This is a genomic window from Rhodococcus sp. D-46 (genome assembly GCF_011290655.1).
In the GTDB taxonomy this organism is placed as follows: domain Bacteria; phylum Actinomycetota; class Actinomycetes; order Mycobacteriales; family Mycobacteriaceae; genus Rhodococcus_F; species Rhodococcus_F qingshengii.
In genome coordinates, this window is record NZ_JAANTF010000003.1 from 115,343 (window position 1) to 171,100 (window position 55,758).

The 55,758-nt window shown below is 62.4% G+C and carries 59 protein-coding genes and 1 riboswitch (2 of these 60 only partly in view); of the genes, 33 read left to right on the forward strand and 26 right to left on the reverse strand.

Annotated features, from left to right (window positions below; translation table 11 throughout):
- From folK to G9U53_RS08570, 9 genes are all read left to right on the forward strand, one after another.
- Positions 1-155, forward strand: partial view of a 2-amino-4-hydroxy-6-hydroxymethyldihydropteridine diphosphokinase gene (folK, locus tag G9U53_RS08530; protein WP_042923562.1) — the end only. The gene continues 349 nt to the left of window position 1, outside the view; only the last 155 of its 504 coding nucleotides appear in the window; its start codon lies off the left edge, out of view; its stop codon occupies positions 153-155.
- A gap of 17 nt (positions 156-172) precedes the next feature.
- Positions 173-640 carry a DUF3180 domain-containing protein gene (locus tag G9U53_RS08535; protein ID WP_153213529.1) on the forward strand — a complete coding sequence of 156 codons (468 nt, stop codon included), beginning with the start codon at positions 173-175 and terminating at the stop codon, positions 638-640.
- 68 nt (positions 641-708) lie between these two features.
- Positions 709-1,830 carry a DUF6779 domain-containing protein gene (locus tag G9U53_RS08540; protein ID WP_207624124.1) on the forward strand — a complete coding sequence of 374 codons (1,122 nt, stop codon included), beginning with the start codon at positions 709-711 and terminating at the stop codon, positions 1,828-1,830.
- A 110-nt stretch (positions 1,831-1,940) separates the two neighbouring features.
- Entirely contained in the window at positions 1,941-2,882 is a 942-nt protein-coding gene (locus G9U53_RS08545; protein WP_003945822.1) for a DUF2520 domain-containing protein, read from the forward strand.
- Complete coding sequence (gene panC, locus G9U53_RS08550) at positions 2,875-3,807, forward strand: pantoate--beta-alanine ligase (protein WP_003945953.1); 933 nt, start codon at positions 2,875-2,877, stop codon at positions 3,805-3,807. The genes G9U53_RS08545 and panC overlap by 8 nt, the downstream gene beginning before the upstream one ends.
- Before the next feature lie 27 nt (positions 3,808-3,834).
- The gene (gene panD / locus G9U53_RS08555; RefSeq protein WP_003945761.1) at positions 3,835-4,281 is read left to right on the forward strand and encodes an aspartate 1-decarboxylase; all 447 of its coding nucleotides are present in this window, start codon (positions 3,835-3,837) and stop codon (positions 4,279-4,281) included.
- 3 nt (positions 4,282-4,284) lie between these two features.
- Positions 4,285-5,100 carry a type III pantothenate kinase gene (locus tag G9U53_RS08560; RefSeq protein WP_007726991.1) on the forward strand — a complete coding sequence of 272 codons (816 nt, stop codon included), beginning with the start codon at positions 4,285-4,287 and terminating at the stop codon, positions 5,098-5,100.
- 261 nt (positions 5,101-5,361) lie between these two features.
- Positions 5,362-5,880, forward strand: a complete 519-nt coding sequence (locus tag G9U53_RS08565) for a cysteine dioxygenase family protein (RefSeq protein ID WP_007726989.1) — start codon at positions 5,362-5,364, stop codon at positions 5,878-5,880.
- The gene (locus G9U53_RS08570) at positions 5,877-6,299 is read left to right on the forward strand and encodes a rhodanese-like domain-containing protein (RefSeq protein ID WP_003945445.1); all 423 of its coding nucleotides are present in this window, start codon (positions 5,877-5,879) and stop codon (positions 6,297-6,299) included. Before G9U53_RS08565 ends, G9U53_RS08570 begins: the two co-directional genes overlap by 4 nt.
- A gap of 21 nt (positions 6,300-6,320) precedes the next feature.
- Here G9U53_RS08570 and G9U53_RS08575 read toward each other — a convergent pair whose 3' ends face one another.
- Positions 6,321-7,280, reverse strand: coding sequence for an AraC family transcriptional regulator (locus G9U53_RS08575; protein ID WP_083055972.1), 960 nt, complete (start codon positions 7,278-7,280; stop codon positions 6,321-6,323).
- 80 nt (positions 7,281-7,360) lie between these two features.
- Here G9U53_RS08575 and G9U53_RS08580 point away from each other — a divergent pair, with 80 nt between their 5' ends.
- The 9 genes from G9U53_RS08580 (at position 7,361) to G9U53_RS08615 (ending at position 16,539) form a co-directional block, all read left to right on the forward strand.
- Positions 7,361-8,194 carry an NAD(P)H-binding protein gene (locus G9U53_RS08580; protein ID WP_083055974.1) on the forward strand — a complete coding sequence of 278 codons (834 nt, stop codon included), beginning with the start codon at positions 7,361-7,363 and terminating at the stop codon, positions 8,192-8,194.
- Positions 8,191-8,694 (forward strand): anthrone oxygenase family protein, encoded by a 504-nt coding sequence (locus tag G9U53_RS08585; RefSeq protein WP_165638584.1) that lies wholly within the window; start codon positions 8,191-8,193, stop codon positions 8,692-8,694. Before G9U53_RS08580 ends, G9U53_RS08585 begins: the two co-directional genes overlap by 4 nt.
- Positions 8,695-8,705: 11 nt before the next feature.
- Positions 8,706-10,217 carry a lysine--tRNA ligase gene (lysS, locus tag G9U53_RS08590; RefSeq protein WP_003945834.1) on the forward strand — a complete coding sequence of 504 codons (1,512 nt, stop codon included), beginning with the start codon at positions 8,706-8,708 and terminating at the stop codon, positions 10,215-10,217.
- A gap of 225 nt (positions 10,218-10,442) precedes the next feature.
- On the forward strand, positions 10,443-10,595 hold the full coding sequence (locus G9U53_RS33280) for a hypothetical protein (protein ID WP_198035686.1): 153 nt from the start codon (positions 10,443-10,445) through the stop codon (positions 10,593-10,595).
- 264 nt (positions 10,596-10,859) lie between these two features.
- Positions 10,860-11,198: an Lsr2 family protein gene (locus tag G9U53_RS08595; protein ID WP_003945673.1), complete on the forward strand. Its 339-nt coding sequence runs from the start codon at positions 10,860-10,862 to the stop codon at positions 11,196-11,198.
- Between the two features lie 150 nt (positions 11,199-11,348).
- Positions 11,349-12,245 (forward strand): alpha/beta fold hydrolase, encoded by an 897-nt coding sequence (locus tag G9U53_RS08600; RefSeq protein WP_047269726.1) that lies wholly within the window; start codon positions 11,349-11,351, stop codon positions 12,243-12,245.
- 38 nt (positions 12,246-12,283) lie between these two features.
- The gene (locus tag G9U53_RS08605) at positions 12,284-13,141 is read left to right on the forward strand and encodes an alpha/beta fold hydrolase (RefSeq protein ID WP_063315060.1); all 858 of its coding nucleotides are present in this window, start codon (positions 12,284-12,286) and stop codon (positions 13,139-13,141) included.
- 297 nt (positions 13,142-13,438) lie between these two features.
- Positions 13,439-15,982, forward strand: coding sequence for an ATP-dependent Clp protease ATP-binding subunit (locus tag G9U53_RS08610; protein WP_003945604.1), 2,544 nt, complete (start codon positions 13,439-13,441; stop codon positions 15,980-15,982).
- 77 nt (positions 15,983-16,059) lie between these two features.
- The gene (locus G9U53_RS08615) at positions 16,060-16,539 is read left to right on the forward strand and encodes a nucleoside deaminase (RefSeq protein ID WP_054825400.1); all 480 of its coding nucleotides are present in this window, start codon (positions 16,060-16,062) and stop codon (positions 16,537-16,539) included.
- Positions 16,540-16,596: 57 nt separating this feature from the next.
- On the opposite strand, the gene fadD5 is transcribed toward G9U53_RS08615, so the two are convergent.
- The 3 genes from fadD5 to G9U53_RS08630 form a co-directional block, all read right to left on the reverse strand.
- Positions 16,597-18,186 carry a fatty-acid--CoA ligase FadD5 gene (gene fadD5 / locus G9U53_RS08620; protein WP_003945871.1) on the reverse strand — a complete coding sequence of 530 codons (1,590 nt, stop codon included), beginning with the start codon at positions 18,184-18,186 and terminating at the stop codon, positions 16,597-16,599.
- Positions 18,187-18,281: 95 nt separating this feature from the next.
- On the reverse strand, positions 18,282-19,061 hold the full coding sequence (locus G9U53_RS08625; protein ID WP_003945899.1) for an enoyl-CoA hydratase: 780 nt from the start codon (positions 19,059-19,061) through the stop codon (positions 18,282-18,284).
- Positions 19,058-20,047 (reverse strand): nitronate monooxygenase family protein, encoded by a 990-nt coding sequence (locus G9U53_RS08630; RefSeq protein WP_064075123.1) that lies wholly within the window; start codon positions 20,045-20,047, stop codon positions 19,058-19,060. Before G9U53_RS08630 ends, G9U53_RS08625 begins: the two co-directional genes overlap by 4 nt.
- Positions 20,048-20,386: 339 nt before the next feature.
- On the opposite strand from G9U53_RS08630, the gene G9U53_RS33470 reads away from it, so the two are divergent.
- The gene (locus tag G9U53_RS33470) at positions 20,387-21,610 is read left to right on the forward strand and encodes a TetR/AcrR family transcriptional regulator (RefSeq protein WP_232329972.1); all 1,224 of its coding nucleotides are present in this window, start codon (positions 20,387-20,389) and stop codon (positions 21,608-21,610) included.
- 98 nt (positions 21,611-21,708) lie between these two features.
- Positions 21,709-22,143 (forward strand): OsmC family protein, encoded by a 435-nt coding sequence (locus tag G9U53_RS08640; protein WP_042923588.1) that lies wholly within the window; start codon positions 21,709-21,711, stop codon positions 22,141-22,143.
- On the opposite strand, the gene G9U53_RS08645 is transcribed toward G9U53_RS08640, so the two are convergent.
- Together G9U53_RS08645 and G9U53_RS08650 are read right to left on the reverse strand one after the other, a co-directional pair.
- Positions 22,118-22,600: a hypothetical protein gene (locus G9U53_RS08645; protein ID WP_050656738.1), complete on the reverse strand. Its 483-nt coding sequence runs from the start codon at positions 22,598-22,600 to the stop codon at positions 22,118-22,120. The genes G9U53_RS08640 and G9U53_RS08645 overlap by 26 nt on opposite strands.
- Positions 22,597-23,112 (reverse strand): DUF4352 domain-containing protein, encoded by a 516-nt coding sequence (locus G9U53_RS08650; protein WP_165638585.1) that lies wholly within the window; start codon positions 23,110-23,112, stop codon positions 22,597-22,599. The genes G9U53_RS08645 and G9U53_RS08650 overlap by 4 nt, the downstream gene beginning before the upstream one ends.
- Before the next feature lie 24 nt (positions 23,113-23,136).
- Here G9U53_RS08650 and G9U53_RS08655 point away from each other — a divergent pair, with 24 nt between their 5' ends.
- The 3 genes from G9U53_RS08655 to G9U53_RS08665 all read left to right on the forward strand — a co-directional run bounded on the left by G9U53_RS08655 (position 23,137) and on the right by G9U53_RS08665 (position 25,915).
- Positions 23,137-24,492, forward strand: coding sequence for a histidine kinase (locus G9U53_RS08655; protein ID WP_054781748.1), 1,356 nt, complete (start codon positions 23,137-23,139; stop codon positions 24,490-24,492).
- A 48-nt stretch (positions 24,493-24,540) separates the two neighbouring features.
- Complete coding sequence (locus G9U53_RS08660; protein ID WP_042451934.1) at positions 24,541-25,194, forward strand: response regulator transcription factor; 654 nt, start codon at positions 24,541-24,543, stop codon at positions 25,192-25,194.
- A gap of 91 nt (positions 25,195-25,285) precedes the next feature.
- Positions 25,286-25,915 carry a DsbA family oxidoreductase gene (locus G9U53_RS08665; RefSeq protein ID WP_228232432.1) on the forward strand — a complete coding sequence of 210 codons (630 nt, stop codon included), beginning with the start codon at positions 25,286-25,288 and terminating at the stop codon, positions 25,913-25,915.
- Here the strand turns inward: G9U53_RS08665 and G9U53_RS08670 are convergent.
- Both G9U53_RS08670 and G9U53_RS08675 read right to left on the reverse strand, forming a co-directional pair.
- Complete coding sequence (locus G9U53_RS08670) at positions 25,894-27,162, reverse strand: GAF domain-containing protein (RefSeq protein ID WP_020968367.1); 1,269 nt, start codon at positions 27,160-27,162, stop codon at positions 25,894-25,896. The genes G9U53_RS08665 and G9U53_RS08670 overlap by 22 nt on opposite strands.
- Positions 27,163-27,257: 95 nt before the next feature.
- Positions 27,258-28,037: an acetoin reductase gene (locus G9U53_RS08675; protein WP_042451932.1), complete on the reverse strand. Its 780-nt coding sequence runs from the start codon at positions 28,035-28,037 to the stop codon at positions 27,258-27,260.
- A 219-nt stretch (positions 28,038-28,256) separates the two neighbouring features.
- Here G9U53_RS08675 and G9U53_RS08680 point away from each other — a divergent pair, with 219 nt between their 5' ends.
- Positions 28,257-29,402, forward strand: a complete 1,146-nt coding sequence (locus tag G9U53_RS08680; protein WP_042451931.1) for a hypothetical protein — start codon at positions 28,257-28,259, stop codon at positions 29,400-29,402.
- 140 nt (positions 29,403-29,542) lie between these two features.
- On the forward strand, positions 29,543-31,378 hold the full coding sequence (locus G9U53_RS08685) for an NAD(P)/FAD-dependent oxidoreductase (RefSeq protein ID WP_165638586.1): 1,836 nt from the start codon (positions 29,543-29,545) through the stop codon (positions 31,376-31,378).
- 59 nt (positions 31,379-31,437) lie between these two features.
- Here G9U53_RS08685 and G9U53_RS08690 read toward each other — a convergent pair whose 3' ends face one another.
- From G9U53_RS08690 to mhuD, 3 genes are all read right to left on the reverse strand, one after another.
- Positions 31,438-32,214 (reverse strand): CbtA family protein, encoded by a 777-nt coding sequence (locus G9U53_RS08690; protein ID WP_007726928.1) that lies wholly within the window; start codon positions 32,212-32,214, stop codon positions 31,438-31,440.
- On the reverse strand, positions 32,205-32,399 hold the full coding sequence (locus G9U53_RS08695; RefSeq protein ID WP_003945915.1) for a CbtB domain-containing protein: 195 nt from the start codon (positions 32,397-32,399) through the stop codon (positions 32,205-32,207). The genes G9U53_RS08690 and G9U53_RS08695 overlap by 10 nt, the downstream gene beginning before the upstream one ends.
- A gap of 24 nt (positions 32,400-32,423) precedes the next feature.
- Positions 32,424-32,563, reverse strand: a riboswitch (cobalamin riboswitch).
- Between the two features lie 88 nt (positions 32,564-32,651).
- A complete protein-coding gene (gene mhuD / locus G9U53_RS08700) occupies positions 32,652-32,960 on the reverse strand; it encodes a mycobilin-forming heme oxygenase MhuD (RefSeq protein WP_007726927.1) in 309 nt (102 codons plus the stop codon).
- 45 nt (positions 32,961-33,005) lie between these two features.
- Between mhuD and G9U53_RS08705 the strand changes: the two genes are divergently transcribed.
- Complete coding sequence (locus G9U53_RS08705; RefSeq protein ID WP_081558744.1) at positions 33,006-33,743, forward strand: alpha/beta hydrolase; 738 nt, start codon at positions 33,006-33,008, stop codon at positions 33,741-33,743.
- Here the strand turns inward: G9U53_RS08705 and G9U53_RS08710 are convergent.
- Both G9U53_RS08710 and G9U53_RS08715 read right to left on the reverse strand, forming a co-directional pair.
- Positions 33,728-34,153 (reverse strand): HIT domain-containing protein, encoded by a 426-nt coding sequence (locus tag G9U53_RS08710; protein ID WP_165638587.1) that lies wholly within the window; start codon positions 34,151-34,153, stop codon positions 33,728-33,730. The genes G9U53_RS08705 and G9U53_RS08710 overlap by 16 nt on opposite strands.
- A 39-nt stretch (positions 34,154-34,192) precedes the next feature.
- On the reverse strand, positions 34,193-36,880 hold the full coding sequence (locus G9U53_RS08715; protein WP_165638588.1) for a LuxR C-terminal-related transcriptional regulator: 2,688 nt from the start codon (positions 36,878-36,880) through the stop codon (positions 34,193-34,195).
- Between the two features lie 224 nt (positions 36,881-37,104).
- On the opposite strand from G9U53_RS08715, the gene G9U53_RS08720 reads away from it, so the two are divergent.
- Both G9U53_RS08720 and G9U53_RS08725 read left to right on the forward strand, forming a co-directional pair.
- The gene (locus G9U53_RS08720; RefSeq protein ID WP_054781752.1) at positions 37,105-38,016 is read left to right on the forward strand and encodes a hypothetical protein; all 912 of its coding nucleotides are present in this window, start codon (positions 37,105-37,107) and stop codon (positions 38,014-38,016) included.
- Positions 38,017-38,075: 59 nt separating this feature from the next.
- Positions 38,076-39,101, forward strand: a complete 1,026-nt coding sequence (locus tag G9U53_RS08725) for a hypothetical protein (protein ID WP_232329973.1) — start codon at positions 38,076-38,078, stop codon at positions 39,099-39,101.
- On the opposite strand, the gene G9U53_RS08730 is transcribed toward G9U53_RS08725, so the two are convergent.
- The 10 genes from G9U53_RS08730 to G9U53_RS08775 all read right to left on the reverse strand — a co-directional run bounded on the left by G9U53_RS08730 (position 39,098) and on the right by G9U53_RS08775 (position 48,877).
- Complete coding sequence (locus tag G9U53_RS08730) at positions 39,098-39,979, reverse strand: A/G-specific adenine glycosylase (protein ID WP_165638589.1); 882 nt, start codon at positions 39,977-39,979, stop codon at positions 39,098-39,100. The genes G9U53_RS08725 and G9U53_RS08730 overlap by 4 nt on opposite strands.
- A gap of 116 nt (positions 39,980-40,095) precedes the next feature.
- Complete coding sequence (locus tag G9U53_RS08735) at positions 40,096-40,620, reverse strand: hypothetical protein (RefSeq protein WP_064075125.1); 525 nt, start codon at positions 40,618-40,620, stop codon at positions 40,096-40,098.
- The gene (locus G9U53_RS08740; protein ID WP_042923604.1) at positions 40,617-41,855 is read right to left on the reverse strand and encodes an MlaD family protein; all 1,239 of its coding nucleotides are present in this window, start codon (positions 41,853-41,855) and stop codon (positions 40,617-40,619) included. The genes G9U53_RS08735 and G9U53_RS08740 overlap by 4 nt, the downstream gene beginning before the upstream one ends.
- The gene (locus tag G9U53_RS08745; protein ID WP_042451872.1) at positions 41,852-42,925 is read right to left on the reverse strand and encodes an MCE family protein; all 1,074 of its coding nucleotides are present in this window, start codon (positions 42,923-42,925) and stop codon (positions 41,852-41,854) included. Before G9U53_RS08745 ends, G9U53_RS08740 begins: the two co-directional genes overlap by 4 nt.
- Positions 42,925-44,004: an MCE family protein gene (locus tag G9U53_RS08750; RefSeq protein ID WP_165638590.1), complete on the reverse strand. Its 1,080-nt coding sequence runs from the start codon at positions 44,002-44,004 to the stop codon at positions 42,925-42,927. Before G9U53_RS08750 ends, G9U53_RS08745 begins: the two co-directional genes overlap by 1 nt.
- On the reverse strand, positions 44,001-44,993 hold the full coding sequence (locus G9U53_RS08755; RefSeq protein WP_063892124.1) for an MCE family protein: 993 nt from the start codon (positions 44,991-44,993) through the stop codon (positions 44,001-44,003). Before G9U53_RS08755 ends, G9U53_RS08750 begins: the two co-directional genes overlap by 4 nt.
- Entirely contained in the window at positions 44,990-46,000 is a 1,011-nt protein-coding gene (locus G9U53_RS08760) for an MlaD family protein (RefSeq protein WP_165638591.1), read from the reverse strand. Before G9U53_RS08760 ends, G9U53_RS08755 begins: the two co-directional genes overlap by 4 nt.
- Positions 45,997-47,181, reverse strand: coding sequence for an MCE family protein (locus G9U53_RS08765; RefSeq protein WP_165638658.1), 1,185 nt, complete (start codon positions 47,179-47,181; stop codon positions 45,997-45,999). The genes G9U53_RS08760 and G9U53_RS08765 overlap by 4 nt, the downstream gene beginning before the upstream one ends.
- Positions 47,178-48,023, reverse strand: a complete 846-nt coding sequence (locus tag G9U53_RS08770; RefSeq protein ID WP_003945610.1) for an ABC transporter permease — start codon at positions 48,021-48,023, stop codon at positions 47,178-47,180. Before G9U53_RS08770 ends, G9U53_RS08765 begins: the two co-directional genes overlap by 4 nt.
- Complete coding sequence (locus tag G9U53_RS08775) at positions 48,023-48,877, reverse strand: ABC transporter permease (RefSeq protein ID WP_003945667.1); 855 nt, start codon at positions 48,875-48,877, stop codon at positions 48,023-48,025. Before G9U53_RS08775 ends, G9U53_RS08770 begins: the two co-directional genes overlap by 1 nt.
- Positions 48,878-49,105: 228 nt before the next feature.
- Here G9U53_RS08775 and G9U53_RS08780 point away from each other — a divergent pair, with 228 nt between their 5' ends.
- Complete coding sequence (locus tag G9U53_RS08780) at positions 49,106-49,744, forward strand: carbonic anhydrase (protein ID WP_003945421.1); 639 nt, start codon at positions 49,106-49,108, stop codon at positions 49,742-49,744.
- Positions 49,745-49,841: 97 nt separating this feature from the next.
- Complete coding sequence (locus G9U53_RS08785; RefSeq protein ID WP_003945615.1) at positions 49,842-50,585, forward strand: DUF4232 domain-containing protein; 744 nt, start codon at positions 49,842-49,844, stop codon at positions 50,583-50,585.
- Positions 50,586-50,610: 25 nt separating this feature from the next.
- Here the strand turns inward: G9U53_RS08785 and disA are convergent, their stop codons facing one another.
- Positions 50,611-51,696 (reverse strand): DNA integrity scanning diadenylate cyclase DisA, encoded by a 1,086-nt coding sequence (disA, locus tag G9U53_RS08790; protein ID WP_024487741.1) that lies wholly within the window; start codon positions 51,694-51,696, stop codon positions 50,611-50,613.
- Positions 51,697-51,792: 96 nt separating this feature from the next.
- On the opposite strand from disA, the gene G9U53_RS08795 reads away from it, so the two are divergent.
- Entirely contained in the window at positions 51,793-52,353 is a 561-nt protein-coding gene (locus G9U53_RS08795) for a PaaI family thioesterase (protein WP_003945494.1), read from the forward strand.
- A gap of 23 nt (positions 52,354-52,376) precedes the next feature.
- On the opposite strand, the gene radA is transcribed toward G9U53_RS08795, so the two are convergent.
- Together radA and G9U53_RS08805 are read right to left on the reverse strand one after the other, a co-directional pair.
- Positions 52,377-53,810: a DNA repair protein RadA gene (gene radA / locus G9U53_RS08800; RefSeq protein ID WP_003945739.1), complete on the reverse strand. Its 1,434-nt coding sequence runs from the start codon at positions 53,808-53,810 to the stop codon at positions 52,377-52,379.
- A gap of 98 nt (positions 53,811-53,908) precedes the next feature.
- Complete coding sequence (locus G9U53_RS08805) at positions 53,909-54,544, reverse strand: lipoprotein (protein WP_007726888.1); 636 nt, start codon at positions 54,542-54,544, stop codon at positions 53,909-53,911.
- 265 nt (positions 54,545-54,809) lie between these two features.
- On the opposite strand from G9U53_RS08805, the gene carD reads away from it, so the two are divergent.
- On the forward strand, positions 54,810-55,298 hold the full coding sequence (gene carD / locus G9U53_RS08810; protein WP_003945666.1) for an RNA polymerase-binding transcription factor CarD: 489 nt from the start codon (positions 54,810-54,812) through the stop codon (positions 55,296-55,298).
- A 22-nt stretch (positions 55,299-55,320) separates the two neighbouring features.
- Positions 55,321-55,758 carry the 5' portion of a 2-C-methyl-D-erythritol 4-phosphate cytidylyltransferase gene (gene ispD, locus G9U53_RS08815; RefSeq protein ID WP_039972758.1) on the forward strand. The gene runs 261 nt beyond the window's last position, so only the first 438 of its 699 coding nucleotides appear in the window; its start codon is at positions 55,321-55,323; its stop codon lies off the right edge, out of view.

Genomic DNA, 55,758 nt, shown 5'->3' on the forward strand with positions numbered 1-55,758 from the left:
TTCGGGCATTCGTTCTCGTTCCCTGGCTGGACGTCGAGCCTGACGCGACGCTGATCGTCGACGGCCAGAAGTTGCCGGTGGCACAAATTCTCGACGGCCTCGATAGCACTGAGCGCGAAGGTGTCCGCACTACCGATGTGGTGCTTGCGCGGTGACCGAAAACGACAAGGGTTTGAAGCCGACCCGGATCAGTGAACTCGCGGTACTCGCCGCAGTGGCGGCCGTGGCCACCTGGATTCTGATTCGCGTGTTCTACGGTTCGATGCCGCCCATCCCCGTTTATGCGGGAGCGTCGCTCTACTTCGTGGCCGTTGCCGAGGCCGTCTTCGCTTTTGTCATTCGTTCACGCGTCAAAAACCGGCAGGTCGGCGACGGGCTCAGACAGCTTCATCCGATCACCGCCGCCCGAGCGCTGGCATTGGCCAAAGCATCCGCTTTGGTCGGTTCAGCTACCGTCGGTGTCTGGGTCGGAGTGCTGGTGTATCTCATCCCACAGCGCTCGGTTCTGCAGGCTGCAGCCTCCGACACGCCGGGCGCGTGGGTGGGGTTGGGCGCCGCAATTGCGCTGGTAGCGGCAGCTCTGTGGCTCGAACATTGTTGCAAGACGCCGGAAGATACACCTGACGAGCCTGCGCACTGACAGCCTGGTCGGCAAATCACCCACCGAGGTACGTGGCGACCCCGGTCTCGGCAAGTACCCTGGCAACCATGACAAATTCTGGTCGATCGAAGTCTGCGCGCCGAAGCAAGCGCAGCGCGAGCCAGATGATCATTGCTGCTCTTCTGGCACTTGCTGTCATTGCTTCGCTGTTTCTGATTTTCAGCAACAGCGTTCAGCTTCTTCGGGTGGGTCTGGTCGTCGCTCTGTGGGCAGCCACCCTCGGCGCTATCGCCATGACCAAGTATCGGCGTGAGTCGGCACTGGACAAAGCCAAGGTTGCCGATCTGCAGACCGTGTACGAACTGCAGCTCGAACGTGAAATTTCTGCTCGACGCGAGTACGAACTGAGCGTCGAAGGTCGCGTGCGACGTGAGGTGACCGCGGACGCGGAGGAACTGGCCGGCCTGCGCGCCGAATTGGTGGCGCTGCGCCGAAACCTCGAAGCACTGTTCGAAGGTGGGCTGCTGCCCGAACAGACCGCGCTCAAGACCGATTCGACGCGAGTGCCGGAACTTGGCGGTAGTTCGTACGGCGCGTACCAGCCGGCACCGTCGGGGTTGTACGTTCCCGGCGCCGGCCAGAGCGGGCCCAGCCAACCGGCACCGAACGTCGGCGGCTTGGCTTCGCCCAACGACGATCCGGTGACTGCTGAGACAACCGTCGTGTTCGCGGAGACGTCGTGGCGTGACAGCAGCTTCGTGGCGCCGCGCGTCATCCCGACCCAGAAGTCTCGAGAGACGCAGAAGCCACAAGAGACGCAGAAGCCCCAGAGCGGGAACCAAGTACCGAGTTCTCCGGTGAGTTCCTCGCCGACACGAACGGTGAAAGACGTTCCGGTGAAGAAGGATTCGGAGCCGGTCGCGCCGGTCGAGCCTGAAGTCAAGGCTCCCGCCCAGGCCCCGAACATCGAAGATGCCGTCATCGAAGACGCTGTCGTCGAAGAGGTGCCCGAGGTTGTTCGCGCGGTTGTTCCCGACGCTGTCGCGGAAGCTGAACCCGAATCCGCTGCGGAGCCTGACGCGGAGCCGCGACGTCGTCGCCGTGCCGCTCCGGAAGATGCCGCCAGTGGTGCTCATTCCAACGGATTGACCGTCGCCGAAATCATGGCAAACCTGAGTTCGAACAACCCGTCCGAAGGCTCCGGCCGACGCCGTCGCCGAGAGGACTGAGTCGCAGATCACTCGCCCGGCCATGGCATGACGGTTCGGGCGAAGGATATCCTCGGACGCAGAACGTCTGGTACCCGCCGAGCGGGACTGGAACGAACGAGAGGAATCCGGTGACTTCCTTCGGGATCACTAATGGACCTGCACCTGCGCGATTGACGGTAGGAATTGTCTCCGCAGGCCGGGTCGGAACAGCTGTCGGTGCCGCATTGGAGCGAGCCGGTCATGTTGTCAGCGCTTGCTCCGCCGTCTCCAGCGCCTCGGTTGCCCGCGCTGTGAAGCGGCTTCCCGATACCGAAATTCTTCCGGCCGCCGACGTCGCAGCTCGTTCCGAGTTGCTGATTCTCGCCGTTCCTGACGATCAACTTGCGGATCTTGTTCGAGGTCTGGCGGCCACCCATGCCGTCAAGCCGGGCACGCTCGTCGCGCATACGTCCGGTGCCAACGGGATCGCGATCCTGACTCCACTCACCGAACTGGGCGCACTACCCCTGGCTATCCATCCGGCGATGACGTTCACCGGTCACGACGAGGACACCGCACGGCTGTCGTCGGCATGCTTCGGAATCACCGCTGCCGACGACATCGGTTACGCGATCGCGCAGTCACTGGTCCTCGAGATCGGCGGCGAGCCCGTCCGAGTGCGCGAGGAGAACCGCGCGCTCTACCACGCCGCACTGGCTCACGGCAGTAATCACCTGGTCACGCTCGTGGTCGACGCCGTCGAGGCCCTGCGAGCGTCGTTGCAAGGTGACGAGCTGCTCGGTCAGCAGTTGGTCGACGGCGATCCGGGTGGAGTGGCCGAGCGAGTCCTGCAGCCGCTGCTGTCGGCGGCCTTGGACAACGCGCTACGACGCGGTCCCTCGGCGTTGACCGGCCCGGTGGCACGCGGCGACGCTGCTGCTGTCGACACACATTTGCGCGTACTGACAGACCTGGATCCGGAGCTCGCTGCCGGCTATCGGGCGATGTCCTTGCGATCGGCCCAGCGGGTGGGCGCCCCCACCGAATTGTTCGACATCTTGACTGAAACGGGAGGTGACCGTCGTGAGTGATCTGCAGGGCGGATACAAGCGCGGCGAACTGACGGTGCACCACGATCCGGACAAGCTTCGGCGCGTCTCGCGGGCACTGCGAGGTGTCGGGCGTCAGGTGGCGCTCGTTCCGACGATGGGTGCGCTGCATGCCGGCCACATCGAACTGGTTCGTCAGGCCAAGGTCACCGGCGCCGTCGTGATCGTTTCCATCTTCGTGAACCCGCTCCAGTTCGGTGCCGGCGAAGATCTGGACGCGTACCCGCGCACTCTCGATGCGGATCTCGACCTGTTGCGCGCCGAGGGCGTCGAATTGGTGTTCGCGCCGAGCGCCAAGACGATGTACCCGCGGGGCCAGCGCACCACCATCGTGCCGGGCCCGTTGGGTAGCGAACTCGAAGGCGGAGCGCGCCCCACTCACTTCGCGGGAATGCTGACGGTAGTGGCGAAGTTGCTGCAGATCGCGGCACCCAATCACGCGTACTTCGGTGAGAAGGACTACCAGCAGCTGACGCTCATCCGTCAGATGGTGTGGGATCTCAACTTCGATGTACAGATCATCGGAGTTCCGACGGTTCGCGAGTTCGACGGTCTCGCGTTGTCCTCTCGCAATCGCTACCTCGACGAGAACCAGCGCGCGGCAGCGGTCGCGCTGTCCGCCGCTCTGATCGCCGGTGCACACGCGGCGGCTGGGGGAGCGGAAGCAATCCTGGAAACCGCACGCGCTGTTCTGGCAGCTGTTCCGGAAATCGAGGTCGACTACCTCGAGGTTCGGGGCGTCGATCTGGGCCCCGCGCCCGAGCGAGGTGACGGTCGACTGTTGGTGGCCGCCAAGCTCGGAACCACCCGTTTGATCGACAACGTCGGTGTCGCGGTGGGAACCGGCTTCCTCGAGCGTGACACCGACCCATCCGCCGACGCCATCGACGACCTGCTGTCTCACTGAGCACTTTTCACGAGTAAGGACCTGGATATGTTTCGCACGATGATGAAGTCGAAGATCCACCGCGCCACCGTGACTCACGCCGACCTGCATTACGTCGGCTCCGTCACCGTCGACCAGGATCTGATGGACGCCGCAGACCTCCTCGAAGGCGAACAGGTGTGCATCGTCGACATCGACAACGGTGCGCGTCTCGAGACGTACGTCATTGCCGGCGAGCGCGGAACCGGTGTCATCGGAATCAATGGTGCGGCAGCGCATCTGGTAAAGCCAGGCGACCTGGTCATCCTCATCGCCTACGGCGTGATGAACGAGCAGGAAGTCAAGGAGTACTCCCCGCGCGTCGTCTTCGTCGATGCCGACAACAAGCAGATCGAACTCGGTTCCGACCCGGCTCACGCGCCGGAGGGTTCGGGTCTGATCACCCCACGCATGCTGTCGACGCTCGAGGCCTCGCGCGAATCCAGCCTGGTGTAATCCATGCTGCTCACGGTCGACGTCCGGAACACCAACATCGTTCTCGGTCTGTTCTCCGGGACTGGTGAGTATTCGAAGCTGTTGCAGGACTGGCGAATGCGAACCGATCCTCGGATGACTGCCGACGAGTTGGCGTTGACCTTCCGTGGGCTGTTGGGTTCTCATGTCGATCAGATCACCGGCGTTGCGGCGCTGTCGACAGTGCCGTCCGTCTTGCGTGAAATCCGTGTGATGCTCGAGCGGTACTGGGGTCACGTTCCCCATGTGGTGGTCGAACCGGGTATTCGCACCGGTGTGCCACTGCTGGTGGACAACCCCAAAGAGGTGGGAGCCGACCGGATCGTCAACAGCCTTGCCGCTCACCATCTTTACGAGGGGCCATGCATTGTCGTGGACTTCGGTACGTCGACCTGTGTCGACGTCGTTTCCGCCAAGGGTGAGTTTCTGGGCGGCTGCATCGCGCCCGGACTCGAGATCTCGACCGATGCCTTGGCGTCGCAGTCCGCTGCGCTGCGCAAGGTCGAATTGGTGCGCCCGCGTTCGGTGGTCGGCAAGAATACCGTCGAATGCATGCAGTCCGGTGCGGTATTCGGCTTTGCGGGCCTCGTCGACGGATTGGTCAACCGCGTCCGCGACGAACTACCGGAGTTCGGTGGTGACGACGTCTCCGTGATCGCGACCGGGGACAGCGCACCGCTGATCATTCCCGAGTCCGACACCATCGATCACCTCGAACGGGACCTCACTCTCGAGGGGCTGAGGTTGGTCTTCGAGCGCAATCAGGCGCGTCGTGGATCCGGTCGACGACCCGTCGCCTGATCGATGGTTTCGTTCCAGCGGTTTCGCGATTGCAAAAGTTATGCCACAATGGTGCTCGTGAATCGCTGCATGGGTGCTCAGGAGTGTTGTCGAGGCTGACCGCTGCCTTGACCAATTCACATTCCTTGGAGCTAGCTCGTGCTATCCACATATTCTGCAGATCTCTCTGTTTTGGCCCCGACCCTTACTGCTGACCGTGCGGTTTCCGCAGGTCGTAGCGCTAATCGTGGGGCGTCCGGACGCCGCCCGAGTGGTGCGTCGTTGCCCACCCGCCTTCGCCCGGCCGATCTGCTGCGGCTGACCGACGAGGGAGCAAACGGCGTGCTCGACGGCCGTTTCGACCACCTCATCCCCGACACCTTCCCGACGCTCGACCGTTGGTCCACCCGCTTGCACGCGGACGACGACGTCGATGTGTGGCTCATCAGTTGGGTACCCGAACGCAACACCGAATTGCACGACCACGCAGGCTCGTTCGGCGCCTTGACCGTCCTCAGTGGTTCGCTCACCGAATTCCGTTGGGCCGGTGACGCCCTGGTGGAACGCCAGCTCGACGCCGGCGACCAGGCTTCGTTCCCGCTCGGCTGGGTTCACGATGTCGTGCGTTCGACGGATGCTCCCGGTGCTCCGATCGAAATCAGCTCTGATGCACCGACTCTGAGCGTTCACGCGTACTCGCCGCCGCTGACGGCAATGTCCTTCTACGAAGTGACGGATCACCGGACACTTCGCCGCACCCGTACCGAGCTGACCGACCTGCCCGAGGGGGGCACCAAATGACCATCGACCAAATGCTCGACGACGCTCGCGCACAGATCGATCGTATGTACGTCTTCCAGCTCACCGAAGCCTTCCACCGCGGCGCGATCTTCGTCGACATTCGCCCGCAGGCGCAGCGCGCCATCGAGGGAACTCTTCCCGGCGCACTCGCGATCGAGCGGAACGTGCTCGAATGGCGCCTCGACCCCACCAGCAGCGCACACCTCGCGTTGGCCACCGACCACGACGTCGAGTGGGTGATCGTCTGCTCCGAGGGCTACACCTCGAGCCTGGCCGCAGCGTCGTTGCAGCAGTTGGGTCTGCACAAGGCCACCGATCTCGTGGGCGGGTACCAGGCGATCAAGGCCGCCGGCCTGCTCGGTGCGCTCAGCGGAGTGCGTCATTGCTCCCGCGAGTTGGCGGCGGTTTCGGCTCATTGAGGTATTTGCTGTGCGCCTTTATTAACCGCGGGCGGTTAATAAAGGCGCACAGCGGGTCTGGCGGTACATCTTCGGGCTCATTCCGTGATGGCGGGTGAACGCCGTTGTGAGGGCAAAGGGGCTCGAGTAGCCCACTTCTCGCGCGATCGACGACACCGTTCGTGCCGGGTCTGCGAGTAGATCCGCCGCCACCGACAAGCGCCACTCGGTCAGATAGCCGACGGGTCCGATCCCCATGAGGCTGGTGAACCGGCGCGCGAAGGCTGCTCGTGAACTGCCGGACTCCTGGGCCAGGCTCGCGACCGTCCAGGGGTGTTCCGGCCGATTGTGTATGAGCCGCAAGGCATGCCCGATGATGGGATCCTCGTAGGCCTTGATCCATCGCGGTGATCGATTCGGGTTCTCGGCGAACCAGGTCCGGGCCGCCGATATCAGGACCAGGTCAAGGAGCCTGTCCAACAACACTTCCTGTCCTGGCCCGTCGGCGGCGATCTGTTGTTCCAGAAGGTTTGTCATCGGCGCGGTTTCGATGCTGCGTCGCACTACCGCGACGGGTGTCAGGCTGTCGAGGATCTGACGGCTGACATAGGAGTCCAAACGGTATGTGCCCGTGAGCATGACGGTCTGACCACTGGTCGAGTTGCCCCAGGTGCGAATGCCGTGAACTGACATGTCCTCGAGTGGTGATCCGTCGACCGCAGCGCAGTTTTGTGCCTCGTCGATGAGTACGTGGACCGGGGTGTCCGGGTGATCGGCGACCGTATACGGATCGGGGCCGCGCAACAGTGCAACGTCGCCGGCCTCGAGATCTTCTGTCTGTCCGGTGTCGGAGACGACGACCGCGCTGCCTCGAACCAGAACCAGCACGGTGATCGGTGCGTGGTCCTCGATACGTAATGACCACGGTGGATCGAGCAGCGAGCGCAGTAGAAAAGCGCCCTCCGCCCGCGATCCGGCCAGCATCATCGACAATGCATCCATGCTTCGACCGTAGACGCTGGCGTATGTTTTTGCGACCTTCGGCTATGGATCGTATTGACGCTCCGCGGTCGAATGAGTGCATGACGACAACAAGCGACATTCAATCGGCAGTAGTGATCGGTGGTACCGGCAAGACCGGTGCGCGCGTTGCGCAGAGGCTGACGGCGGTGGGAATCCGTACCCGAATCGCGTCGAGAACATCCGGGACGCGTTTCGACTGGAACGATCAGACGACGTGGCAGCCAGCAGTGTCCGGCGTCGACGTGGCATATGTGACGTATGCGCCAGATCTGGCTGTTCCGGAATCGAGCGCCCACATCGAGGAGTTCGCGGAGCTTGCGTACCGCGAAGGGGTTCGTCGCATGGTGCTCCTGTCCGGGCGCGGTGAACCGGCGGCGCAGAAAGCCGAGCAGGTTCTCGCCGACAGCGGTCTGGAATGGGCTGTGGTGCGGGCCAGTTGGTTTGCCCAGAACTTCAGTGAGGGGTACCTACTCGATCCGATTCGGGAAGGCCACCTGGCACTTCCGGTCGGTGAGGTGGGGGAGCCGTTCATCGACGTCGACGATCTCGCCGACGTGGCGGTGGCCGCATTGACTCGAACCGACCTCCTCGGCCGAGTTCTCGAGGTGACAGGTCCGGAGTTGCTCACTTTCGCGGCGGCGGTTGATGCGATTTCGACGGCGTCGGGTCGTCTCGTGACATTCGAAAGAATTGGACTCAAACAGTTTTCCGACGGCATGGCGGAGGTCGGCGTCCCGAGTGACGTCGTGGAGTTACTCAGGTACCTGTTTGCCGAGGTTCTCGACGGACGAAATCAAAGTGTGACCGGTGTCGTCGAAGAGGTCCTGGAACGACCCGCTCGAGATTTCACCACTTTTGCCGCCGAGGCTGCTCGAACGGGGGTCTGGTCGTGAAGAAATCCGAGATTTTCTTGGAGCTGCTGCTCGGGGTGACTGCGCTCGGCGCGCTCGTCGCCGGTGGTGCGTTGTTTGCCTTCTCGTCCTTCGTGATGCCCGCTCTGCGGTCGGTCGATGCACATACCGCGATCACGTCGATGCAGGCGATCAACGTCGAAGCGCCGCGTAGTGCGTTGATGCTGCCGCTGGTCGGATCGGCGCTCACCGCGATCGCCGCTGGAATCTGGGCAGCGATCTCCAGACCGGACGGCTGGGTCCTTGCCGTCGTCGGTTGCGTCGGGGTGCTCGCGTCCTTCGCGGTGACCGCGATCTACCACGTCCCTCGCAACGACGCGTTTGCCTCGGTCAGCACTACCGACGCGGCCGCATGGGCGTCGTACGAGGCGGGTTGGACTATGTGGAATTACGTTCGGGTCGGGCTGTACCTGCTGTCGGGAATCGTGCTCGCGGTGGCCGCGGTGCTACCAGCAACAAACGCGGTGGACACGGCCCAGTAGTCTTGTACCCCGTGAGTGATGTAGAAGCCCAGCCAGTCGACGACACCCCCGAGCAGCTCCGTATCCGGCGCGAGAAGCGTGAACGGATCCTGGCGCAGGGGCAGGAGGCGTACCCGGTTTCGGTCGATCGCACCCACACGCTCGCGCAGATCCGCGCGGAGTACCCGGAACTCGAGCCGGACACGGCGACTGGTGTGCTGGTCGGCGTCGTCGGCCGCGTCATCTTCATGCGCAACACCGGCAAGTTGTGCTTCGCGACTCTGCAGGAAGGCGACGGTACCCAGCTGCAGGCCATGATCAGCCTCGCCGGCGTCGGCGAAGAGGCACTGGCTGCCTGGAAGTCCGACGTCGACCTCGGCGACTTCGTCTTCATCCACGGTGAGGTCATCAGCTCCCGTCGCGGCGAGCTCAGCGTGATGGCTGACGCGTGGCAGATCGCGTCCAAGTCGCTGCGCCCCCTGCCGGTTGCTCACAAGGAAATGAGCGAAGAGTCCCGGGTGCGTCAGCGCTACGCGGATCTGATCGTTCGCCCCGAGGCTCGGGACAACGCCCGCAAGCGCGTCGCTGTTGTCCGTGCGCTGCGCAATGCACTCGAGAGCCGCGGCTTCCTCGAGGTCGAGACGCCGATGCTGCAGACGCTGCACGGCGGCGCGGCAGCTCGCCCGTTCGTCACGCACTCGAACGCCCTCGACATCGACCTGTACCTGCGTATCGCGCCGGAACTGTTCCTCAAGCGTTGCGTCGTCGGCGGTATCGAGAAGGTCTTCGAGATCAACCGCAACTTCCGCAACGAGGGCGTCGACTCCACTCACTCGCCCGAGTTCGCGATGCTCGAGACGTACGAGGCCTACGGCACGTACGACGATTCCGCGAAGATGATTCGTGAACTCGTCCAGGAAGTTGCGCAGGAAGCATTCGGCACGCAGGTCCTCACCCTCGCCGACGGTTCCGAGTACGACGTCAGTGGCGAGTGGCAGGTTCTCGAGATGTACCCGTCGCTGTCGGCTGCCATCGGCACCGAGGTCACGCCGGATACAACGGTCGACGAGCTTCTCGCTCTGGCGGAGAAGGTCGGCCTCGAGGTTCCCAAGGACAAGGGCTACGGCCACGGCAAGCTCGTCGAGGAGCTGTGGGAGCACCAGTGCGGCGATCAGCTGTACGTGCCGACGTTCGTCCGTGACTTCCCGGTCGAGACGTCGCCCCTGACCCGTGATCACCGCAGCAAGAAGGGTGTCACCGAGAAGTGGGACCTGTACATCCGCGGATTCGAGTTGGCGACAGGCTACTCCGAACTTGTCGACCCGGTCATCCAGCGTGAGCGCTTTGTCGACCAGGCGCGCCTCGCGTCGGCAGGCGACGACGAAGCGATGGTGCTGGACGAGGAGTTCCTCGCCGCGATGGAACAGGGCATGCCGCCGACCACCGGCACCGGCATGGGAATCGATCGACTGCTGATGGCTTTGACTGGTCTCGGTATTCGCGAGACGATCCTCTTCCCGATCGTTCGTCCGTCCGCTCGCTAGCTTTACTTCGATCAAGGTTCGGCCGCACATGTTGCGGCCGAACCTTTTTCAGTTGGGGCGCTCCCAAGGTATTCGATAGTTCCCAACGACATTCGCCTGCGGCAAAGGATTCATCCATGCGCGGTCGCCCGAGTTTCGGACTCTCGAATTGTTGCGATGATTTGGTCGATCGTGCCCTGGTTGAGTGCGTCAGGTAGTCCCTGATCCGACTGGACAAGGAAGACCATGACCTCGGCTGTGGAGTATCCGGGTGTGGTGACGACATCGAATTGTGCTGAGGGCGGATCGCATTCGTTGTCCGCCGGGATATTTGTGACGGTTGCGGCGTACCGGATCGCAGGGCGTCCGGAGATGGTGAAATTCGTGGGTCCGCCGTAAGCGATACTGGCGAGAGTGCTGTTCTTGGAGGCGAAGATTGCGCTCGGTAGAGGTCTTTTCTCGAGCCGTCGTCTGTCATGATTCCCCCGTCTGGATGCATCCCCCGATGCGTCGCGAGGAGTGTATCGGCACTGTCTTTGTCGCAAGACAAGTCGACCGGCATACCCGGCGGCGAGAAGTCCCAATCATCCTGACGAGCCAAGACAGGACGTTTGTCCAGGTGCTATTGTCGCTGCTTATCGAAGGATCTGGGGAGGAATGGTCGTGGTGAAAAAGGTTGTTGTCACGATGGTTGACGATCTGGACAAAAAATCGCCCGCGGACGAAACTGTGGAGTTTTCCGTCGACGGAGTTGCTTACGAAATCGATCTCACCGCCGCTCACGCCGCGGAACTGCGCGATGCACTGAAAAAGTGGATTCCTCATGCGAGAAAGTCGAATTCCGCCAAATCAGTCAACGGAGCGGTGACCAAATCCCGTCCCGTTGCCGACCGCGATCAGAGTGCCGCCATCCGCGAATGGGCCAAGGGTGCCGGCTTCGAGATTTCGGCCCGCGGTCGTATTTCCACCGAGGTGCGCCGAGCCTACGAAAAGGCCGTCTGAAATGGATCGCGAATGGATTCGGGCGCATTTTGCCGAAACGGATTGATAACGCGTTCTAGTTTGTTAGCGTCTGCACGGTTCGCATCTCTCGTAGAGGAGTCGGTCGTGCACAGAAACAGGTTGTTCGGGGGCGTGGTTCTTGCCGCTCTGATGCTCGTCGGGTTCACCTCCGTGGCTTCGGCTCAGGCTCCGTTGCCCGTGCCCAATGCCTTCCTTGCCGGTGTTCCTCAGGAGTTGGGAAATCCTGGCGGTTCAGCTCCGGGATCCAATGACTTTTCGTGTAAACCGACTGCCGAACATCCCAATCCGGTTGTGCTCGTTCACGGAACGGGTGGAAACAGGCAGACCAACTGGGCCACCTATGCGCCGTTGCTCGCCAACGAGGGCTACTGCGTCTTCGCGCTGACGTACGGCAACTTCCCCGAGCAACCGTGGCCGTTGTCGGCGATCGGTGGAATGCAGGAAATTCCTTCCAGCGCAGCACAATTGTCGAATTTCGTCGATCAAGTACTTGATGCCACGGGTGCTACATCGGTAGATCTGATCGGACATTCCCAGGGCACCATCATCAACGGGTACTACGCGAAGTTCCTCGGTGGTGCCGACAAAGTGGACAACATCGTCTCGGTGGCGTCGCTGTGGAAGGGAACGCTCGGAAACGAGCAGGCAAGTGTCGGCCGCAGCCTTCGCGAACTCGGGGTATCCGAGGCAGCGCAGGCCGGATTCCCGATCTGCAAGGCATGTCTGAACATGGGGGCAGGCTCGGAGTTCATCGAAAATCTCCGTGCGGGAGGCGTTTACGCGCCGGGTGTTCACTACACGAACATCACGACCCGCTACGACGAACTGGTGCTGCCGTATACGAATGGGCTGGAGCCTGGGCCGAACGCCACCAACATCGTCGTCCAGGACGGTTGTGAGCAAGACATCTCCGATCACCTCGCCATCGCGGCATCGCTGCGCGCCGCGACTTTTGCTCTCAATGCACTCGACCCCGCGCATCAGCGGCCGGTACCGTGCAACTCGGTATTGCCCGTCGTGGGTTGATCACTATGCGGAGGCCTTCGGTGGGGATTCGAACATGCGTGGGCGCTCTCGCTGTGGCGGGAGCCGTGGCCGCGTCCGCGCCGTCTCTTGCGTCGGCGAACGAACCTCTTCCCGTTCCGTCCGGTTTCCTCAGTGGAATCGTCCTCGAAGCGACCAACCCGGGCGGATCGGCCCCTGGCACCAACGACTTCTCGTGCGCGCCTTCCGCTGCTCATCCTGATCCGGTCGTCCTGGTGCACGGGACGGCGGCCAACCGTCAGACCAATTGGGGCGTACTCGCACCCGTACTGGCCAACGAGGGATACTGCGTTTTTGCGCTCACCTTCGGGAATCGAACGGACCAGCCGTGGCCGATTTCCGCGGCCGGCGGTCTCGCACCACTCGGAGACAGCGCAGGGCAGCTGTCGGACTTCGTCGACGACGTTCTCTCTGCGACGGGTGCCTCGAAGGTCGACCTGATCGGGCACTCCCAGGGGACGACGGTCAGTGCCTACTACGCCAAGTTCCTCGGCGGTGACACGCACGTTTCCAAGATCGTCTCCATCGCTCCGTTGTGGGACGGCTCGGAGGTCGGCCCGCCGGAAGGCGTCGGGGGACCGGATTTCGACAACGCCAGCTTCGTCACCGAACTGCGCGACGCGGGCGTCTACTCCGATGACGTCGAGTACACCAACATCGTGACTCGGTTCGATCAAGTGGTCGTTCCGTACAGCAGCGGAATACTGGCCGCGTCGAACGCGTCGAACATAGTTGTTCAGGACGGTTGCGAGCAGGACCTGTCGGATCACATCGCGCTGGTGGCGTCGCAGCGAACGGCGACTCTGACGCTCAACGCGCTGGATCCGTCGAATCCGCGTGAGGTGCCGTGCGCTCGGGTACTCCCGATATTCGGCTGATCAGGCGTCGAAAATCGCTGTTCGCTTCAGGCGTACAGGAACCGGGAAACGATTCCCTCAGCTGCGACGTTGTGAACGGTAAGCAGTCCGGCTTCCGCCGCCAATCGGGTGGAGGAGCAGCAGGTAGACTTCGCGCCCTCTAGAGTAATAAGTGGGGTCGTGCAACCTTTGTCGATTCGTGGACGTCAGTCCGCTGACCGGCGAGGCGATCAGTCTGTAGTGCCGGAGCGAAACGCGGCGACCAGGGACGAGACATCCGGTCTCGAACCTGCCCGCCGGAGAGTGTGAGGGAGAGCGATGTTCGAGAGGTTCACCGATCGCGCGCGGCGCGTTGTTGTCCTGGCTCAAGAAGAAGCCAGGATGCTCAACCACAACTACATCGGCACGGAGCACATCCTTCTCGGCCTCATTCACGAGGGCGAAGGTGTCGCAGCCAAGTCGTTGGAGTCGTTGGGTATCTCCCTCGAGGGAGTCCGCAGCCAGGTCGAGGAGATCATCGGCCAGGGCCAGCAGGCTCCGTCCGGTCACATCCCCTTCACACCGCGCGCCAAGAAAGTCCTCGAGCTGAGTCTGCGCGAAGCGCTGCAGCTCGGACACAACTACATCGGTACGGAGCACATCCTGCTCGGTCTCATCCGTGAGGGTGAGGGCGTAGCAGCCCAGGTTCTGGTCAAGCTCGGTGCCGATCTCAACCGCGTCCGCCAGCAGGTCATCCAGCTGCTGTCGGGCTACCAGGGCAAGGAGCCCACCGAAACCGGTGGCACCCGCGGAGAGGCCGGCACGCCGTCCACCTCGCTCGTGCTCGACCAGTTCGGTCGCAACCTGACGCAAGCTGCCCTCGAAGGCAAGCTGGACCCGGTCATCGGCCGCTCGAAGGAAATCGAGCGTGTCATGCAGGTTCTCTCGCGTCGTACCAAAAACAACCCGGTTCTCATCGGTGAACCCGGTGTCGGTAAGACCGCTGTGGTCGAGGGCCTGGCTCAGGCAATCGTCAACGGTGAGGTCCCCGAGACCCTCAAGGACAAGCAGCTGTACACGCTCGACCTCGGGTCGCTCGTGGCCGGCAGCCGTTACCGCGGTGACTTCGAAGAGCGCCTGAAGAAGGTTCTCAAGGAGATCAACACCCGCGGCGACATCATCCTGTTCATCGACGAGCTGCACACCCTCGTGGGTGCGGGCGCGGCCGAGGGCGCTATCGACGCGGCCTCCATCCTCAAGCCCAAGCTTGCTCGCGGTGAGCTGCAGACCATCGGTGCCACCACGCTCGACGAGTACCGCAAGTACATCGAGAAGGATGCTGCTCTCGAGCGTCGTTTCCAGCCCGTTCAGGTGGGCGAGCCGACCGTCGAGCACACCATCGAGATCCTCAAGGGTCTTCGTGACCGCTACGAGGCTCACCACCGTGTCTCCATCACGGACGGTGCTCTCGTGGCAGCGGCGACGCTGGCCGACCGCTACATCAACGACCGCTTCTTGCCGGACAAGGCGATCGACCTCATCGACGAGGCGGGCGCGCGAATGCGCATCCGTCGGATGACTGCACCGCCGGACCTGCGCGAATTCGACGATCGCATCGCCGACGCGCGTCGCGAGAAGGAGTCCGCGATCGACGCGCAGGACTTCGAGAAGGCTGCGAACCTGCGTGACAAGGAGAAGACCCTCGTTGCTCAGCGCGCTGAGCGTGAGAAGCAGTGGCGTGCGGGCGACCTGGACGTCATTGCCGAGGTCGACGACGAGCAGATCGCCGAGGTTCTGGGCAACTGGACCGGTATCCCCGTCTTCAAGCTCACCGAGGAGGAGACCACTCGTCTGCTCCGCATGGAAGAGGAACTGCACAAGCGGATCATCGGCCAGGAAGAGGCGGTCAAGTCCGTCTCGAAGGCGATCCGTCGTACGCGTGCAGGTCTGAAGGATCCCAAGCGTCCCTCGGGCTCGTTCATCTTCGCCGGCCCGTCCGGTGTCGGTAAGACGGAGCTCGCGAAGTCGCTCGCCAACTTCCTGTTCGGCGACGACGACGCTCTGATCCAGATCGACATGGGCGAGTTCCACGACCGCTTCACCGCTTCGCGTCTGTTCGGTGCCCCTCCCGGGTACGTCGGGTACGAAGAGGGTGGCCAGCTCACCGAGAAGGTGCGCCGCAAGCCGTTCAGCGTCGTGCTGTTCGACGAGATCGAGAAGGCACACCAGGAGATCTACAACACCCTCCTGCAGGTGCTCGAGGACGGCCGTCTCACCGACGGTCAGGGACGTACCGTCGACTTCAAGAACACGGTGCTGATCTTCACGTCCAACCTCGGTACGTCGGACATCTCCAAGGCAGTCGGCCTGGGCTTCAGCTCGGGAACTGGCACGGAGTCGAACTACGAGCGCATGAAGCTCAAGGTTCACGACGAGCTGAAGAAGCACTTCCGTCCCGAGTTCTTGAACCGTATCGACGACATCGTCGTCTTCCATCAGCTCACGAACGAGCAGATCGTTCAGATGGTCGACCTGATGCTCGCTCGCGTCGAGGCGGCACTCAAGAACAAGGACATGGCCATGGAGGTCACCGACAAGGCCAAGTCGCTTCTGGCCAAGCGCGGATTCGATCCGGTACTGGGTGCACGACCGCTGCGTCGCACCATCCAGCGCGAGATCGAGGACCAGATGTCCGAGAAGATCCTCTTCGGAGAGATCGGACCCGGCCACATCGTGCTCGTCGACGTCGAGAACTGGGACGGCGAAGGCTCGGGTGAGGACGCGAAGTTCACGTTCACGCCCACCAAGAAGCCGATCGACGTGCCGGACGCACCGCCGATCGAGCTGACCAAGGCCGGCGAAAGCGAAAGCGCAGCAGAGTAGTACAGCAGAGTAGGTAACGAACGGGCGGCACCTCACCGGTGCCGCCCGTTTCGTGTATCACGGGAGAGGGCGTACACATGAACGACATCGAACTGGGTCACCTGCGCCGTTGCGTCGAATTGGCAACGGAAGCATTGGATGCCGGCGACGAACCTTTCGGTTCCGTCCTGGCAGCGGCCGACGGAACATTTCTGGCGGAGGACCGAAACCGGATCGCGGGCGGCGACAACACTCGCCACCCCGAGTTCGAGCTGGCTCGGTGGGCGGCTCAGTACCTGACGCCGGAAGAGCGTTCGACGGCAACGGTATTCACCTCGGGAGAGCACTGCGCGATGTGTTCGGCCGCGCACGCGTGGGTGGGCCTCGGACGTATCGTCTACATCTGCTCTTCGGCTCAACTCGGCGACTGGCTCGCGGAGTGGGGTGTGTCCCCGGCGCCGGTGAAGTCTCTGTCCGTCAACGAGGTTGCGCCGAACGTCCCGGTCGAAGGCCCGGTGCCGGAGTTGGTTCCGCTGGTGCGAGAACTGCATCGGAAGTTGCATTCGCCGAGTGCTTGACGGGCACACACAAACGGGCGGCACCTCGCTGGAGGTGCCGCCCGTTTGCGTGTGAAGTCAGGAAACTGCGTCGACCGCTCGAACCTTCTCTCGCAGTTCACCCTTGACGACCTTGCCGCTTGCATTGCGCGGCAGTGCTTCCACGACGACGATGTCCTTCGGGTGCTTGTAGCGCGCGAGACGATCGTTGAGGAAGCTGCTCAGCTCCTCGATGGTCAGGTCCACGGCTGAACCTGGCGCCATCGCGACGATCGCTACGGGCACCTCGCCCCACTTGGCGTCGGGGCGGCCGACGACGGCCGCTTCGACGATCAATTCGTGTTCGTAGAGGACGTTTTCCACCTCCGCGCAGTAGATGTTCTCTCCGCCGGAGATGATCATGTCCTTCTTGCGATCCACGACGTAGACGAAGCCTTCGTCGTCGACTCGAACGAGATCGCCGGAGTGGAACCATCCACCGTGGAAGGCGTCAGCGGTGGCGGTGGGGTTGTTCCAGTATTCGCTCATCATCGTGGGCCCGCGGTAGACGATTTCACCGATTTCACCGGGCGCCACGTCGTCCATGTTCTCGTCGACGACCCTGGCCGAGATGGTCGGGATGACCCGACCGACGGATCCGAGCTTACGAATCGCATCCTCGCCGTCGAGAACGCAAGTGATGGGCGACATCTCGGTCTGACCGAAGACCGCGACATTGAATGCGTCCGGGAAGGTTTCGGCCATTGCCCGCAGGATCGTATCGGACGACGGTGCGGCGCCCCACGAGATGTTCTTCAGCGACAGTGCTCGCGGTTGCGCCTTCTGTACGGCGCACACGGCCTGCCATTGCACGGGCACGAGGAACAAGCTGGTGACCTTCTCGGCTTCCAGGATGTCGAGTAGTTGACCCGGGTCGAATGCGCCGACCGGATGGATCACCGTGGTCGTGCCGAGTTGCAGGCTCGGCGCTATGGAACCGAGGGCTGCGATGTGGAACATGGGCGACGCGCAGAAGCCGATGGAATCGGCATTGAACAGGTGGAAGGCCCTGATACAGGTCAATGCTTGCGAAGACAGGTTGGAGTGGGAGAGCACCGAGCCCTTGGGGCGACCGGTGGTTCCCGAGGTGTACATGATGAGTGCAGGAGTGTCGTCCGGGATGTCGACGAACGCGTGCGACTCGCCCTCTTCGCTGATCAAGTCCTCGTAATTCAGGCTGTCACCCTCGGCGGGGGCGCCTACGGTGATGGAGATGTCGATACCCTCGGACGCGGCTCGCGCAGCTCCGGCCAACGGAGCCAACGGTCCTTCGGCGACAATGACTTTGGAGCCGGAGTCGTTTACCAGATAAGCGACCTCGGGTGGTGTCAGACGGAAGTTCACCGGAACAGCGATGGCGCCCAGTGCGTTGGTCGCGAGCACGACCTCGAGGTATTCGGGGCGGTTGAGCATCAGGATGAGCACGCGGTCGCCGAAGCTGACGCCGCGTCGGGCAAGAGCGTCCGCCAGCTTCTCGACGCGTGCGTCGAGGGTGCTCCAGGTGATGGAATCGCCCAGGAATCGCAGTGCGGTGCGATCGGGAATCATCTGCGCATGCCTGGCGATCTGATTGTTCCAGTTGGTGCGGCGTGAACGCTGCGCCTCGGAGACTGCATCGGTGGAGGCCATCGATGGGTTCCTCTCATGCGTGGGTGATTGTGTGACTCAGGCTACAGTGAGCCGTCGATTCGTACAGTGGTTTTGTTAACGAAAATTCGCAGTGATTACTTGAAGTGGGGCGCGCGTTTCTGCAGCATCGCCATCGCGCCTTCTTTGAAGTCCTCGCCAGTGAGAAGTTCTGCCTGGCCGGTATTTTCGAGCTCCAGCGCAGCATCGAGGCGGTCCAGTGTCGCCGCATTGAGTGCGCGCTTGGTGAGTTCGAGGGCGCGTCGGGGAGCCTTCGACGTGCGATCGACGACGGAGTCGACGAGTGCGTCGAACGCGTCGTCGGCGACGGTGCGGGACACGAGCCCGAACCGCTCTGCGTCCTCGGCGGAAACTCGCTCGCCCAGCAATGCCATCTCGGCCGCTCGGGCGCGTCCGATCGCTGCCGGTACCAACGCACTGGCGCCGCCGTCGGGCATCAAGCCGATGTTGACGAAGGAGAGGAGGAAATAGGCGCTCGATGCGGCGTACGTCAGGTCCGCGGCTAGAGCGATGGACACGCCGACGCCGGCGGCCGGGCCGTTGACCGCGGCGATCACCGGGACCGGGGCGCTGGTGATGGCGCGAATCAGCGACGTCGCCGCATCCATGACGACTTTCGGGTCTGCGGGGTTGACGGCCGCTGCGGCGAGGTCGGCTCCGGTGCAGAACGCTCGACCGGATCCGGTGATGACGATGGTGCGAACGGCCGGGTCTGCGCCGCCGTCGTGGACGGCAGCTGCGAAAGCAGTCATCGTGGGCAGATCGATCGCGTTCATCCGCTTCGGGCGGTCGAAGGTCAATCGCAGTACACCGTCGGTGATTTCGGAGCGAAAGCCCGTCTCGGCGGTGGCGGTCATGCCGCGCTCACAGCGGTGACGAATCCGGAAAGCCGTGAGGTGATGAGGTGTTCGGCCTCCGAGACCATGCGGTCGATCATGTCGGCGACGGTCGGGATGTCGTTGATTAATCCTTGGCTCTGTCCGGCGGACCAGATGCCTGCATCGAGGTCGCCGTCCTCGAAGACCTTGCGTCCGCGGGCTCCGGCTACCAGATGCTGAATGTCGCTGAACTGCGCGTCGCCACGTGCTTCGATGTCGACGACCTCGGCACTGATCGCATTCGCGGCTACGCGCGCGGTGTTGTGAAGCGTCCGGAAGATCAGCTTGGTGTCGCGTTCGGTGTTTGCGACAATCTGCTCTTTAACCGATTGTGCGACAGGGGATTCCGCGGTACACATGAAGCGAGTTCCCATGTTGACGCCGTCTGCTCCGAGCGCAAGCGCCGCGACGAGTCCACGTGAATCTGCGATTCCGCCTGAAGCGATCACCGGAATCGTGAGTTGCTGCGTGGCCGCCGGAATCAGAATGAGCCCTGGTATGTCGTCCTCGCCTGGGTGCCCGGCGCATTCGAAGCCGTCGATGCTGACGGCGTCGACGCCCAGTCTCTCGGCTTTGACCGCATGTCGAACTGCAGTGCACTTGTGGATAACCTTCACGCCCGCGTCCTTGAAATGCGGAAGATGATCGATCGGATTGGAACCGGCGGTTTCGACGATCTTGATCCCGGATTCGATGATCGCCTGGCGGTATTCGGCGTACGGCGGCGGCGTGATCGACGGCAGAATAGTGAGATTGACGCCGAAAGGCTTGTCGGTGAGATCGCGGGTTCGAGCAATTTCCTTGACGAGGTCTTCCGGTGTGGGTTGAGTGAGGCCCGTCAAGAACCCGAGGGCGCCGGAATTTGCCGTGGCCGCAACAAGTTCTGCCCGTCCCACCCACATCATGCCCCCTTGCACGATGGGATGGTCAACGCCGAACATTTCGGTGAAGCGAGTGCGAATCATCTGCTCACAACTACTTTCTTACGGTCGGTCATTCGGCATCGAACCCTCTTGCGGGCGAAGAAAACTTCACGCCGCAGGGAACGAGCCCGCCAGCGGACTACGTGCGAGGTTGTGCGAATCGTCACTAACATAACACCGCTGAGAGAGCGGGTGTCAAGACTCTTTTTCCGGAATCCGTCCGCCCCTACAACTGCGTTGTAGGGTTTCGGGTGAAGCAGTACCGGGCGCGAATTGCGACCTTCGCGACGGTTAACATGATCCGTTCGGACTCGCGCCCGTGGAAGTGCGGTGCAGCGGACGAAGGCAGTGCAAGAGAAAGCAACGGAAGTGGAGGGTCAGGTGCCCGGACAGACACGCGTCTCCGTGCGTGGCGGCGACCCTGCACCACGGACGCGTCCGAAGAATCGGAAGGCGCAAATCGCGGCCGCTGCTGCGGAAGCATTCAGCGAACGTGGCTACCACGCGGTGGGCATCGACGAGATCGCAGCGAAGGTCGGAATTTCCGGTCCGGCCCTCTATCGTCATTTCCCCACGAAATACGCCCTGTTCGTCTACACCGTGAACAACCTGACGCAGGCGTTGTTGGATGCCAGCGATCCAGCTGTGCACGGAAACGAAAATCCACGCGAGCAGTTGAACTCCACGATGGTGGGTGTCATCCGCGCGACGATCGAGAATCGGCGCCGGGGAGGGCTCTACCGATGGGAGGGCAGGTATCTGGTCGACGAGGATCGTGAGCAATTGCGGGTGGGAATGCGCACGCTCAATCTTCGGATCGCCGAGCCGCTGGCAGCGGTTCGTCCGGAACTCGACCCGGCGGATGTAGAACTCATCGCGCCCGCCGTGCTCAGTGTGATCGCCAGTATCACCGGTCATCGATCCGCGTTGTCCGCCAAGCAGATCGAAGCGCTGATTCTTGCGGCATGCTGGTCCGTCATCGGCGTCGAATTGCCCGTTGCCGAGGAGGACGGCGCGAGGGCAGGGGCGTCCGAACGCAAAACAGGCCTCGTACGGACGTCGAAACGCGAAGTGCTGCTTCAGGAAGCAGTGTTGCTGTTCTATCAGCGCGGCTACCACGACGTGAGCATCGAGGAGATCGGTGCCGCGGCGGGTATCAACGCGTCGAGTGTGTATCGGCACTTCGCGAGCAAGGCCGACCTTCTTGCTGCGGCCTTCCACCGTGCGTCCGATCGTCTGACTATGACGTTGGGCTCGGCGTTGGCTGAGTCGGAGACTCCTCTCGCGGCCGTCGAGACGTTGGCGAAGATGTACGTCGAGGTTTCGTTCGGAACCAGCGAACTGTTGGCCGTGTACTTTGCCGAGATCGGCAGTTTGCCGGATCGATCACGGACCGAGTTGCGCAACATTCAGCGTTTGAACGTCGAGGAGTGGGCGCACTTGTGTGTCGAGGCGCGTCCGGAGTTGTCGATCGTCCAAGCGCGGTTTCTCGTCCACGCGGCGCTCGGACTGGTCTTCGACATCGGCCGAATCGTGCACTTTTCCTCGGAGAACTCCGCGCAGGCCCGCGTCGAGAAACTGCTGTCCGCGACGCTCCTCGGGTAGTCCCGCCCGAAACAGTAGGTGTGACTTCACGTATCGCGGGTAGGTTCGTGATCGCAAGGCGTTCACCGAATCATGTGAAGACGGAAGTAGGGACAGCAATGCCAACTCGTACCGCACGCACCGCCTGGAACGGCACCCTCGAGGCCGGATCGGGACAGGTGGAACTCACCAGCTCGGGCGTCGCCACCTTCGACGTGTCGTTCCCCAAGCGCGCAGCTGAGGAGGCCGGCGGAACCACCAGCCCCGAGGAACTCATCGCCGCGGCGCATTCGTCCTGCTACGCGATGCAGTTGTCGGCCCTGATCGCCGAGGCCGGCGGGACCCCGCAGAGCCTCGACATCACCGCGGACGTGTCACTCGGCCCCGACGCGGTCGGATTCAAGCTCACCGGAATCAAGCTCACCGTTCGCGCCGAGGTCGACGGCCTCGACGCCGACGGTTTTGCCAAGGTTGCCCAGGCGGCCAAGGAAACCTGCCCGGTCAGCAAGGCGCTGACCGGCGTCGACATCACGTTGGATGCGGCCCTGGACTGATCATCTCGCGCTCGGGCGCCCCCTCCGGCGCCCGAGTGCGGTTGTGTGTGACGACCAGATAGCTCGCGAACAGGATCGGGAGCACCCACAGGTCCGAGGGATCGCGATAGACCAGGATCGGCAAGAGATCTCCGCGGAATCCTCCTGCGGTCAGGCGGAGAAACCCGATCACCCACTCGTATGCGTCGCCGATCGGCGATATCACCTTCACGGCGGCGAAGCCGATCCCCGTGACTGCGATGGACCAGGCGATCGCTGCTCGCCCCACCAGACTTCGCCTGAGCACCTCGAGAACCGAGAGCAGAAGCAGGGGAAGCAGGAACACACCGGCAACGTCGGACAGCTTGCCCGTCATCGTGTTCCCGAATGCCCCTTTGAGTACGTGGTCGTTGATCAAGATGACGGCCACCGAGACCAGTGCCCACGGATTCAGCAGCAGATCGCCCGGACGGTTCACGACAGGTTGACGGTTGCCGAGCCGGACGAGAACAGATCGCACTTGAACTGAAGGCGCAGACCGGTGGCGGCTTCGGGGACCTCGTACGCCAATTCGCCTCGTTTGGCAGCGCCCGGCGCGAGCTCTCCGTCGACACTCGACGTGCTGCTGTCGGTGAACGTGATGTTGTACGACTTGTTTGCCGAGTCCTGCAGTTCGAAGCACATCATCGACGAGACCGTCGACGGCTTGTCACTGTTGTTGGTGACCTCGGTGTCGACCACGACGTAGCGGTTTCCGGGATCAGCGGTGATGAACTGATTGGTCGAGACGTAGGGATCGACGACGCCGTGTACCTGGACGCGCCAGTCGCCCAGTTCGACGACGTCACCGATTCCGAAGGCGGCCGCAGGTGCGGCGGAAGAACCGTTGTCGTCGACCTTCTTCGCTTCGTCGGTCTCGCCCGAGGCGATGGTTGCGAACAGGGCTGCGCCGACGGCGAGGAGGGCGAGGGGAGTGCGGAGTGATCGCATGATGTGCGCCTTTCGAGAGTTGGTATGGCACAAGTCAACGATGTGAGGACTGCTCACCGCTTCGGTCGAAAGATCGGTCCGCCTCATCCTTTCGGTCGGAGCCTGGCGGTTCGTCCACCCGTTCGGCTGATTCGAGGCGTCGGTGGCGGTGGATACGCTTGCTCGGTGATCACCACCAAAGGGACCGTTGTGCGACGACGCGTATGGACTACCGCCGCTGTCGCGTTCAGCCTTTTCTGTTCCTTCATGACGGTGGGCATCGCAGGCGCGTCGGGAAATATGCCACCGGTATTGGTCGGTATCGGGTTCGTCCTGGGCGTGGCCGGTGGGATATCGCTTGTGTGGCGCCATCAGTATCCCTGGGTGGTTCTGGCGATTACGCTGGTCGGCCCGTTGTTCTTCCCCACCGATGCGACGGCGGCGCTCATCGCATTGTTCGCCGTTGCTCGGATCGCGCGTGGGCCTCGGCTTGCTGCCGCTGCGGCAGCTGTCTTCGTCGCGTGCGGAATTTCGTTGACCTACGACGCTTTTCGCAATCGTGAGTACTCCGTTCTCACGATGGGAACGATGAAACCCAAGGACGGTTCGGCGGTTGTTCAATACGACGTCGCCATCTGGATCCCGTGGCTCGTCGCAGCCGTCATGGTCGGCATCGTCGTGGCGCTCTCGCTCCTGATTCGGACCAGAACCGAACTCGTCGAGGCAGAGCACGTACGGGATCTTGCCACCGAGAAAACAGACGTGATGCGCGACGAGATGATTCGCACCGAGGAACGAACGCGGATCGCGCGCGACATGCACGACACGATCGCGGCCAGTCTGAGCCGGATTTCGTTGTTCGCCGGTGGGTTACAGGTCAGCGCGGCAGACAATCCCGAGAAGGTCGTCAACACCGCTGCGATGATCAGAACCACCGCGCACGAGGCTTTGGACGAATTGAAGGGAATCGTCGGAGTGCTCAGGGGAAGCGGTGATCGCCGCGAACACGGCGGGCACCAGGGGATCGACGCGATCGGCGATCTGGTCAACGGTGCACGCGCCGCGGGCATTCACTGCCGTCTCGAATCGGAGTTGCTCCCGGGTGATGTCGGAATGTTGGCGGGGCACGTCTGTTATCGCGTCGTTCAGGAATCGTTGACCAACGTCCAGAAGTACGCGAGCGACCAGATGCTCGTCATTTCGGTGACCGGGTCGCCGCACGACGGAATTCGTATCCTCGCACGCAACAAGCTGAGCGAGCTTGCACCCATGACGTCGATCGGTTCGCGGTCCGGCTTACGCGGGTTGGCCGAACAGGCAAGAGAAATCGGCGGCAAGGTGGAGGCAGGCGCGCTGGGGGACGATTTCCTCGTCAGTTGCTGGGTGCCCTGGTCGTCGTAACCCTCCCACCCTCCGACTGTCGGGGGCTCTGGGTAATCTGAGCGCACTATGGACGCTGACTCGCGCATCACAGTTTTGATCGTCGACAACGACGCCTGGGTTCGGCGCGGAATGAAGGACATCCTGGAAGCAGCGCCGGACATCGTGGTGGTTGCCGAGGCCGAGGACGGCGATCAGGTCGCAGCCAAAGTCACTCGGTTTCGTCCGCACGTGGTGCTGATGGATCTGAAGATGGCACGGGTCGGTGGCTTGGAGGCCACCCGAGAGTTGATGACCATGAGCAATCCGCCGAAGGTCATTGCGATGACCGCCTTCGACGTCGACGACATGGTCGTGCAGGCGGTCGAGGCGGGCGCGCACAGTTTTCTGAGCAAGGACGCGGCCCCACAGGCGTTCCAGCAGGCAGTACGGGTGGTGGCGTCGGACCACTCGTTGTTCAGCTCCGATTCTCTACGTGCCATCGTGGCCTCGGCGCCGCGTCGGCAAGCACCCGACCTGACTCCCCTCGCTTCGCTCACTGAGCGTGAGCGCGAAGTGCTGACAATCCTGGCGACAGGCGCGGCCAACAGCGTCATCGCGGAGCGGCTGTACCTCGGTGAGACCACCGTCAAGACGCATATCTCCTCGTTGTTCGCCAAGCTCGGTGTGCCCAACCGGGTGAGTGCGTCGTTGATCGCGTTCCGGTGTGGTCTGGTCACGTGATTCTGTGACCTCGTGACGTGAGCCGGGACTAATCCCGACCCTGTTCGTTGTTGCACCTTCGGTGACTGATCAAATCGTGATTGACCAAGACGTGACCATCGAAGTGTGGTCTGACGTCGCTTGTCCGTGGTGCTACATCGGAAAGACCAGGTTCCTTTCGGCTCTGGATCGTTTCGAGAACAAGGACCGCGTCAACGTCATCTGGCGCTCGTACCAGCTCGCTCCGGAGACCCCGGTGGGAGAGGGACGAACCGAACTCGACGCCTTGGTCGAGATGAAGGGGATGGCGCCTGAACAGGTACGTCAGATGTTCGCCCACGTCAGCGCGACGGCAGCCGAGGTCGGCTTGACCTTGGACTTCGACACCGTGATCGCCGCCAACACCTTTGATGCGCACAGGTTGCTGCATCTCGCGGGTGAGCGGCAGAACGAACTCCTCGAAGCGCTGTTCAAAGCGCACTTCAGCGACGGCAAGGTGATCGACGACCGTGAGGTGCTGGTCGAGCTGGCCGTGAGCGTCGGCCTCGACGCCGACGTCGTGCGCGAGCAACTGGGCTCCGATGCCGCAGCCGAGGCTGTTCGCGAAGATCTGTCCATGGCCCGCCAACTGCAGGTCAGCGGCGTTCCGTTCTTCGTCGCCAACCGTGCGGTCGCAGTATCCGGCGCTCAACCCGAAGAGGTGTTTCTGCAGTTGCTTACTCAGGCCTCCGAACCGGCCTGAGTAAGGCGAGCGGCACGAACTGCCGGGGCGTTCGAGAACGGCAACAGATGTGCACCGTCGTCGGGGCAGGAAAGCGTGACGTGCGCTGCATCGACGAACCGGTACGGCTGCGCTGCAACAACTCCGGCAAGGTTCTTGCGCAGACGCGACATCTCGGCCCGCGCGGTCACCGTGCGGGCCGGGTCACCGAAAAGATCCTGCGCCAACCGCGATGCGGTCAGTCCACGCCTCTCGGATCCGAGGAGAAACAGAATCTCCGCATGCCGCTGGGTCGGGGAGTAGGCCCATTCGCCCAACCCCGACGTGACGGTCACCGACATGTTCTCGGAATCGCGCAGATCGATATGCACCGTGGGCGCACTGATTTTCTCGCCGGTGGCGATCGGCCGGACCACCCACCCGCCGGGAAGTGGATCCAGTTCGCACAGACCCAAAGCGGGGAACCACGTCCTGCCGGGAGCCAAAGCCGCGGGGAGCAGCACGCGCGAGCGATGAGGTAGCGCATCGACCGCCGCTACCCAGCCATGAGTATCGATCACCAATGCCGGTGATCCGCTACGTGCAAGCATCGGCCCTGCAACAGAACGCAATTGATCGAGATTGTCCCGATGCTTGTCGCGTAGGTGTGATTGCGCGAGGCGTGCGACGGCGTCGACCAGAGCGAGTGTGGTGGGGTGGACGGTCTTGGCGGGACCACTGATGTCGACGACGCCGATGACACGGTCGTCCCGCGGATCGCGGATGGGTGCCCCCGCGCAGGTCCACGGATGATGGCTGCGCGCATAGTGTTCCGCCGAGAAGATCTGAACCGCTTGTCGTGACACCAATGCCGTTCCGATGGCGTTGGTGCCGACGCTGTCCTCGGCCCAGTTCGCACCCTCGACAAATCCCAGACGCGCAGCTTGGTCCAGTACTCGATGGGACCCGCTGCGCCACAGTACAGTTCCGCGAAGATCTGCGACGACCATGATGTTCTCACCGCTCGCGGTAACTGATTCGAGTCCACGCGTCACGTCGTCGAGCACGTCGTACAGTCCGGACTCACGACGACGGAGATCGAGTTCGGCGACGTCCATGGACGGTTCGACCCGGTTGTGTTCGGGGTCGATACCTAACTCGCGCAGGCGTTGCCACGATTGGCGGACCACGTCCCTGGGGCGGGCCGGTGCGCGGTCTCCGGCCATCGTCGCGTCGTACACCGCGGCGAGGGTCCTCGCGTAGTCGCGAGGATCCTCGCCGGGCGGCATCGCGGGCTCGGGCAACCGCTTTTTCAGCGAAGATACCGTTTTCAGCGAAGATACCGTTTTCAGCGAAGGCACCGCTTTCAGTGAAGACACCGCGGTCAGCGGTAGACGAGGCCGCCGTCGATGAGACCGGCCTGACCGGTCATGTAGTCGGAATCGGGCCCGGCAAGGTACGAGACGAAACCGGCGACATCGTCGGGGGTTTCAGCTCGACCCAGCGCAATTCCGCCGACGAACTTCTCGTAGGTGGCGCCCTCTGGTGCACCGGTCAATTCGGCGAACCTCTTGTCGATCGTCACCCACATGTCGGTGCCCACGACGCCGGGGCAGTACGCGTTGACGGTGATTCCGTCGGACGCGTATTCCTTGGCTGCAGCCTGAGTGAGGGCCCTGACCGCGAATTTTGTTGCGCTGTAAACACCTAACATGGCGAACCCGTCGTGACCGGCGATGGATGACGCGTTGATGATCTTTCCGCGCTGACCCAGAGCTTGGAACTTTGCTGCTGCAGCTTGAATTCCCCACAGGACGCCGTCGACGTTGACGCTCCAGATCTTGGAGACCTCTTCCGGCGTCGCGTCGGAGATCGGGCCGACGAGAGCGATTCCCGCGTTGTTGACGATGACGTCGAATCCGCTCAACTCACTGTGCGCGTGTTCGACTGCGGCGTGAACCTGCGCGCGATCGCTGACATCGGCGACAAACGTCGTTGCACGACGGCCGATCCGTCTGATCTCGTCGGCAACCGCATCCAGCTTGGTCTGGTCGAGGTCGACCAACGCGATGTCGGCGCCGTCGTGGGCGAGGCGGAGAGCGATTCCGCGTCCGATGCCTTGGCCGGCGCCGGTGACCAGTACTACCTTGCCCGTGATGCTCATGCAGATCTCCTCGTAAGCAGTGAACCAGTCGGTTGTGAACCGGTGAGTGATTTGTATGTGACGGCGACCACAATGCGGAAGGGTTGCACCGTGTTGCAATTCCGGAAAATCGGACAGCGGTTGCAACCCTCGGCAACCCTCCCGGTACCCCGCGCGACGGTTCCATAGTTGCGCCACCACTTCGCGAATCATCTTGCGAGACAATCTGGGAGAGGGCACATGACCGCTACAGTCGACACACCCACGGAACCGGCCACGCCGAGCCGACAACCGTCACGCCGCTGGATCGGGTTCGGGATTGCGAACCTCGTCATCGTTCTCGTGCTGGCCGTGGCGAGTTGGTACCTTCTGGCCGATCCGACCACCAGTCCCTGGAGTTTCTATCCTCTGCCGTTCAACGCGGCGCTTTTCTGGGCAATCCTTTTTGTGGTGTTCATCGGCTTCAATTGCGAGTTCGCCGGCTTCGACCGACTCCCGCAGCCGGCGAAAGGCCTGGCGATCATGGTCGCGACCGCGGTCTTCGCCGTCGTGGTGACGTGGCTCCTGGCAAACGGCTTGGGGAGTTTGTACCCGGATTTCGCGGCCGATCGTGAGGGCGGCCTCGGATATTTCGCGGGTGCGCTGTTCGTACTCTTCGGCTTCGGGACCTGGGTGATGGTGGTCCTGAACTGGCAGCATTGGCCGTGGACTTCCCTGGGGATGAAGCAGCCGTTGGTGGGTTTGTGTGAGATCGCGTTTGTCGCCGTCCCGACGCTGGCGCTGTACTTCGTGTTCGGTCTGCCGTCCGTGTCGCTGTCCGCCACGGATCCGTTGATGACCGTCGACACCGTGCTCGGGTGGTTCTACTGCGTCGTGGTGGTCGTGATCCTGACTGGCCAGACGCTCGACAACTGGCCGTGGCGACTGTTCGGCGGTGGGGGAAAGACGGCGCTCGCAGCCACGATCGGTAACTTCGCCGTGGGAACCGGCTTGTACTTCGTGGCGCTTCCAGTGGTTAAGGCACTTTTGGGAAGCGATGCCGTTGCCGAGTTGGGTGGTGTGGTCCATCAGTTCCCGGCGCAGCTCGGTGTGTGCTGGGCATTCTGGATGATCTTCTGGGCCAACGCCTTCGGTAACAAACCCACGGGCTTTGCGGACGGGGTCAACCTGGCGATCCGCGCGCTGCTCACGTTTGTGCTCGCGGTGGTCACATTCTTGTTCTATTACCGCTTTGCGGCAGAGCACATTCTTCACGAGCCGGCAGTTGTCGACGGATTACACGGCAATGCACTGGGTTTCGTGGATTGGGCCGTGTTGTGGACGTTGTTCTACGTTGTGGGATTTCAGTCGCTGGGACTCGGCAGATTCAAGCCTGCTGAGGGGTGAGTCGGTTGCCCGCACATCGGTGCGGGTAACCGGTATCGGGCGGCGGCACCGCGCCCGCTGATTGCAACAGACTGCAACGCTTGTGACCGGGGCCACTTATGGGATGTGCTGTGTGTCACATTCACAAACAAGGAGAAGTGATGACGCAAACCATCGATTCCGCAGTCACCCCCGAGGTGAAGTTGACGGCGGTGACACCTCAGGAACGCGTCGACGCCTGGCTGGCGGATTTCGAGTCGGCCCTCGCGGCTCGTGACATCGAGCGTGTGGCAGGCAAATTTGCACTCGACAGCTTCTGGCGCGACTTGGTGTCGTTCACCTGGAACATCAAGACCGTCGAAGGTCGCGAGCAGATTGCCGACATGCTCTCCGAGCGTCTCGACGACACCGATCCTTCGGGATTCCGGACCACCGAGACACCCGACGAAGCCGACGGCGTCACGTCGGCCTGGATCGAATTCGAGACCGCAACCGGTCGCGCGCACGGGCACCTTCGTTTGAAAGGAGATGAAGGTTGGACCCTGCTGACGTCGTTGCAGGAATTGAAGGGACACGAAGAAGGTAAGGGCACTCGCCGGCCTCGTGGCGCCAAGCATGGGGCAGACCCGAACCGCATCACGTGGGCCGAGCAGAAGGAGATCGAAGACCGCGAACTCGGTTACACCACACAGCCTTACGTCGTGATCGTCGGCGGCGGCCAGGGCGGCATCGCGCTCGGCGCCCGGATGCGTCAGCTCGGAGTACCGGCCATCGTGATCGACAGCCACGAGCGACCCGGCGATCAGTGGCGCGGACGCTACAAGTCCCTGTGCCTGCACGATCCGGTTTGGTACGACCACCTGCCCTACATGCCGTTCCCCGACAACTGGCCGGTGTTCGCGCCCAAGGACAAGATCGGCGACTGGCTCGAGATGTACACCAAGGTCATGGAGGTTCCGTACTGGAGTTCCACGACCTGCACCTCGGCGTCGTTCGACGAGAAGACCCAGGAATGGACCGTCGAGGTCAACCGCAACGGCGAGAAGTTGACGTTGCGTCCCAAGCAGTTGGTGATGGCGACGGGTATGTCCGGCAAGGCCAACGTTCCGACGTTCCCCGGGCAGGACAAGTTCCTCGGCGATCAGCACCACTCGAGCAAGCACCCCGGCCCGGATCAGTACGTGGGCAAGAAGGTCGTCGTGATCGGGGCCAACAACTCCTCGCACGACATCTGCGGCGCACTGTGGGAGAACGGTATCGACGTCACGATGGTGCAGCGCAGCTCGACGCACATCGTGAAGTCGGATTCGCTGATGGATTTGGGCTTGGGCGATCTGTACTCGGAGCGGGCACTGGCCGCCGGCATGACGACACACAAGGCGGACCTCACGTTCGGTTCGCTGCCGTACCGGATCATGCACGAGTTCCAGATCCCGGTGTACGACGCAATCCGTGAGCGCGACAAGGATTTCTACGATCGCCTGGAGAAGGCGGGCTTCGAGCACGACTGGGGCGACGACGGTTCGGGCCTGTTCATGAAGTACCTACGTCGTGGCTCGGGCTACTACATCGATGTCGGCGCTGCCGAACTGGTTGCCAATGGAGACATCAAGCTCGCGCACGGCAATGTTCGTGAGCTGACCGAGAACAGCGTGATTCTCGAAGACGGTACGGAATTGCCTGCCGACGTGGTGGTCTACGCGACCGGTTACGGCTCGATGAACGGCTGGGTGGCGGATCTGATCGGTCAGGACACCGCCGACAAGGTCGGCAAGGTGTGGGGCCTGGGGTCGAACACCACCAAGGATCCGGGACCGTGGGAAGGCGAGCAGCGCAACATGTGGAAGCCGACGCAGCAGGAAGCGCTGTGGTTCCACGGAGGCAATCTGCATCAGTCGCGCCACTACTCGCTGTACTTGGCGTTGCAGTTGAAGGCGCGCTACGAGGGCATCCCGACGCCGGTGTACGGACTGCAGGAAGTGCATCATCTGAGCTGAAAAAGAACTGCTGTGCGCCTTTATTAACCGCGGGAGGTTAATAAAGGCGCACAGCAGGTTCAGCGAAGGGCGTACTTCTTTGCTACTTCGGTGTTCTTGGTCGCGCGCTCGGTAAGGAAGGCGAATGCCAACCCGAGTACGAGCCAGAGCGTCGCCTGCGTAGCGAGCGAGGAAAGTCGGAACTCCCACAGCAGAGTTGCCGGGAAGTCCTCGCCCACCTCGTTGATGCCGGGAAGCGAGACGTAACCGATCGCGACGATCACCAGGAACGCAGCCACCGGAGCAGCGATGCGCACGCTGAGGAACTCGTGCCCGGAAACTGCCTTTGCCGCCGCTGCTGCCGCGGTGACGGACAGCAGCCCGAGAATCACGGCGGCCAGCCACAGCAGTGTGCGCTGGTTGATGGTGTCGGGATCTCCGACGGCCGGCGGATTGGCCGGGTACTTGAAAAAGGGCACGGCCTCGATAGCCAGCCAACCACCGACGGCGATGGTGATCGCCAACAACGGCCCGGACATTCCGGTGAGTCGTCGAGCGTAATTGGCGACGACCGAGAAGATCGCCCCGAGTGCCAGTCCGGCAAGCGCTGTGGCCAGGAACAGCCCGGCGCGCTGCCCGTCGCGGCTCACCAGTGGTTCTTCTTCGTCACCGTGCGAATGCCCAGCGGCTTCGCCGGAAACCTCACCGGTGGCGCTGTTGGCTTCTTCGATCGCAATGGCAGCGTTGACGTGCGGTTCACCCAGCACGAATGCAACTCCGCCGGCAAGGATGCCTGCGATCAGACCAGCCAACAAACCACGAATGAGAAGCTTCGTGAAATTGTCGACTAGTGGCACGGCAGGCCCATCAAGTGTCGACCGTCGTGCATCAATTCATGCATGTACATGCCGGTGCGAGAGATAGCGCCCTGGTCGAATCCGACCAGGTAGAGAGCCAGCATCGCGAACAGAACTACTGCAGCGGCGAGGAAAGCAAGACGAGTCGAATCGATCGACGTATCGGGAGAATAGGCGAGAGCCATCGAAGCCTCCTGGGATTTTCGCGTCCCCTAGGTCCATGCGATGGCCGAAGTGTCTGGCTGTCGAAATAGTCGTGCCGAAAAAGGCACTTCACCTCGAATTACAGTGGCGCGACCGCTCCGGGCTTTCACCGGATTCCTGTCGGACCATCGCGTTTACATGCGAACTTTTGCACTACAGCCCGCACCGTGTCAACGCGTGAAGCCGAGATGACCGTCGATTGTGCCCGCCAAGGCAGGCACAATCGCTCGAGATCAGCTCTTTGCGGCGACGTCCAGGACAACTTCGAATTCGAGCAACGACGCACCCGAAGCGACGGGCTTCGCGCGCTCGCCGGAATGGGCTTCACGGGCGGGGCCGTCACGCCAATCGGCGAACGCCTGCTCGGACTCCCACTGAGTCACCACGAAGTAGCGGCTCTCACCGGCGGTGGGGCGGAGGAGTTGGAATCCGAGAAAGCCCGGGGAGTTCTCGACTGCGTGAGCGCGTGCTGCGAAGCGCTTCTCCAGTTCGGGGCCGGCGCCCTCGGGGACCTCGATTGCATTGATCTTCACGACTGCCATGCAAGCGACATTACCCGCGCACCTTCACCGCGTACCGTGACACTCGTGTTGCATGACGAAGGTGGAACGGGACAACCGATTCTGTTGTTGCACGGCCTCATGGGCAGCTCCCGAACGTGGCGACGCCAGGTGCCGTGGATCCGCGAGTTCGGCCACGTCTACACCTTTGACGCTGCCGGTCACGGCAGGCCGGCGCCAGCGGCACTGACTACCGAGGCATTCGTCGAGGACCTGACATCGGCCGTTGCGTCCATCGAGGAGCCGATGATCGTGATCGGTCATTCGATGGGGGCTCTGCATGCGTGGTGCTTCGCCGCCGCGCATCCCGAAAAGGTTTGTGCGCTGGTCCTCGAAGACATGGCCCCGGACTTTCGTGGACGCACCGCTGCGGACTGGGCGCAGATGATCTCGGCGTGGCCGCAGCCGTTTGCTTCCGAGGAGGCGATGAAGGAATTCTTCGGCCCCGTCGCCGGCCAGTACTTTCTCGACTCTTTCGACCGCCGCGACGACGGGTGGTACCTGCACGGCGACGTGTCGACCTTCCGCGACATCTCGGAGGAGTGGGGCACGAGGCATTTCTGGGATCAGTGGAAGGCGATCGAGGTGCCGACCTTGCTGATCGAGGGAGAGTTCACCATCACCCCTGAGGGACAGATGCGCGAGATGGCCGAGAGGCCGGGAACTCGGTACGTATGTATTGCCGATGCAGGCCACCTGGTCCACGACGATCAACCGCAGCGCTATCGCGAAGTGGTGACGGAATTCCTTCAGACCGTGAGCTGACTTCGGATCGACGCGCCCACCTGCTCCAGCTCGACGGCTCGCCTGGCGAGGAGTCCAGCAGCGAACTTCGCCTTGTCGCCGCGATGGCGGGGGACGACGTGCAGGTGCGAGTGGAACACGGTTTGGCCCGCGGCACGCCCGTCGTTGACGAGAAAGTTGACTCCGTCAGCGGCAATGTCGCAGCGGCGTAGAGCTCCGGCGATGAGCGTGCCGACGCGGAACATCTCTGCGCCTTCGTGACATTCGAGAGCATCGAGGTTCTCTGCATGACGCTTGGGGACCACCAGGGTGTGTCCGCGACTCACCGGCCGTGCATCGAGGAATGCGAGAGTTGTCTCGCTCTCGTGAACGAGAATCGCCGGCTCGGTCAGCGCGACGATCTTGCAGAAGACGCAGGAATCGGTGCTCATGCCTACAGAATGTAGTCCGAAATCAGATCCGACCCCGGACTACAGCAAGCGCAGTTGGCGTGCCCTCGTGATCGCTTCGTTTCGATTGTGTACGTCGAGCTTCTTGTAGAGAGTGCGCAGTTGAGTCTTGACGGTGTTGACGGACACGTACAGTTTGTCGGCCATCGCAGCCGACCCCATGCCGAGCGCCAGGAGTGAGAGGACTTTCTGTTCGCGTTCGGTCAGCTCCACGATATGTACGAATTCCGGAAAAGATTCCGCAGGAGCCCTTTTCGAGAATTCGGCCAGTGCACGCGATTTCGTTTCGGCCATCGATTCGAGTTTCTCGACGTCCGACGATGCGATGGTCGCGAACGAACGTAGAAGTCCGGTCTGATCCGCGATGCTGCACGCTCTGGACCACTCCTGAGAGGCGAGGCGTGGCTCACCCAGCTCGGAGTGGGCAACCGCTTGCACCAGAAGCGATTCCATCTGTGCCCGCGGATAGGATACGCCAGACCAGTCGAACTGGTGACACAGCGCCACCGCGGCCTCGTTCTGGCCGATCCGCTGACGTAAACGCGCCACCGACGTGAGCGTCCACGGGTTGGCTGCAGGATCGATGATCTCCTTGGCCAGTGCTACGGCATTGTTCCCCTGTCCGAGAGCGAGCAAGAGATCGATCTCTGCGGATTGCAACAGAGGAAGCGCGAAAGATGTAGCCGTGTACTGCTTGGAATGTGTTTCGATCGCATTGTGGAGCAACAGTAGTGCCGCAGTGTGGTCGCCGGAGGTCAAGGCGAATTGGCAATGCGCATAGACGACGAATGCCCACAGTTCCTCGGTGTCGGACGGAAGACCGAGTTCGGTCAATGCGAGACGTGCGTCGTCGAAGTCGAGTGTGTCGAGAGCAGTGAGCGCCCGTGCCGTCAGGCCGGCGATCTTGACCACAGGTTCGAGCCAACCGCCGGGGTCCGGATGCTTCTGTTCGAGTTCGGACCAGTGTGTGGCCTGCCGCGGCTCACCAGCCAGCGCCCAATTCAGGGCGGCACTTCCCGCAGAGTTACGAGCGATGAAGTCGACTCCATGAGACAGGGCGCCGTGGTACGCCATTCGAGCCTTGATCGTGGATTCTGTGAACCTGCCGCTCAATTGAAAATTGATCGCCCATTGAAGTCGCATGAGAGGGAGCTGTGCGCTGACCGCTTCCGGGTTGTTCTCCAGCGCACTGCGACTGAGATGAGACAGGCGCCTGGTGGTTTCTGCTGCGAGCCCGTACTCGCCTGCCATCCTGAGCATGATCGATTGAACGCAGGCAATGCTCAAGGCGTCCTTCGCGCCGGATTCAGCGCCGAGAGCCCACAGTTCTGCCGGCGATTCGGGTAGCAAGTCGACTACCGTCGAGCGCTCGCTCGGATGCATCGTGAACAGTGCGCGCCCCGCCTCCACGGCAGAGTGTTTGTCCGCAGCTTCCGCCGGAATCCGTTGGAGAGCAGAGCGAACCGAGTCCAGATTGTGGACGATCATCGTCACCCAGTGTTGCTCGACGATGTCTACTGCCAGGGTCCAGTTCTGTGCCTCGACCGCGTAGTCCAGCGCCGACGCGTGATGACCGTGGTCGAGTCGGTTGTGTGCGAGGAACGAAAGACGTTGCGCCGGATCGACTCCAGCGCGCTTTTGGTGCGCGAGTATCGATCGACGAATGGCGGGAGGCAGCTCCCAGGTTTCTTCGGCTTCGGTCTCGACCCGTGACAACAACCCGGCTGTCTCCAGTATCGCCAGGCGCACGCGAATCTGATGAACGGTCTCGCCATCCTCAGGGTGTTGGGACTCGAACAGCATGGCGGCGATGTCGACGGTGATCGATCGCGCAAAGGCCGTCGCGAGCAGGAACTCGAGTTGTTTCACATGATCAGCGGTCATGAGAACGGATTTGTTCACGTAGTCGTCGATCGCCTGCGCGATGTTCTTCCTGATCATCTGCTCGCGGTTGCGGCTACCCGATGTCTGGACGGCGGGAACGGCGACACGAACCAGCGCTGGCAGCCCACCTGTCAGGGATGTGATTTGTTCTGCATCACCGTCAGTCGTGTGTACGTCAGCTTGTGCGAGCAAATGGGCGGTATCGGCTCTCGTGAACAACAGCTCACTCGCGCTTATCACCTCGTGGTCGGTGTCGAGCAGGTACGGCTCGGAGAACATGCCGAAGCCCGAGAGCGTGACCACGAGGTCCAGGTTGTGGCAGAGGGCGAGGAGTTCGATCAACTGATCGTCCAACTCTGGTTCCGATATCAGATCCGGCCTGATCAGCACGAGCAGCACGGGGCGGCTGAGGGCGTTCAGGGATTTGGCGACAGCGGTGAAAGGATCGGCGAGATCGTCGACGTCGGGCAGTGCGATTCCGGCAGCGTGGATTCGATCGAGGACAACGGCCCAGAAATCTTCGAGTGTCGACGAGGGCCGTGGGGCCGAGACCCAGACGAGTATGCGTTCGGATGCCAAATGGGCGCGCAGCCACGATGCGATCAACGACGATTTCCCGTGGCCGTTCGGTGCACGGACGATGGTCAGCGCGGCACGTCGGTCAAGTTTGTCGAAGAGCGCTTGCCGGGGAATCGACGTCGCGAGGGTGCGCCTTTCGGGAATAGCTGCCCAGTCGTGGCCGTCCATCCCGAACATCAACGCGGACCCTTTCTGCTTTCGCGCCCCGCAATGATTGAAGAGTTTGGGCGGATTGTCTCGATCCATCTATCTACAGGGAGGAGCGTAGCTGGTGCGAATCCAGAGCGTGCCATCCCGGGCAATTCACCCGGGAATTCACCCCGGCTGAGAGAAGTTCACCCACACAATCACGCCGTCACCATTGGCTTTCGAGTCCCTCGAGCGACTTCTATTGAACGTAGCTCGGGATTCGCCAAATGTGGCCGCGAGCGCCTGTCGGAGGCCCGAGAGTCAGACATCGAAGGAGCGTCGTGAGAACTCGTCTGTCAGAGGTGCGGTCGAAGGCCGTTGTCGTCGGACTCCGGCCGAGAGCGTGGCGCCGAGGAGTGCGAGGTATCGGCATAGTTGTCGTGACCGGAGCTCTGGTGGTCGGCGCTGCTGCGCTCGGCTTGCTGCCGATGCAGTCGGATGTTCGATTGGCGGCCGAGGGAGAGTTCGTGCCTCCCTTCACCGTCGAGCTGACGGCGATTGACGGTGCACCGCCCTTCGATCCCGCTGACGGTCCAGGGCTCGATTCGGGACCGTCCAACGGCATTGTCCGAGAGGGTGATCCGGTGACGTATGTCATCGACATCGGTGTCCGGGGCAACCCGCTCTCCGACGTGGTCGTGCAACTTCCGGTGCCTCGAGGTTTCGTTCTGCCGTCCGTGCCTGATTACTGCGGAGACGGCTCGGGTGTCGACGAGGTCGGATTACATTGCCTGATAGGCAATCTGGAAGCGGACCGGTACTTCACCCGAACGGCGACGATGACTGCGGGAAAGCGGGAAGACGCCGACGGTCTACCGATCGCTGCACTGGTCACCGCAGATCGGGGGGCGGTTCGCGTGCGGTCGGGCGATGTCACGGTGCGGGTGGCGACCACCCCGGGAGTGTGTGATCCGTACGGGATTTCTGTTGGTGGTCAGAGAAGCCAGTGGGCTGCTGTCTCGGCAGATGGACGAATCTCAGGTCTGGTGACATCGGGCATCTCGGAGGCGGTGGTGATCGACGGCGTCGATCAATGCGGGCACGCGACAGCGCGGACGGTGAAACCGTTCGAGGGTCACTTCTCGTTTGTCGGACTGTTACCGGGGACGTATCGCGTCACGGTCGACGGCCGAGCGCCGGTGGATGTGGTGCTGGAACCAGGTGCGATGGCGGTCGGTGGCCTGACGTTCTGATACAGCTTCGCAGGAATGGCAACACTCGTAACAGTCAGTAGCAGTCAATGGAGGATCCAGTGCGTGAAAGCCTGGGCGTTGTATTCGAAAATCAGTCAATTTCAACAGCTCTCGTAGATGCGGACACACCCCTTCTTGGCTCGATCGACGAGTTCCGTCACCCCTGGGGTGCAGACGGGACTGTTCCCTCTCCGCAAGCGTCGGCGCGCGCACTCGCCTCCGCGGCCGAGGTCGCCACCGGTCGAGCCCTGCGCTCGAATCTGTGCCCCACCGTCGTCGGAGTGATGTGCGAGCGTGCGGACGTGCGCGAACTTGTCTCGGATTCGTTGTCCTCCAGTCCTTTCGAGAACATCGAGTTGGTCAACGGTCTCGACGCACGGCTTGCCTACCTGCGGACGGTCGACGCTCTCATTGGTGTTTCGCCGATTCTCGCGTTCTGGCCGGACGGCAGTGAGACCGTGATCGCGGCCGTCGACCCGAGAGCAGGCGTCGTGGACTCGGCGCATCGTTACGACACGGCCGAGTTGCTTGCGGACAGCTCGACATTTGCTGCGACATTGGACCTCCTCGTCGCCGAACGAGACCCTGTGCCCAAGATGCTCGTCGCGATGCTCGTGAAGGAAGACTCTCGGCAGCCGTCCGCGGAAGCCGCTGAACTGGCAGGTCTCGGCTTCCTGTTTCTCGGCGAGCGGACCCAACTGGCGATAGGGGCTGCGCTGGTAGCGGCCGATCGCGGAAGCGAAGTTCGGTCCGGTGACGGCATGGCTGTCCGGCCCGTCAACAGGGTCCGGTGGGCGGCGGCAATAGTACTGCCGCTTCTACTCATGTTGACGGGGTTGCTGATCGCGCTGTCCCCAGACGGGTCGCGCGCGGTGTCCACGGATAGCCCGAACATCGGCGCCGAGTCGGCGACCTCCACCAGCGGGCCCCCGCCCGGCGCTGCCCTACAGATTCCGACACTTGCGCCTTGCGATCCAGTGGTGCCTGCCGTTCCTGCTGTACTTCGGCGTTCTGATCCGGAAGTCGCACCGCTCCAGACCGACGAACCCACAGCCGAAGAATGCACCCCGCTGCGAGTCGGCTAAGCCGTACCCTCTCCGGCCAGCGCAAACAGGCCGTCGTCGGTCTGCTCGACCAGTCCGTCGACCAGCAGTGAATGCAACGCACGGTCACGCTGACCCGGATCGGCCGGCCAGACGATGTCGAGTTGCGCGCGCTCGACCGGACGGTGACTCTCGCGAAGAACGTCCATCAATTTTCCACGAACCTGGCGATCTGTGCCCGCGAACTTCTGCACCTTCTTGGGTGGTCCGGTGTGTGCCGGTTTGCCCGAAGCGACCCACGCGCAGTTCGGCAAAGGGCAGTTCTCGCAGTTCGGGTTCCGCGCCGTGCAGATCAGTGCACCGAGTTCCATGAGAGCTGCGCTGTAGGTGGCGGCGCGCGCACGCGTCCTCGGCAGCAGCGCCGCGACGTCGGCGAGGTCTCGCGTGTTGGACGGGTTCCCGGGTTCCGCATTGCCGTGGACGGCTCGCGCAACCACGCGTCGTACGTTGGTGTCCACCACAGGCACTCGCTGTCCGTAGGCGAAACACGCGACGGCGCGGGCGGTGTACGAACCGATTCCCGGTAGCGAGAGCAAAGTATCGACGTCTTCCGGGACCACGTCACCGTGCTCGGCAGCCAGGACGCCCGCGCATTCGTGTAACCGCAGCGCGCGTCGTGGATAACCGAGTTTGCCCCACGCGCGAAGCACCTCTGCCTGGCTCGACGCTGCCATCGCCGACGGCACCGGCCAGCGCTCGACCCACTCTTCCCAGATTGGCGCAACGCGCACCACCGGCGTCTGCTGGAGCATGATCTCGCTCATCAGGATCTGCCAGGCACTGACGCCCTCGCGTCGCCACGGCAGGTCGCGAGCCGTCTCGGAGTACCACTTCAGCAGCACCGAAGATTCCACTGCCACTGCTACCGACACACTCCTCGAACCTGTGCTCCTGGTCGACGAAGGACACGTCGACTTGTGGACGCCACTTTATCGGCAGTCGCCGACACGGCTGTCTTTGACGCCCGACCGCCGGGTCACAACAACTGCACGTTACTCAGTTTCCACTCGCCGTCCTCGCGGACCAGCGAAAGTTGCATCCGGTTGCGGTCGATTCTCGGATCGGGGGAGTTGGTGTTCGTGATCGTCTGATCGAGGAACACGAGAACCTCGGCGTTGTCGCGATCACTGCTCGCCAGCCCGGCTGAAATGATCTGAGCGGACGAGGTCGCCTGATACTGCACGATCATATTCTGAAGGTTGGCTGCCACATGGGCGTACTGACCGGCGAATTCGCCGACAGAATTGTCACGGACCACGGAAAGATTCTGATCGAGGTTCTGGAAGTTGTACGTCGCAAGATCAGTGGCGAATTGCCGTCCGCTGTCCAGGGCGCTGATACGCGCGTTTTCGTCGACCGATTTCTGCCAGGTCGCGAATGCGCCCCATCCGAGCGCCGCGACCACGACCAGGGCGCCGGCAACGATCGCTACGGTCTGCTTGCGAAGCCGCTTGGGCTTGTCGACGATTGTGGGCGTCTGGGGTTCGGTTGTCTCGGTCATTGCGTTCCTTGTACTAGTAGTGCGGCAAACGAGTTGTCACCGAGAACGGTGTTCTGACCACCGTTGAGGCCCAGACGAATCGACGTTCCGTCACCGGCTGCGACCGTTCCGAGGGCAGGATCGTATTCAGCAACCCCGTCGATCGTTCCAGTTCCGGTGGGGACGTTCTGCGATCCGCGATTCTGGATCCGGCCCGACTGGTCCGCGCAGTGTTGGTTCTTGTCGAGCGTGGTCGGTGAGGTGTCCTGTACCGATCGCCGGGGCGTGTCGTAGATACAGACCGGTCCGAGTGCTGTGATCAGATCAAGCTGTGCCCGTCCGTCTTTGACGATACTTCCGAACTTCTCGAATCCTTTGGGCACCACCACCAACAAGGCATCGACGGCGGGCATCCGTGCAGTGACGATCTGAGTGGAGACGAGAGAATTGGCCAACAGCAGACTGAACGGCTCACGACTCTGTTCGATGAGAGGCAGTATCTGATTGTCGAGAACACTCGGGCTTCGATCGAGGAGTGTGCGCAGTTGCGGATCGGAGTTTCGTACCTGATCTGTCAATTGGCGAAGTGTGAGTGCAACTTCGGGAAGAGCGTCAACATTTTCCTCGTTCGCAGTGAACAGTGAGCGCGAGTTCTCGACGAGTGTGTTGACACGCGGTTGATCGGATTGGACAGTGCGCGCGAGCACGTCGAAGTTGTCGACGAGCGCCTGCAGATCCGGACCCAATCCGTTCAATCCCTCGCCGAGTTCGTGCGAGAGGGTTCGCAGGTCTGCCGGATCGACGGTGTCGGCAGCAGCGTTGAAATTCGCAATCACGGTTCCCAACGCGACCGGGATCGAAGTGCGCTCAGTCGGAACAACGGAACCTTCAACCAGATACGGGCCGCCGTCGGTCTGCGAGGACAACTGAACTTTCAATACCGGAACGGCGGTGTCCTGGCTGATGGCCACATGCGAATCGTTGGGGATCTGTTTGTCGGCGGCGATGCTCAACGTCATCACGACGAGGTCCTGGGCAGAGTCCACCTCCACCGACTCGACGTCGCCGACGGTGACTCCGCGATAGGCCACTTCCGAACCGGGAGCGATTCCGGCCGCGTTCTCCAATTCGACGATGACCGAGAAGGTTCCGGTGAACGGATCTCCGGCACCGACTTGCCGGAGTACGTACGTCGTGCTGACCACCGCGATGAGGAGAAAGGCGGCGATCTCGAAATAGACGGTTCGGTTCTTCATCGCGTTCCTCCTTGCAGGGGTGTCGTGATCGGCAGTTCCCGATCGGAGGCGGGCAGAGGTGGCAGTGGCGGTGCGGCGCCCGGGATTATCTCGTTGAGCACTCCGGTCACGGTGCCCTCGACATCGACGTCGAGGTCGATGTTCACGTAATCGCCTGGGCTGGCACGCTCGAGGAGCACTCTTGCGTTGTCCAGGTTGGCCATCGTCTCACCCAGTGTCGGCCCCATTGCCGAGAACTGGTCGAGGATGGGTGACAGTCGTCCGGTGATCTCGGAAATCTGGTCGGCCGACTGGTCGAGTACGGAATTGGTTGCGGTACTGAGCCGATCGGTTTCGTCGAGTAGATCGAGGAGCGGTTGTCGTTGGTCGGCGATCACGCCCAATGCGGGTGTGAGTGTGCGCAAGCCTTCGTCGATGGTGGCGCTCTCGTCTCCGATCAGAGCGCTGAGCCGGTTCAGTGAATCCAGTGCCGAATTGATCGATTCCTTTCGGTCGTCAAGTGTTCCGAGAAAAGTGTCAAGGCGTGCAAGCAGATCGCGGATCGTCTCCTCCCTGCCGTCGAGAATCTGATCAGCCTCACTGACGATGTTCTTGACCTGCGCCAACCCACTGCCGTTCAACAGAGTTCCGACGGCGCCGAGCAGTTGTGCGACATCGGGTCCGCGCACGGTCTCCGATCGCTCGATGGTGGAACCTGGTTCGAGAATGGGGCCCGCTGGATCGACCGGAACTTCGAGGTTGACGAACGCATCGCCGATCGGGGTCGACAGTTCGATCCGAGCGCGGGTGCCGACAGGTAGTTCGATGTCCGACGCGATTTCGGTATGTACCACGGCTGCAAAGGTTTGCGCGCTCATCGACGTGACTCTGCCGACCACTGCCTGGCCGATCCGCACCTCGCCGCCGACGGGAAGTAACGACGCGTCGACGAATTCCATGTTCAGCGGGTACGACTCTCCTGGCAGACCGCGTCCGAGGGGGAGGTGCTGGAAGTTGAGACTGCAGCCGGTCAATGGCGCGGCGATGACAAGTGCCACGACAACGCTCACCACGGACTTGTTCGACGCCATCAGTTACCCCCACCGAGGATGCGTGCCAGGTCGGAGCTGCCTGCCGAAGGAAATTCGATGGGATTGACGATTCCCGGCCCTGTGCACAGCGGTATCGGCATCTTCTCGCACAGTTCTCTCGTCGTGTCGAACTGTGAGAGATCGGTGGCGACGTTCAATCGTGCTCTGGCTCGGCCTTCTTCGGTGACGAGGTTGGCGACGTTCTCGAATCCCGTTGGTGCCGTTTCGATGATCTCGCGCAGTTGATCCTGTTTGGTCGCGACTGCACCGGCCAACTGTGCGAGCGTACCCAGATCGGCGGTGACCGCCTCGCCGTGTTCGGCGAGTAGCGCTGAGACCTGTCCGAGCAACGTGGTCAGGGAATCGAGCGCCCCGCTGATGTCTTCTCGCTGGGCGCTGAACGTGCGGGCGGTGACTGTCACCGAGTTCGACAGGGAGTCGACCTTGGTCTGGTTGTCCGCGATCAACTGCACGAGGGTGTTCAGGTTCTTCACCAGTTCGGAGATGTCGGGACTTGCACCCGCCAGTACCGAACTGGCCTGTGAGATGGACCGAACGGCATCGTTGAATGCTTGCCCGTTGCCGTCCAACGCGTGGGCGCCTTCTCCGATGAGGTCACCGATCCCGCCACCGTCGGCGCCAGGGCCGAGCGCCACCGTCAATTCGTTCACCGATGCGGTGAGTTGGTCCCACGTCAGCGGGGAGTGAGTGCGTTCGGGAGGGATCACCGCGCCGTCGGTCAGGAACTCACCGTCCTCGTAGCCGGGGCCGAGTTCGATCGTGCGGTCACTGATGACCGAGGGAGACAGGACCCAGGCCTGCGCGTCGGCGGGTATACGTGTTCCGGATGGCAGGCTCAGCGCCACTCGTACCCGGGACCCTTCCGGCGTGACGCTCTCGACCCTCCCGCTGGGAACTCCCAGAATCGTCACTGTGTTCCCGGTGAAGATAGCGTCGGTCGAGGTGAATTCGGCGGTGAGAGTGAGTCTGTGTTCGTCACGCGTGACGAACAGGACGGCACCGATCGCGCAGATCACAATCGCTGCCAGCACGGCGAGTTTCTTGACGGTCGTGGTCATCGACACCCCTGAACGAGCCCGACGACGCACAACCAGTTGTCCGGGATGAGGGTGGAGGGCGAGTTGAGGTCGAGCCAGTTGCCGTTACCGGTCGCGTTGGTGACGTAGCGGACGCTGGGGGCGAAGTTGTCGAGCAGTGTGGTCAGTGATTGTTCGTTTTCGGACAGAACTCCCGTCACCACGTGGATGTCTCCCATGACCGAGTCGATCAAAGCCTGGTTGTCGCCCAGGAACTGGGCAAGTGTGGTGCTCAACTGATTCAGGTCTTGTACAAGCGCATTCAGCACATCTCGCCGGTCGGCGATCGTGGACATCACCAGATCCGCATTCCCCAGAAGGGTTTCCAGAGTGTCCTTCTGCTCGATCAGTGTTGCGGTCGTCTGCTGCGCTCCGGTGAGAAGGGAACGGAGCGCAACGTCGTTGTCGTTGACTACTCCGGAGAGTGCGTCGATTCCCTCGAGTGAGCGGCGAATGAGTTCGGGATCGTCCGGTGAGTTGTCGGACACCACGGTCAGCATGTTTCGCAGTTGTTGCAGATCAAGGTTTTCCGACGTGGATTGTGCTCCTCGACCGAGATCGTCGAGAGTGAACGGAACGCTCGTGTTCTCGATGGGGATGGTCGAACCTGCGGGTAACGAGCGCGATCCGTTCGGAGTGACGTCGAGCGAGCGTCGGCCGAGCAGAGTCGAGATCTTGATGTCCGCACGGGAGTCTTCGCCGAGAGTGACGCCGTCGTCGAGTCGGAAGGTGACTTCAACCGAGTTGCCGCTGACCGCCAACGAGGTGACCACCCCGCTCGGGACTCCCGCGACGTTGACCGGATCGTCCTGCGTCAACCCGGTGGCGTTGGCAAAGACGGCGTGGTACTCGTTGGTCTTGACCTTCAAGATCAGTTGAGGGACAACGAGTGCGGCCAGAACCACACCGACTCCGACGAGGATGCAGATGATTCCGTTGCGGACCGGGTTCTTGACGGTGAGCCAGTTCATCGGCACACCGCCGAACGCTCGGGGCCGCCGAGGGTCACCGATTGGTCCAGCGCGCTGAGCCGGAAGTTGCAGATGTAGATGTTCGCCCAGCTTCCGTAGCTCATCGCGATCCCCAACTGGGTGAACAGTTGATCGAAAGCGGTGATACCGGTCGCCAGCGACTCACGATTGTCGACGACGACGCGAGCCGACTGATCGATCGAAGTCAGCGCGCCAGCCAAGTCCGGTTCCACGCGCGTCACCAAGTCCTGAAGTGAAGAAGTCAGGGCGCCTGCGGAATCCACTGCGGCCGAGATCTGTTGGCGGTCCTGTGCCAAACCGCCGACCAGTGTGTCGAGCGTGTTGATCATCTCGACGAAGTTGGGTCGATTCGTCGTGGTCACGGTAAGGACCCGGTCGAGGTTGTTCAGTAGTTGGTCCAAGATCGCGTCCCGGGACGTCAAGTTCTCGGTGACGGCAACAGTGCGCTCCAGCAGGCTTTCGATGGTGGAACCTTGTCCTTGGAATACCTGGACGACCTGTGCGGCAAGTTCGTTGACTTCTGCGGGGTCAAGTGCGTCGAACAGGGGACGGAATCCGCCGAGGATGTCGGTGAGGTCGATCGCCGGCTGAGTCTGTTCCACGGGAATTGTGGCCCCGGGGGAGAGGTAGTTGCCTGTTGCGCGTTCGGCCTGTCCGGGTTCGATCGAAATTGTTCGCGCTCCCAACAGGTCTGCGTACCTCACCACAGCGCGACCGTCGGACGGAATACGTTGTGCAGATTCGAGTTCGAAGCCGACGACGGCTTGGTTGTTCACCAGCTCGACGCTGTCGACGCGCCCTACTCGCACCCCGGCGATCTGAACATCGCTGCCGGTGACCAGGCCGGAGGCATTGACGAAGACGGCCCGGTACTGCGAACTCGACCCGGAGACTGGGTTGATCAGGGTGCTCACCACAACCACGGTGGCGAGAATCGACAGTGCAGCAAACAGTCCGGACCTGATCAGAGATTTCTTCACGCTCATCCGCCCACCACCGTCGTGCCGCGAAATACCGGCCCCGCCACGAGAGTGTCCAAAGCTGTACCGCCTTGGGTAAGGGCCGAGATCATGGACTGTTCGGCAGGGCTGCCGACCGGGCCGACGGTTCCGCCGAACGCGGTCGCGGCGGCAGGACAGTTGGGTCCGCGGGTTCCGTCGTACTGTGGGCAGTCGGTCTTTCCGTACGGATACAGATCTGTGACGGACAGCCGTAGATCGGTGCTGAGCCACGGACCATTCGCCAACGCGGGCGGGAGCTTGATCGTGAGATTGCGCAGGCCGTTGTAGAAGGTGGTGATGTGGTCCGGCCGCGAAGTGATTGCGCCGGTGAGGGAATCGGCGTCGTCGACCAAGGTGATCATGCGGTCGCGATTGTCACCGATCAGACTCGTGGCAGCAGCTCCCGTGCTGGTGCCGGCACGCAGAAGCCCCGCCAACCCGTCGGATTTCTCGACGACGGTCTTGGATGTGGTGATGGAGTTCTCGAATGCGGCGAGCATGTCCGGCGCACTCGTCGAGAGACTGTCGGCGAGGGTGGCTATGTCGTCGAGGTCGTCACCGAGTCCGTCGATGACGGGCTGCGCACCGACCAACGCTTGGTGGACTGAATCGAGCGATTCGCCGATCTGGTTTCCCTTGCCGCTCAACGCGTCCGAGACTGCCGTGAGTGCGACGTTGATGTCGGCGGGGTCGAGGGAAGAAACGAGCGAGTAGATCCGGGAGATCGATTGGTAGAGCTGGACCGCGACTTCGGACTGATCGGATACCAACTCGGTACCCGGCACGAGAGCAGGACCACGCGAGAGTCCGTCAGGTTGAATCAGGTCTACGAAGAAGTCGCCGAAGATGTTGCGGGGCATCAGTCGCACCTGACTTGTCGACGGTATGTCCTCGAACGCTCCCTCGTCGATCGCGAGTGAGACAGTCGAAGCGGTGGTGCCCGGCTCGATCTCGGCCACAGCGCCGACGACGACGCCGCGGTACTGTACCGAGGATCCGACTCGCAGCGCACCGGCACTGGCGGGGACGACAGCACTGACCTGCGGTGTGGAACCGGTGGAGTCCGTACCTCTGCTGAACAAGAAGACGTAGGCGAGGATCAGGATGACCACGGCGAGTAAACCCCGCAGTGCCAGGGTGATTCGGCTGGAATTCGTGACGATCATCCGGTCAGCCCGGGTACGTGAGGTTTGAGTCCCCACAGCGCAATGGTCATCGCGACGTCGGTGAATGCAAGGAAGACGATGCTGGTGCGCAACGCTCGTCCGGCGGCTCGTCCGACGCCTTCGGGTCCACCCGTCGCGGTGTAACCGTAGTAGCAGTGCACGAGGGTCACGACGACCGCGAACACCATGACTTTTATCAAGGACAACCAGATGTCGTTGGGAGAGAGGAAAAGACTGAAGTAGTAGCCGTACGTTCCCTCCGACTGGCCTTTGACCCGGATCACCGCAAGCGCCGTTGCCATGTACGAAGCAAACAGGCCGACCAGGTACAGCGGGACCACCGCGATGAGCGCCGCGATCATTCGGGTGGTGACCAGGTACCGCAGCGAGGGAATCGCCATGACTTCGAGCGCGTCGATTTCCTCGGAGATCCGCATCGCTCCGAGCTGCGCGGTGAATCCGGTTCCGACCTTGGCTGCCAGGGTGATTGCGGCAACGAGTGGTGCCACCTCGCGAGTATTCGCGATGGCGGACATCACGCCGGACAGCGGTGCGAGACCGACGAGGTTGAGTCCGCGGTAGCCCTCGAGCCCGATCTGGGAACCGGCGAAGAACGAGATCGCGAAGATCACGACGACGCTGCCGCCTCCGGCGAGCAGGGTGCCCGAACCGAATGCCACCTGGGCGACGAGACGGGCGACTTCACGCCAATAGCGCTTGAGGGTTGCCGGAATCGAGGTGATGACACGCGCGTGGAACGTGAACTGATCGCCGAGCCGACTCAGGCCGTCGACGGTCCGCGAACTGACCCTCTTGGCACGAATTGCGATGGGCAGGTGCATCAATAGGCACCTTTCACCGAGACGAACAGTGGGTAGAACTGAGTAATTGCGAGGTTGGCGACAAACACGAGGACAAACGAGAGCACGACGGTCTCGTTGACTGCGTCGCCGACGCCTTGAGCTCCGCGCTTGACGGTCAGGCCCTTGTAGCAGGCCACGATTCCCGAGATGAGAGCAAAGGCAACGGCTTTGATGCCGGAGACGACGAAGTCGCTGGGTTGACTGAATTGAACGAGATTGCGCAGGAAACTCTGTGCGTTGCCGTCGAGTATCAGGACGTGAACGAAGAGGCTTGCGCCCAAACCGATTACGAGAACTATCGAGTTCAGTAGGAGGCAGACGACGGCAATGGCGATCATCCGGGGTACGACCAGGCGTTCGAGCACGGGTAGACCGAGCACTTCGAGTGCATCGATTTCCTCGCGTATCGTTCGCGCTCCCAAATCTGCGCAGATTGCGGAACCGCCGACACCGGCGATGATCAGGGCGCACACCAGGGGGCCGGCCTGTCCGATGATGAGGAACGCGACGACGGCACCGCTGTACGCACCCGCGCCGATTTGATCTGCGAGCGCACCGATCTGCAGTGCTACCCCGACACCGAGGGGAATCATCACCAGAGCGGACGCGACCGAGGTGACGTGGGCGAGAAACCACATCTGGTCGAGCGCCTCACGCCAGGCGAGGCGCTTGTGTCGAAGAGATGTGAACGCCGCAACGCACACGCGAACGGTGAAGGTGAAGAGCAGTCCGATCTCGGAGAGCAGGTTCGAGAACATGTTCGTCTTGGCGGGGGAGACAGCAGTTGTTTCCCCGGTTGTTCCATTCCCGGTCGTCGTAGCTTCGGTGCTCACGCCATCCCCCTCTCCGGCCGAATCGTTCTGGTCGGGTTTCTTCGATCACACTCGGGAGCTCGAAGTGCTCCAGGTCACGTTCGGAGACGGTATCAGGAAACTGACTCTGAAGTAAGTTCCATTTCGGCCACTTCATCACCGGGCGCGAATGTCGACGCGGAACTTTCGTTTGCGTCCACGCAACCTTCCCGGCGAGAGCCCGAAATGCGGCGGGTGCACAATGAGTGAATGCCACGATCAAGCCCCATTTCCGCTTGGAAGTCCCTTCGCGAAGGCAACGAGCGATTTGTCAACGACGCGTCCATTCACCCCAGCCAGGGAATCGCGGACCGCGCGAAACTCGTCGATGGGCAGCACCCCACAGCGGTGCTGTTCGGTTGCGGTGATTCGCGCGTAGCCGCCGAGATCATCTTCGACCAGGGTCTCGGCGACATGTTCGTCGTGCGCACTGCAGGTCACGTGCTCGACGATTCGGTGCTCGGTTCCATCGAGTACGCGGTTCACGTGCTCAACGTGCCGCTCATCGTCGTCCTCGGGCACGACGGTTGCGGTGCCGTGAAGGCAACGCTCGACGCCCTGGACGAGGGCGCAGTTCCCGACGGATTCATCCGCAGTGTGGTCGAGCGTGTTGCTCCGTCCATCCTGATGGGCCGCAACGAGGGCTTGTCCACCGTGGACGAACTCGAAGGCCGTCACGTCGTGGAGACCGGCTCGCTGATCATGCAGAGGTCGCGGATCATCGCCGACAAGGTGGACAAGGGTGCGTGCGCGATCGTCGGCGTCACGTACACGTTGTCCGACGGTCACATGCGAGTTCAGGGCGCGGTCGGCGACATCGGCGAGAGCGTCGAGACCGTCGAGGGTTAGATCTTCCGGGGCAGTGGTACCTGGCAGCAGACAATGGGTACCGACACGCCGCCTCAGCTGACGGTTAGTGGACCCTGCGCCAACTACCGTTGAGTCCGTGTTGGAACCTAATGGACCACTGCCCCCCGAGATCTACTGGCGTCGCCGGGCGCTGGCCATTGGTGCCGCCGTCATTGCGCTGGCGTTGATCATCTGGGCGGCGTCCGCCCTCTTCGGCGGTGGAAGTGATACCCCGGAGGCCGATTCGGCCGCTGCGAGTTCCTCGCTGACGACGGACGTCTCCTTCACCCCCAACCCTTCCGGTTCCAACGCGCCGGAGGGTGGCGGTGGCTCGGGTGGCGGCGCTGCCGGTGGATCAGGTGGCTCGGGCACGCAGGCTTCGGGTTCGTCTTCGTCTTCTTCCTCTTCGTCGACCACCGGGGCTCCGGTCCCGGCCGGTCAGTGCGCCGACTCGTCGCTGGCAGTCAAAGCCACCGCAGACAAGGCGACCTTCGCTCCCGGCGAAGAGCCGTCGTTCACGATCGTCATCACCAACATCGGTTCGGCACCCTGTGATCGAGATCTGGCCGGCGGCCTTCAGCAGGTGCTCGTCTACAGCATCGACGGCAAGACCCGGTTGTGGTCCAACGTCGACTGCTACCCACAGCCCGCAGCCGACGTACGCAATCTCGCGCCCGGCGAGCAAGCTGCGTTCAAGGTCGCCTGGTCGGCCACGACGTCGACCCCCGAGTGCGCGACCGCGCAGAACCCCGAGCGCAATCCGGTGGGCGCAGGCGCTTACACGGTTGTCGGGCAGCTCGGTGCACTGCGAAGCTCCCCGGAGCCGTTCAACATCGCATGAGCGCGGGCAAGCCTGAACAGGCCCGCTAGTTGAAGGATCCGGTGATCGACGTTTCCGCGAGCCGGGAAAGTCCCTCACGGATGTGACGGGCCCACAGCCCGCCGATGCCCTCGACCGACTGCAGATCGGCAGCCGTAGCGGCCAGCAGCGACTGGAGAGTGCCGAAGGATCCGACCAACCGGTGGATCTGATGGAACTGCAATCGAGGTACACGCATCAGCACGCGATATCCGCGAGGAGTCATCGGAGTGTCGAGGGCTTCGATCGTGCCCGGATAACCGAGAACACGCGCAAGAGTCGTGAGATCGAGTAGATCGGCGTCGGTGACGCGATCGAGTGCGACGAGGACGTTGTCCATCGCCGCGGTGCCGATGGGTTCGGGACCGGCAAGATAGTCCCGAACGATGAGTTGACGTGCAATGTCGTTGTCGCCGACCAGTTCTTCGAGCTGCAGTGCCAACTGGCGACCGTCGGTGCCGAGTTCGAGGACATCCTGTTCGATTTCGATCGACACGCGGCGAACCATTTCGAGGCGCTGTACGACGGTCAACGCGTCGCGCAGAGTCACGAAATCCTCGATCTCGACGACCGACAGTTGCCGTGTCACTTCGTCGAGTCGCGCTTTGTATCGTTCGAGCGTCGCGACGGCCTGGTTGGCGCGCGAAAGTATGGTGGCCGAGCCGTCGATGACGTGCCGGATGCCGCCGACGTACACACTGACGATCGACATCGACTGACTGACCGAGACCACGGGATAGCCGGTCTGAATTGCCGTGCGCTCGGCAGCGCGGTGCCTCGTGCCGGATTCGACGGTGGGAATCTTGTGATCGGGAACCAGCTGGACGTTGGCACGCACGATGCGTGTGCCGTCCGTCGAGAGGACAACCGCGCCGTCCATCTTCGACAGCTCGCGCAATCGGGTCGGTGCGAACTCCACGTCGAGGTTGAATCCGCCGTCACACAGCGCTTCCATTTCCTCGTCGTATCCGAGGACGATCAGCGCGCCGGTACGGCCGCGCAGAATTCGTTCGAGCCCGTCTCGCAAAGCGGTACCCGGCGCCAACCTGGCGATGGTCTCTCGCAATGCCGACGACGACTGTGTGTCCGCCATCGCACTGATCATTGAGAAACTCCCTGCTGAGGTCGATGTCACTTCGGTCGGGTCCGATGCCTGCGCCGGACGGATCCCCGTTTAGATTACCTATCCATGAGTAGTACCTGGACCCTGCCTGATGACCTGACTGTCCCGGAGCCGGTCGAATTCTTTCCGGCCGCCGGCGAGAAGCTGCCTCAGCACTGGTCGAAATGCTTCGGCTGCGGCGACGACCAGCCTGCGGGAATGGCGATGAGTTTCAGGGCTGGTAACGGACTGGAAGTGACCGGTCGTCTGGAGGTCGCCAAGAAGTATCAGGGCGGTCCAGGTGTCATTCACGGCGGCATTCTGTCGACGGCATTCGACGAGGCTCAAGGTATGGCATGTATGGCTCTCGGCTCGCCGGTGGTGACCGGGCACCTCGAGATCGACTTCGCCCGGCCGATCCCGTTGGGATCGGTGCTCGAATTCCGGGCTCGCATCGACGGCGTTGTACGCCGCAAGGTCTACACCAGTGCAGAAGCGGTGATCGTCGAAGGTCCGACAGCGGATCCGGACACGGTGGTGGGAACGTCCCGGGGACTGTTCCTGACCATCACCTCGGAACACTTCGCCAAGACCAAGGAGTTCGTGGACGGCGAACCGACGTCCCCGTTCGGCACCTCGTCGGTCTGACGAGGTAGTCGGCCGAGGGACGATCACTTCACCGGCGTGAGCTTGGGGCGAGACGGGGCTTGTTTGCCGCCCATCAATCCGGCGTAGGCCAGTGCCTCGGCCAGATTCGCTACTTCGTTGACGCGCATGCCGGGAATGTTCGGGCCGGAATCGACCGGCACGATGGCGCTGGTGAATCCCAGTCGGGCAGCTTCGATCAGCCGTCGGTTCACCCCGGCAACCCGTCGAACCTCCCCGGCGAGTCCGACCTCGCCGAGGATGACGAGCCCCTTGGGGACGGGTTTGGCTTTCACGGCGGAAGCGACCGCAATGGCGAGAGCCAGATCGGCACCCGGCTCGGTCATCCGCATACCGCCGACGGTCGCGGCGTAGACGTCGGCCTTCGAGATCGACACTCCGACGCGGCGTTCCAACACGGCCAGAACCATGGCCACACGGGCGGTGTCGAGCCCGCTGACGGCTCGGCGAGGTGTCGGTAGCGGCGTGGCGGCGACGAGCGCCTGAACTTCACCGAGTAGAGGTCGCTTACCGTCCATCATCACGGTGACGGCAGTGCCTTCCACAGCTTCTTCACGGTGATGCAGGAACAGGCCGGACGGATCGCTGATCTCGTTGATGCCCTGCTCGCTCAGCTCGAAGCATCCGACCTCGTCGGCCGCACCGAATCTGTTCTTCACGCCGCGGACCATGCGCAGGGTGGAGTGCTTGTCACCTTCGAAGTGCAGAACCACGTCCACGAGATGCTCGAGCGAGCGCGGACCGGCGACGGCGCCGTCCTTGGTGACGTGGCCGATCAGAAGCACCGGGATTCCACTGGCCTTGGCCAGGGAGGTCAGGGCGCTGGTGACGGCCTTGACCTGAGTCACGCCGCCGACGACCCCGTCGACGTCGGCAGCAAGCATGGTCTGCACCGAGTCGACGATGACCAGTGTCGGTTTGACCTGCTCGATGTGGCCGAGGATGGTCGCGAGATCGGATTCGGCCGCCAGATACATCCGTTCGTGGACAGAGTTGGTGCGATCTGCCCGAAGCCGAACCTGACCGGCGGACTCCTCGCCCGTGACGTACAACGCTCGATCATCCGCGCTGCGCATCGCCCAGCGGTAGACGACCTCGAGAAGTAGCGTCGATTTTCCGACGCCGGGCTCGCCCGCGAGCAGCACCACCGAACCCGGTACGACGCCACCGCCGAGGACGCGGTCCAACTCACCGATCCCCGTGGGTTTGGCCTGCGTCGAGGTGCTGTCGATCTGTGTCAGCGGCGTGGCCGGCGTCGTAGGCAGCACGGCGCTTGATCCTGCTTTGGCGAGTGAGGCGCCGGCGCGACTGGCGACGGGTGCCACTACGGCGACCTCGGTCATCGAGCCCCACGAATCGCAGTCCGGACATCTACCGACCCACTTGGGCACTACCGACTGGCATTCGGAGCAGCGGTAGTTCGATTTCACTTTGGCCACCGGGACAGACTAGAGGCGGGGTCCGACATGGACCCCGCCTCTAGTGTGATTCTGAAGTTGTTCTGCGAGGCGCATTGTGCGCCTTGATAATTCGAGGCTCAGTGCCCAGCTTCTGCAACGTCGGGCGACTTGTCCGACTCGTTGCGCTCGAGCTGCGGGCCGGCGTCGACAGGTACGTCGACGGTGACCGATCCGGCCTTCTCGAACTTGAAGGTGATCGGGACGGTCAAGCCGGGGCGAACCCCTGCCTTGATGTCCTGCAGAACGACGAGAGAGAGCGCAGCGGGTGCGTCGTCGTTCTCTTCGTTGTTCTTGATCTGGGTCTCGGCCTCGGTCGCGGCGCCTTCGCCTGCGGGCAACTGACCGGCCTGCAGCGACGTCTGCGGCTTGATCGTCAAGCCACCTACCTCTTCACCTGCGATGACGCGTGCTGCGTAATCGGTGGTGATGCTGACGAGCTTGTCCGTGGTCTCGGCGCTGTCGTTCACGACGGTGAACGCGAGCACGGCGTTGCCGCCCGGCTCGATGCTGTACTCCTCGGACGAGGGGTAAGCGATGTGCACGTTGCGCAGTGCGATCTCACCGAGGTCGGCGCTGTTGCCGTTCACGGCGGCCTGCTGGACGGCGGTCTGGCTCACCTGTCCGGAACCGCAAGCGGACAGCGCGATGGCTGCGCCTGCAGCCAGTGCAATGGCGGTAGCGACTCGACGAGTCGGCTTACGGATAGCAGTCACGATTTGTCCTCCACGGCGTCAGGTTCGCACTCCACTAGGCAGAGTAGTAGATAAGGTCCCGCGGGCCGGCCGTCGGGTCGCCACAACGGTTGTCTGCGTGGGCTTTCAGTCCGTTACGCAGGGGTGCTCCAGACCAGTTGAATGCACGTACAACAAGCCCTGTCAACCCCTACGCTCGAGCAAGGATGCCCCTGACCTGCACAGTTGATGAGTGGTCGGTTCTTTCACGTGTTAAACTAGTGGAATCGAAAGGGGCACGGGACACATGATTTTCAAGGTCGGAGACACCGTCGTATACCCCCATCACGGTGCGGCGCTGATCGAAGCTATCGAAACCCGCACCATCAAGGGTGAGCAGAAGGAGTACCTGGTTCTGAAGGTCGCTCAAGGCGATCTCACAGTACGGGTTCCTGCAGACAACGCAGAGTACGTCGGAGTTCGTGACGTGGTCGGCCAAGAAGGCCTCGACAAGGTTTTCCAGGTTCTGCGAGCACCGCACACCGAAGAGCCCACCAACTGGTCTCGTCGATACAAGGCAAATCTCGAGAAGCTTGCCTCAGGTGACGTGAACAAGGTTGCAGAAGTTGTTCGTGACCTGTGGCGTCGTGAGCAGGACCGCGGACTTTCCGCTGGTGAGAAGCGCATGCTCGCCAAGGCTCGTCAGATTCTCGTCGGAGAGCTCGCGCTCGCCGAGGGCACTGACACCGAGAAGGCAGAGACCATTCTCGACGAGGTCCTCGCGGCCGCGTCCTGACTGCAACACAACAAAGCTGACAGTGGCAGTAGTAGCCCTGGTACCTGCCGCAGGTCGGGGAGTGCGATTGGGCGAGAAATTGCCCAAGGCATTTGTCGAACTCGGTGGGTGCACCATGCTTGCACGCGCGGTCGATGGACTCCGGAAATCCGGAGCGATCGACCGCGTTGTTGTCATTGTGCCGCCTGAACTGGTCGAATCCGTCGTAGCCGACCTCGGTCGTGCAGCGGACGTCGACGTTGTCGGTGGTGGTGCCGAAAGAACCGATTCGGTTCGAGCCGGCCTCAGTGCTGCCGGCGACGCAGATTTTGTACTCGTGCACGATGCCGCACGGGCATTGACACCGCCGGCGTTGATCGCGCGCGTCGTCGGTACTCTCCGAGCCGGCAGCTCCGCTGTCATCCCGGTACTTCCGGTTACCGACACGATCAAGTCGGTCGACGTACTCGGCGCAGTCACC

Excerpts from the sequence above, each read along its gene's own strand:
- G9U53_RS08615 (WP_054825400.1), top strand. The coding sequence starts at position 16,060 with ATGAACGACATCGAACTGGGTCACCTGCGCCGTTGCGTCGAATTGGCA.
- G9U53_RS08740 (WP_042923604.1), bottom strand. The coding sequence starts at position 41,855 with ATGAAGAACCGAACCGTCTATTTCGAGATCGCCGCCTTTCTCCTCATC.
- G9U53_RS08770 (WP_003945610.1), bottom strand. The coding sequence starts at position 48,023 with ATGCACCTGCCCATCGCAATTCGTGCCAAGAGGGTCAGTTCGCGGACC.
- G9U53_RS08600 (WP_047269726.1), top strand. The coding sequence starts at position 11,349 with ATGCTCGTCGGGTTCACCTCCGTGGCTTCGGCTCAGGCTCCGTTGCCC.
- G9U53_RS08780 (WP_003945421.1), top strand. The coding sequence starts at position 49,106 with ATGCCACGATCAAGCCCCATTTCCGCTTGGAAGTCCCTTCGCGAAGGC.
- G9U53_RS08660 (WP_042451934.1), top strand. The coding sequence starts at position 24,541 with ATGGACGCTGACTCGCGCATCACAGTTTTGATCGTCGACAACGACGCC.
- G9U53_RS08745 (WP_042451872.1), bottom strand. The coding sequence starts at position 42,925 with ATGGCGTCGAACAAGTCCGTGGTGAGCGTTGTCGTGGCACTTGTCATC.
- G9U53_RS08760 (WP_165638591.1), bottom strand. The coding sequence starts at position 46,000 with ATGAGCGTGAAGAAATCTCTGATCAGGTCCGGACTGTTTGCTGCACTG.
- G9U53_RS08575 (WP_083055972.1), bottom strand. The coding sequence starts at position 7,280 with ATGGATGCATTGTCGATGATGCTGGCCGGATCGCGGGCGGAGGGCGCT.
- fadD5 (WP_003945871.1), bottom strand. The coding sequence starts at position 18,186 with ATGGCCTCCACCGATGCAGTCTCCGAGGCGCAGCGTTCACGCCGCACC.
- G9U53_RS08715 (WP_165638588.1), bottom strand. The coding sequence starts at position 36,880 with ATGGATCGAGACAATCCGCCCAAACTCTTCAATCATTGCGGGGCGCGA.
- G9U53_RS08675 (WP_042451932.1), bottom strand. The coding sequence starts at position 28,037 with ATGAGCATCACGGGCAAGGTAGTACTGGTCACCGGCGCCGGCCAAGGC.
- panD (WP_003945761.1), top strand. The coding sequence starts at position 3,835 with ATGTTTCGCACGATGATGAAGTCGAAGATCCACCGCGCCACCGTGACT.
- carD (WP_003945666.1), top strand. The coding sequence starts at position 54,810 with ATGATTTTCAAGGTCGGAGACACCGTCGTATACCCCCATCACGGTGCG.
- G9U53_RS08710 (WP_165638587.1), bottom strand. The coding sequence starts at position 34,153 with ATGAGCACCGATTCCTGCGTCTTCTGCAAGATCGTCGCGCTGACCGAG.
- G9U53_RS08570 (WP_003945445.1), top strand. The coding sequence starts at position 5,877 with ATGACCATCGACCAAATGCTCGACGACGCTCGCGCACAGATCGATCGT.
- G9U53_RS33280 (WP_198035686.1), top strand. The coding sequence starts at position 10,443 with ATGACCTCGGCTGTGGAGTATCCGGGTGTGGTGACGACATCGAATTGT.
- G9U53_RS08795 (WP_003945494.1), top strand. The coding sequence starts at position 51,793 with ATGAGTAGTACCTGGACCCTGCCTGATGACCTGACTGTCCCGGAGCCG.
- disA (WP_024487741.1), bottom strand. The coding sequence starts at position 51,696 with ATGGCGGACACACAGTCGTCGTCGGCATTGCGAGAGACCATCGCCAGG.
- mhuD (WP_007726927.1), bottom strand. The coding sequence starts at position 32,960 with ATGGCAGTCGTGAAGATCAATGCAATCGAGGTCCCCGAGGGCGCCGGC.
- G9U53_RS08680 (WP_042451931.1), top strand. The coding sequence starts at position 28,257 with ATGACCGCTACAGTCGACACACCCACGGAACCGGCCACGCCGAGCCGA.
- G9U53_RS08685 (WP_165638586.1), top strand. The coding sequence starts at position 29,543 with ATGACGCAAACCATCGATTCCGCAGTCACCCCCGAGGTGAAGTTGACG.
- G9U53_RS08625 (WP_003945899.1), bottom strand. The coding sequence starts at position 19,061 with ATGACCGCCACCGCCGAGACGGGCTTTCGCTCCGAAATCACCGACGGT.
- G9U53_RS08580 (WP_083055974.1), top strand. The coding sequence starts at position 7,361 with ATGACGACAACAAGCGACATTCAATCGGCAGTAGTGATCGGTGGTACC.
- G9U53_RS08750 (WP_165638590.1), bottom strand. The coding sequence starts at position 44,004 with ATGACCACGACCGTCAAGAAACTCGCCGTGCTGGCAGCGATTGTGATC.
- G9U53_RS08755 (WP_063892124.1), bottom strand. The coding sequence starts at position 44,993 with ATGAACTGGCTCACCGTCAAGAACCCGGTCCGCAACGGAATCATCTGC.
- G9U53_RS08560 (WP_007726991.1), top strand. The coding sequence starts at position 4,285 with ATGCTGCTCACGGTCGACGTCCGGAACACCAACATCGTTCTCGGTCTG.
- G9U53_RS08650 (WP_165638585.1), bottom strand. The coding sequence starts at position 23,112 with ATGCGATCACTCCGCACTCCCCTCGCCCTCCTCGCCGTCGGCGCAGCC.
- G9U53_RS08640 (WP_042923588.1), top strand. The coding sequence starts at position 21,709 with ATGCCAACTCGTACCGCACGCACCGCCTGGAACGGCACCCTCGAGGCC.
- G9U53_RS08695 (WP_003945915.1), bottom strand. The coding sequence starts at position 32,399 with ATGGCTCTCGCCTATTCTCCCGATACGTCGATCGATTCGACTCGTCTT.
- G9U53_RS08765 (WP_165638658.1), bottom strand. The coding sequence starts at position 47,181 with ATGATCGTCACGAATTCCAGCCGAATCACCCTGGCACTGCGGGGTTTA.
- G9U53_RS08670 (WP_020968367.1), bottom strand. The coding sequence starts at position 27,162 with ATGCCGCCCGGCGAGGATCCTCGCGACTACGCGAGGACCCTCGCCGCG.
- G9U53_RS08655 (WP_054781748.1), top strand. The coding sequence starts at position 23,137 with ATGGCACAAGTCAACGATGTGAGGACTGCTCACCGCTTCGGTCGAAAG.
- G9U53_RS08610 (WP_003945604.1), top strand. The coding sequence starts at position 13,439 with ATGTTCGAGAGGTTCACCGATCGCGCGCGGCGCGTTGTTGTCCTGGCT.
- G9U53_RS08540 (WP_207624124.1), top strand. The coding sequence starts at position 709 with ATGACAAATTCTGGTCGATCGAAGTCTGCGCGCCGAAGCAAGCGCAGC.
- G9U53_RS08735 (WP_064075125.1), bottom strand. The coding sequence starts at position 40,620 with ATGACCGAGACAACCGAACCCCAGACGCCCACAATCGTCGACAAGCCC.
- G9U53_RS08630 (WP_064075123.1), bottom strand. The coding sequence starts at position 20,047 with ATGATTCGCACTCGCTTCACCGAAATGTTCGGCGTTGACCATCCCATC.